General features: G+C 50.9%; 57 protein-coding genes (1 of these 57 running past the window's edge). 45 read left to right on the forward strand and 12 right to left on the reverse strand.

Annotation, left to right across the window (positions count from 1 at the left end; all coding sequences use genetic code 11):
* Positions 1–187: 187 nt before the first annotated feature.
* The 3 genes from CODIS_RS15380 to CODIS_RS15390 all read right to left on the reverse strand — a co-directional run bounded on the left by CODIS_RS15380 (position 188) and on the right by CODIS_RS15390 (position 2,673).
* The gene (locus tag CODIS_RS15380; RefSeq protein ID WP_069126840.1) at positions 188–904 is read right to left on the reverse strand and encodes a hypothetical protein; all 717 of its coding nucleotides are present in this window, start codon (positions 902–904) and stop codon (positions 188–190) included.
* Between the two features lie 88 nt (positions 905–992).
* Positions 993–1,961, reverse strand: a complete 969-nt coding sequence (locus CODIS_RS15385; RefSeq protein ID WP_320410408.1) for a hydrolase — start codon at positions 1,959–1,961, stop codon at positions 993–995.
* 58 nt (positions 1,962–2,019) lie between these two features.
* Positions 2,020–2,673: an LON peptidase substrate-binding domain-containing protein gene (locus tag CODIS_RS15390; protein ID WP_069126842.1), complete on the reverse strand. Its 654-nt coding sequence runs from the start codon at positions 2,671–2,673 to the stop codon at positions 2,020–2,022.
* 466 nt (positions 2,674–3,139) lie between these two features.
* On the opposite strand from CODIS_RS15390, the gene CODIS_RS15395 reads away from it, so the two are divergent.
* The 5 genes from CODIS_RS15395 (at position 3,140) to CODIS_RS15415 (ending at position 6,991) form a co-directional block, all read left to right on the forward strand.
* Entirely contained in the window at positions 3,140–4,192 is a 1,053-nt protein-coding gene (locus CODIS_RS15395) for a class I fructose-bisphosphate aldolase (protein ID WP_069126843.1), read from the forward strand.
* 76 nt (positions 4,193–4,268) lie between these two features.
* Positions 4,269–4,676, forward strand: a complete 408-nt coding sequence (locus CODIS_RS15400; protein ID WP_154723164.1) for an RNA recognition motif domain-containing protein — start codon at positions 4,269–4,271, stop codon at positions 4,674–4,676.
* A gap of 142 nt (positions 4,677–4,818) precedes the next feature.
* Positions 4,819–5,223, forward strand: a complete 405-nt coding sequence (locus tag CODIS_RS15405; protein WP_069126845.1) for a DUF4332 domain-containing protein — start codon at positions 4,819–4,821, stop codon at positions 5,221–5,223.
* A 485-nt stretch (positions 5,224–5,708) separates the two neighbouring features.
* Entirely contained in the window at positions 5,709–6,392 is a 684-nt protein-coding gene (locus CODIS_RS15410) for a zinc metallopeptidase (protein WP_069126846.1), read from the forward strand.
* A 155-nt stretch (positions 6,393–6,547) separates the two neighbouring features.
* Entirely contained in the window at positions 6,548–6,991 is a 444-nt protein-coding gene (locus CODIS_RS15415) for a DUF2914 domain-containing protein (RefSeq protein WP_083220806.1), read from the forward strand.
* A 147-nt stretch (positions 6,992–7,138) separates the two neighbouring features.
* Here the strand turns inward: CODIS_RS15415 and CODIS_RS15420 are convergent, their stop codons facing one another.
* Entirely contained in the window at positions 7,139–9,733 is a 2,595-nt protein-coding gene (locus CODIS_RS15420; protein WP_083220807.1) for a response regulator, read from the reverse strand.
* 495 nt (positions 9,734–10,228) lie between these two features.
* On the opposite strand from CODIS_RS15420, the gene CODIS_RS15425 reads away from it, so the two are divergent.
* On the forward strand, positions 10,229–11,137 hold the full coding sequence (locus tag CODIS_RS15425; protein ID WP_083220808.1) for an HDOD domain-containing protein: 909 nt from the start codon (positions 10,229–10,231) through the stop codon (positions 11,135–11,137).
* A gap of 18 nt (positions 11,138–11,155) precedes the next feature.
* On the opposite strand, the gene CODIS_RS15430 is transcribed toward CODIS_RS15425, so the two are convergent.
* Entirely contained in the window at positions 11,156–11,764 is a 609-nt protein-coding gene (locus tag CODIS_RS15430; RefSeq protein WP_069126848.1) for a Maf family protein, read from the reverse strand.
* Between the two features lie 322 nt (positions 11,765–12,086).
* Here CODIS_RS15430 and CODIS_RS21770 point away from each other — a divergent pair, with 322 nt between their 5' ends.
* The 20 genes from CODIS_RS21770 to CODIS_RS15525 all read left to right on the forward strand — a co-directional run bounded on the left by CODIS_RS21770 (position 12,087) and on the right by CODIS_RS15525 (position 31,582).
* Entirely contained in the window at positions 12,087–12,320 is a 234-nt protein-coding gene (locus CODIS_RS21770; RefSeq protein ID WP_268805715.1) for an OadG family protein, read from the forward strand.
* Positions 12,321–12,392: 72 nt separating this feature from the next.
* Complete coding sequence (oadA, locus tag CODIS_RS15440) at positions 12,393–14,207, forward strand: sodium-extruding oxaloacetate decarboxylase subunit alpha (RefSeq protein WP_069126850.1); 1,815 nt, start codon at positions 12,393–12,395, stop codon at positions 14,205–14,207.
* A 1-nt stretch (position 14,208) separates the two neighbouring features.
* Positions 14,209–15,348, forward strand: coding sequence for a sodium ion-translocating decarboxylase subunit beta (locus tag CODIS_RS15445; RefSeq protein ID WP_201259038.1), 1,140 nt, complete (start codon positions 14,209–14,211; stop codon positions 15,346–15,348).
* Positions 15,349–15,413: 65 nt separating this feature from the next.
* Positions 15,414–15,941 (forward strand): YceD family protein, encoded by a 528-nt coding sequence (locus CODIS_RS15450; RefSeq protein ID WP_069126851.1) that lies wholly within the window; start codon positions 15,414–15,416, stop codon positions 15,939–15,941.
* A gap of 35 nt (positions 15,942–15,976) precedes the next feature.
* A complete protein-coding gene (gene rpmF, locus CODIS_RS20575) occupies positions 15,977–16,156 on the forward strand; it encodes a 50S ribosomal protein L32 (RefSeq protein WP_083220809.1) in 180 nt (59 codons plus the stop codon).
* A gap of 208 nt (positions 16,157–16,364) precedes the next feature.
* On the forward strand, positions 16,365–17,387 hold the full coding sequence (gene plsX, locus CODIS_RS15455) for a phosphate acyltransferase PlsX (RefSeq protein ID WP_069126852.1): 1,023 nt from the start codon (positions 16,365–16,367) through the stop codon (positions 17,385–17,387).
* On the forward strand, positions 17,384–18,352 hold the full coding sequence (locus CODIS_RS15460) for a beta-ketoacyl-ACP synthase III (protein ID WP_069126853.1): 969 nt from the start codon (positions 17,384–17,386) through the stop codon (positions 18,350–18,352). Before plsX ends, CODIS_RS15460 begins: the two co-directional genes overlap by 4 nt.
* A 19-nt stretch (positions 18,353–18,371) precedes the next feature.
* Complete coding sequence (gene fabD / locus CODIS_RS15465) at positions 18,372–19,313, forward strand: ACP S-malonyltransferase (protein ID WP_069126854.1); 942 nt, start codon at positions 18,372–18,374, stop codon at positions 19,311–19,313.
* Positions 19,310–20,053 carry a 3-oxoacyl-ACP reductase FabG gene (fabG, locus tag CODIS_RS15470; RefSeq protein WP_069126855.1) on the forward strand — a complete coding sequence of 248 codons (744 nt, stop codon included), beginning with the start codon at positions 19,310–19,312 and terminating at the stop codon, positions 20,051–20,053. Before fabD ends, fabG begins: the two co-directional genes overlap by 4 nt.
* 197 nt (positions 20,054–20,250) lie before the next feature.
* Complete coding sequence (gene acpP, locus CODIS_RS15475; protein ID WP_069126856.1) at positions 20,251–20,484, forward strand: acyl carrier protein; 234 nt, start codon at positions 20,251–20,253, stop codon at positions 20,482–20,484.
* A 110-nt stretch (positions 20,485–20,594) separates the two neighbouring features.
* Positions 20,595–21,836 (forward strand): beta-ketoacyl-ACP synthase II, encoded by a 1,242-nt coding sequence (fabF, locus tag CODIS_RS15480; protein WP_069126857.1) that lies wholly within the window; start codon positions 20,595–20,597, stop codon positions 21,834–21,836.
* Between the two features lie 13 nt (positions 21,837–21,849).
* Positions 21,850–22,665, forward strand: coding sequence for an aminodeoxychorismate lyase (gene pabC, locus CODIS_RS15485; RefSeq protein ID WP_069126858.1), 816 nt, complete (start codon positions 21,850–21,852; stop codon positions 22,663–22,665).
* 125 nt (positions 22,666–22,790) lie between these two features.
* Entirely contained in the window at positions 22,791–23,792 is a 1,002-nt protein-coding gene (gene mltG, locus CODIS_RS15490) for an endolytic transglycosylase MltG (protein WP_069126859.1), read from the forward strand.
* A gap of 5 nt (positions 23,793–23,797) precedes the next feature.
* Positions 23,798–24,442, forward strand: coding sequence for a dTMP kinase (tmk, locus tag CODIS_RS15495; RefSeq protein WP_069126906.1), 645 nt, complete (start codon positions 23,798–23,800; stop codon positions 24,440–24,442).
* Positions 24,435–25,439: a DNA polymerase III subunit delta' gene (locus CODIS_RS15500; RefSeq protein ID WP_162420251.1), complete on the forward strand. Its 1,005-nt coding sequence runs from the start codon at positions 24,435–24,437 to the stop codon at positions 25,437–25,439. The genes tmk and CODIS_RS15500 overlap by 8 nt, the downstream gene beginning before the upstream one ends.
* Positions 25,440–25,457: 18 nt before the next feature.
* The gene (locus CODIS_RS15505) at positions 25,458–25,805 is read left to right on the forward strand and encodes a PilZ domain-containing protein (protein WP_069126860.1); all 348 of its coding nucleotides are present in this window, start codon (positions 25,458–25,460) and stop codon (positions 25,803–25,805) included.
* 210 nt (positions 25,806–26,015) lie between these two features.
* The gene (locus tag CODIS_RS15510; protein ID WP_069126861.1) at positions 26,016–26,828 is read left to right on the forward strand and encodes a TatD family hydrolase; all 813 of its coding nucleotides are present in this window, start codon (positions 26,016–26,018) and stop codon (positions 26,826–26,828) included.
* Positions 26,821–28,023, forward strand: a complete 1,203-nt coding sequence (locus CODIS_RS15515; RefSeq protein ID WP_069126862.1) for an OprO/OprP family phosphate-selective porin — start codon at positions 26,821–26,823, stop codon at positions 28,021–28,023. The genes CODIS_RS15510 and CODIS_RS15515 overlap by 8 nt, the downstream gene beginning before the upstream one ends.
* 22 nt (positions 28,024–28,045) lie before the next feature.
* A complete protein-coding gene (locus CODIS_RS15520; protein ID WP_154723165.1) occupies positions 28,046–28,999 on the forward strand; it encodes a phosphate/phosphite/phosphonate ABC transporter substrate-binding protein in 954 nt (317 codons plus the stop codon).
* A gap of 129 nt (positions 29,000–29,128) precedes the next feature.
* Positions 29,129–31,582, forward strand: coding sequence for an EAL domain-containing protein (locus CODIS_RS15525; protein WP_069126864.1), 2,454 nt, complete (start codon positions 29,129–29,131; stop codon positions 31,580–31,582).
* 204 nt (positions 31,583–31,786) lie between these two features.
* Here the strand turns inward: CODIS_RS15525 and CODIS_RS15530 are convergent, their stop codons facing one another.
* From CODIS_RS15530 to CODIS_RS15560, 7 genes are all read right to left on the reverse strand, one after another.
* Positions 31,787–33,571, reverse strand: coding sequence for an AMP-dependent synthetase/ligase (locus CODIS_RS15530; protein WP_069126865.1), 1,785 nt, complete (start codon positions 33,569–33,571; stop codon positions 31,787–31,789).
* A 170-nt stretch (positions 33,572–33,741) separates the two neighbouring features.
* Entirely contained in the window at positions 33,742–36,225 is a 2,484-nt protein-coding gene (locus CODIS_RS15535) for an acyl-CoA dehydrogenase (protein ID WP_083220811.1), read from the reverse strand.
* The gene (locus tag CODIS_RS15540; protein ID WP_235615247.1) at positions 36,222–37,160 is read right to left on the reverse strand and encodes a YiiX/YebB-like N1pC/P60 family cysteine hydrolase; all 939 of its coding nucleotides are present in this window, start codon (positions 37,158–37,160) and stop codon (positions 36,222–36,224) included. The genes CODIS_RS15535 and CODIS_RS15540 overlap by 4 nt, the downstream gene beginning before the upstream one ends.
* Positions 37,161–37,421: 261 nt before the next feature.
* The gene (gene hypD / locus CODIS_RS15545) at positions 37,422–38,534 is read right to left on the reverse strand and encodes a hydrogenase formation protein HypD (RefSeq protein WP_069126866.1); all 1,113 of its coding nucleotides are present in this window, start codon (positions 38,532–38,534) and stop codon (positions 37,422–37,424) included.
* Between the two features lie 221 nt (positions 38,535–38,755).
* Positions 38,756–39,577, reverse strand: a complete 822-nt coding sequence (gene hypB, locus CODIS_RS15550) for a hydrogenase nickel incorporation protein HypB (RefSeq protein WP_069126867.1) — start codon at positions 39,575–39,577, stop codon at positions 38,756–38,758.
* Positions 39,578–39,626: 49 nt separating this feature from the next.
* Positions 39,627–39,983 (reverse strand): hydrogenase maturation nickel metallochaperone HypA/HybF, encoded by a 357-nt coding sequence (locus CODIS_RS15555; RefSeq protein ID WP_069126868.1) that lies wholly within the window; start codon positions 39,981–39,983, stop codon positions 39,627–39,629.
* Complete coding sequence (locus CODIS_RS15560) at positions 39,976–40,218, reverse strand: HypC/HybG/HupF family hydrogenase formation chaperone (protein WP_069126869.1); 243 nt, start codon at positions 40,216–40,218, stop codon at positions 39,976–39,978. Before CODIS_RS15560 ends, CODIS_RS15555 begins: the two co-directional genes overlap by 8 nt.
* Before the next feature lie 66 nt (positions 40,219–40,284).
* Here CODIS_RS15560 and CODIS_RS15565 point away from each other — a divergent pair, with 66 nt between their 5' ends.
* The 19 genes from CODIS_RS15565 to CODIS_RS15655 form a co-directional block, all read left to right on the forward strand.
* Positions 40,285–40,770, forward strand: a complete 486-nt coding sequence (locus CODIS_RS15565; RefSeq protein ID WP_069126870.1) for a HyaD/HybD family hydrogenase maturation endopeptidase — start codon at positions 40,285–40,287, stop codon at positions 40,768–40,770.
* Positions 40,771–40,911: 141 nt separating this feature from the next.
* The gene (locus CODIS_RS20580; protein ID WP_083220813.1) at positions 40,912–41,343 is read left to right on the forward strand and encodes a hydrogenase expression/formation C-terminal domain-containing protein; all 432 of its coding nucleotides are present in this window, start codon (positions 40,912–40,914) and stop codon (positions 41,341–41,343) included.
* Between the two features lie 24 nt (positions 41,344–41,367).
* Positions 41,368–42,474 carry a hydrogenase small subunit gene (locus CODIS_RS15575; protein ID WP_069126872.1) on the forward strand — a complete coding sequence of 369 codons (1,107 nt, stop codon included), beginning with the start codon at positions 41,368–41,370 and terminating at the stop codon, positions 42,472–42,474.
* On the forward strand, positions 42,471–43,133 hold the full coding sequence (locus CODIS_RS15580; protein ID WP_069126873.1) for a hypothetical protein: 663 nt from the start codon (positions 42,471–42,473) through the stop codon (positions 43,131–43,133). The genes CODIS_RS15575 and CODIS_RS15580 overlap by 4 nt, the downstream gene beginning before the upstream one ends.
* The gene (locus CODIS_RS15585) at positions 43,130–44,395 is read left to right on the forward strand and encodes a (Fe-S)-binding protein (RefSeq protein ID WP_069126874.1); all 1,266 of its coding nucleotides are present in this window, start codon (positions 43,130–43,132) and stop codon (positions 44,393–44,395) included. Before CODIS_RS15580 ends, CODIS_RS15585 begins: the two co-directional genes overlap by 4 nt.
* Positions 44,396–44,460: 65 nt before the next feature.
* The gene (locus CODIS_RS15590) at positions 44,461–46,182 is read left to right on the forward strand and encodes a nickel-dependent hydrogenase large subunit (protein WP_069126875.1); all 1,722 of its coding nucleotides are present in this window, start codon (positions 44,461–44,463) and stop codon (positions 46,180–46,182) included.
* A gap of 440 nt (positions 46,183–46,622) precedes the next feature.
* On the forward strand, positions 46,623–47,186 hold the full coding sequence (locus CODIS_RS15595) for a cytochrome b/b6 domain-containing protein (RefSeq protein ID WP_069126909.1): 564 nt from the start codon (positions 46,623–46,625) through the stop codon (positions 47,184–47,186).
* A 53-nt stretch (positions 47,187–47,239) separates the two neighbouring features.
* Positions 47,240–47,632 carry a DUF1924 domain-containing protein gene (locus CODIS_RS15600; RefSeq protein WP_069126876.1) on the forward strand — a complete coding sequence of 131 codons (393 nt, stop codon included), beginning with the start codon at positions 47,240–47,242 and terminating at the stop codon, positions 47,630–47,632.
* An 11-nt stretch (positions 47,633–47,643) separates the two neighbouring features.
* A complete protein-coding gene (locus CODIS_RS15605) occupies positions 47,644–48,243 on the forward strand; it encodes a diheme cytochrome c (RefSeq protein WP_235615248.1) in 600 nt (199 codons plus the stop codon).
* Between the two features lie 71 nt (positions 48,244–48,314).
* Positions 48,315–48,620 carry a PepSY domain-containing protein gene (locus CODIS_RS15610; protein WP_069126877.1) on the forward strand — a complete coding sequence of 102 codons (306 nt, stop codon included), beginning with the start codon at positions 48,315–48,317 and terminating at the stop codon, positions 48,618–48,620.
* A gap of 2 nt (positions 48,621–48,622) precedes the next feature.
* The gene (locus CODIS_RS15615; RefSeq protein ID WP_069126878.1) at positions 48,623–49,291 is read left to right on the forward strand and encodes a response regulator transcription factor; all 669 of its coding nucleotides are present in this window, start codon (positions 48,623–48,625) and stop codon (positions 49,289–49,291) included.
* Positions 49,272–50,612, forward strand: a complete 1,341-nt coding sequence (locus CODIS_RS15620; RefSeq protein WP_069126879.1) for a sensor histidine kinase — start codon at positions 49,272–49,274, stop codon at positions 50,610–50,612. The genes CODIS_RS15615 and CODIS_RS15620 overlap by 20 nt, the downstream gene beginning before the upstream one ends.
* 310 nt (positions 50,613–50,922) lie before the next feature.
* Entirely contained in the window at positions 50,923–51,123 is a 201-nt protein-coding gene (locus CODIS_RS15625; protein WP_069126880.1) for a hypothetical protein, read from the forward strand.
* An 11-nt stretch (positions 51,124–51,134) separates the two neighbouring features.
* Positions 51,135–53,861, forward strand: a complete 2,727-nt coding sequence (locus CODIS_RS15630) for a sensor histidine kinase (protein ID WP_069126881.1) — start codon at positions 51,135–51,137, stop codon at positions 53,859–53,861.
* A 15-nt stretch (positions 53,862–53,876) separates the two neighbouring features.
* Positions 53,877–54,251 (forward strand): response regulator transcription factor, encoded by a 375-nt coding sequence (locus tag CODIS_RS15635; protein WP_069126882.1) that lies wholly within the window; start codon positions 53,877–53,879, stop codon positions 54,249–54,251.
* 14 nt (positions 54,252–54,265) lie between these two features.
* Positions 54,266–55,756 (forward strand): DUF294 nucleotidyltransferase-like domain-containing protein, encoded by a 1,491-nt coding sequence (locus CODIS_RS15640; protein WP_069126883.1) that lies wholly within the window; start codon positions 54,266–54,268, stop codon positions 55,754–55,756.
* A 302-nt stretch (positions 55,757–56,058) separates the two neighbouring features.
* Positions 56,059–56,640: an EF-hand domain-containing protein gene (locus tag CODIS_RS15645; RefSeq protein WP_069126884.1), complete on the forward strand. Its 582-nt coding sequence runs from the start codon at positions 56,059–56,061 to the stop codon at positions 56,638–56,640.
* A 344-nt stretch (positions 56,641–56,984) separates the two neighbouring features.
* The gene (locus CODIS_RS15650; RefSeq protein WP_069126885.1) at positions 56,985–57,446 is read left to right on the forward strand and encodes a protein YgfX; all 462 of its coding nucleotides are present in this window, start codon (positions 56,985–56,987) and stop codon (positions 57,444–57,446) included.
* Positions 57,447–57,537: 91 nt separating this feature from the next.
* Positions 57,538–57,671 carry the 5' end (the start) of a hypothetical protein gene (locus CODIS_RS15655; RefSeq protein ID WP_069126886.1) on the forward strand. 1,018 nt of this gene lie beyond the right edge of the window, so 134 of the gene's 1,152 nt are visible here — the first part of the coding sequence; the start codon lies at positions 57,538–57,540; its stop codon lies off the right edge, out of view.

The raw sequence follows: 57,671 nt of genomic DNA on the forward strand, positions 1-57,671 counted from the left end.
TCGTCGCTCATTTGGAATAACCAAACCTCTCTCCTCGCACCCCGAAGGAAGTGCCCTTGGGGTGCGCCTTGATTGGCGCTTTTTCAGGCACAACAGGGCGTATTGGATTAGTGTTAACAGGCCCTAGGGCTCGTGCATAGGTAAGTAATCTGTTTTGTCACCGGTTAACAATGACTGGCACCAAGATTTAATCTGGTTGCTGGTGCTGATCACAGATTTCCTTTGCCATCACCAATAGATGCTCCAAATATCGAAGACGCTTTTCTGACAGCTCAACCTTGTCTTTTAATTCTGAGTCTTCTTCACCACCATCGATGATATGAAAGGTGTCCTCAAAGAAAAAGACAAAGAAACTGTCAAGAAATCGAATCTCCCTGTTGGTGTCCATAATCAGATTATCAATGCCGAACAGGTCGATCATTTTTGGGTTATCCGAATTGCGCCAGGCTTGAGCCGCTTTGACGAAGCGGGCCAGCTGTATGCGCGCTTTAGGGTATCGGCACAACAGCTTCTTTGCCTCTTCTTCATTCTGCTGATTCGCGATGTTGAACCAGATGTTGACTGCTTTCGCCAGGACTAAAACACTCGGCCTGCCGTTAATTTTACTGACTACAAACAGGGCATCCGGGATGATTTCGTCTAGAGTTTCCTTCAATTGGCGGTAGTGACGAGCTAGCAGCCTCGCCTCACTGATGGTGTGGTCGGAAAAAGGTCGTTTGATGACAAATTCCGTATAGATCACACCATCTTCATAATCGGATTCAGTTCCCTGCCGCTTATTGCTGCGCCATACTTCACAGTGGCTGCCAATAGTCGATACCAGGGTCGGTCGCAGACGTTTTAGGTCGAGACAGGCAATATTTACTGATATCTGGTCTCCATGCTTATTTTCATTATTCTGCATCTGGTTGGTACCTTCAACTCAGGGATAGAAGAGAGGGAAAGGCTGCGTTCATTGGGCGAAATGCCTCAACGACACAGTGTAGATTGTGTCAATCTTGGGCGAGCACCTGTTTCAGGAATGCTGGAACACGATGATCCAGCCAGTAGACAGGCCGCCCGGGAAGGGTGCCCTGAACAAATCCCACATGACCACCTCTATCTGAAAGTTCTAGTGAAACACCCGGGCCGAGATCTTGCAAGCCTGGTACATCCTTCGGTTGCATGAATGGGTCATCCCGTGCGTGTAAAATGAGGGTGGGTGTTGTGATGTGCTTCAGGAATTGTGCGCAACTGCAACGGTGGTAGTAGTCAGCGGCATCGACAAATCCATTCTGTATGGCAGTGATCCGATCATCAAAATCATAAATTGTGCGTATAGAATTGAAATTCTCCACAACGGAAAATGATCTGGAACGACACTTTTGCATATAGGATTTCAACAGTTTCCGTAAAAGATGGCGATTGTATACTTGTGAAAAGCCTTGCTCGAGACGTGTTACAGCACTTTCCAGATTAAAGGGGACTGACACAGCAACAGCCGCTTGTAAAGCTGAATCATGACCTGATTCACCGAGATATTTGAGTAACAGATTGCCGCCAAGCGATATGCCGATGATAGCCTGCGGTACATCTCCTTTGAGGCGCAGATATTCGATTATTTCAACCAGATCTTCCGTGGCTCCAGAGTGGTAACTGCGTTGCAGTCGGTTAGGTACGCCGCTGCAACCTCTCAAATGCATAAACAGGCATCTGAAACCGGCTTTGCTTAAGGCTGAGATGAGTGTACTCGCATAGTGGGAGTCGAGAGAGCCCTCAAGTCCGTGTATCAACAAAACCAAGGGACCTTCAGATTCATGCCAGGTCAGGTCGATAAAATCCCCATCACGCAGTTCGACACGCTCCCAGTGGAGATCGAGCAGTGGACGGTGTCTGAACAGACTGGGCCAAATAGTCTGCAGATGAGGAGAAGGTAACCACCAGGCTGCTTTGAATTCACTTCTGATCAGTTGTTTCATCATTTTTTTGTTGTTAGCCGAGAGTGAATGCCTCACTTGAAAGCTGGCAAATGGACCGGGTTCAATGGGTCAAATGACCGGTGTTATTGCTGCTCGCCATCTCCAATTTCGTCATCAGCAGTAGAAAACGTTCATCAAATGAGACCGCATCAAGAATGGACTGTTTGTCTTCATGAGATAAAGGCAGAGCCGTGGTCAAGACATTCACAAGATGTGATGTCGTCAGTTTCTTGAGCTGATCGGTGTCTGTCTCCAGGGCATTGAAGGTCAGGTATCGGTCCAGACTGGAATAGATGCTGTTTCGTTTCTCTTCCGTGGTTGTCAGATTGAAATCATAATCGGATTCGAATCGCTCCCAATTGGGTTTAATCAGTCGATAGCCCCGATCCGACGGTAACTCAGTCTGTATATCGAATCGACAGATACCTGTGATTATGATTTCGATGCGTCCATCGAGGGTCTCATTATAGAAAGAGATTCGAGCTGCACATCCTGTGGTGTGTAGTTGGTGTATTGCCGAGTTTTCACTGTCATCGGGCTGTATCATACCGATCAAATGATGGCTGCCCAGTGCATCCTGGACCATGTTCAGATACCGGGGTTCGAAGATATTGAGTGGTAGTTGTGCCCCAGGCATGACAACTGCCCCGCTAAGTGGAAAGATAGGGAGCATCGACGGTAACTGCAGATAGTCGGGGATAAATGGATTTTGCATGAATGAACTCCTATAGCCAGTAAGAGTTGCCGTCAATCTGAATTGTTCCGTACCTTTCCCAGATCGCCAGGGCCTGATATTACTCATCCAATTGGCTCTGATATGTCTATTCTTCTGCCCAGCTAGGCAGTATTGGACAATGTATATTGAGCTACAAGGAAAATGATAACACCACTGGACAGAATAATAGCCCCAGCCCTTTTGGTGCAACAGGGCCAGTTGGAGTTGTGTTGACAGACATCAGGATCAGGATTGATCAGAGGCTGATTTCAATTCACTTACATAACCGTGTCATGATCCTATAATTCAAATAGGAGAAGCTGTCCCTATACTTAGTCAGATAGTATCAATATCCATTATCCATCTGGTGACAACCGGACCGTGAAGTCCAGGCACGGATTTTAAGGTTGATCAGTAGAGTGGTATGTCCAGGTAATTCCTTTTGGGTAAACACAAGGAGAGACAGATGAGTTATATCGAATCCCTGCTCGGTACTGAGGCTGAAAGCTTACTGGCCCACAGCTGTGAGACTATTGATAAAACGATGTTGCAACTACCTGGTCAAGATTACGTCGATAGGGTGTTGAGCCAAAAAGATCTCAAGCCGGGTGTGCTACGCGCAATGCAGACATTGATCGGTACAGGACGTCTGAGCGGTAGCGGTTATCTCTCCATTTTACCGGTAGACCAGGGTGTGGAGCACTCGGGAGGAGCATCTTTTGCCGCCAATCCAATCTATTTCGACCCTGCCAATATAGTTGAACTTGCCATCGAGGGCGGGTGCAATGCGGTTGCCTCCACCCTGGGTGTACTGGGTTCGGTGGCCCGTCGGTATGCCCACAAGATCCCCTTTTTGGTCAAAATCAACCACAATGAAATACTCAGTTATCCCAATTTTTATGATCAAACTCTTTTTGCATCGGTGGAACAGGCCTTTGATATGGGGGCGGTTGCCATAGGTGCGACTGTCTATTATGGGTCTGAGGAGTCAAGGCGGCAGATTCAGGAGATTTCGGAAGCCTTCCAACATGCCCATGAATTGGGCATGGTTACGGTGCTATGGGCCTACCTCAGAAACAGTTCTTTCAAAGTGGATGGTGTCGACTACCATACAGCTGCAGATCTGACAGGTCAGGCCAATCATCTTGCAGCGACGATTGAGGCTGATATCGTTAAACAGAAACAAGCGGTGGGAAATGGAGGCTATGAAGCCATCAAATTTGGCAAAACAGACAAAAAAGTCTATACAGAACTCACCACCGAGCACCCCATCGATCTGGTGCGTTACCAGGTGGCCAACTGTTATATGGGTAGGGCCGGGCTTATCAACTCTGGTGGCGCGTCTTCCGGGGAGGGTGATTTGGCACAGGCGGTACGAACCGCTGTCATCAACAAACGAGCAGGCGGCATGGGTATGATCTCCGGACGCAAAGCGTTTCAACGGCCTATGGCGGAGGGTGTTGATCTGCTTCATGCGATTCAGGACGTCTATCTCAGCGATCAAGTAACAATTGCTTGAAATATTAATGGGTTATGTGCTTTTATCTTACATTCGGAACGGCAGTGCTGATTACGGATCGGGCTATTTGGGTAACATGATGTGGGTATTTATCAAAGGGATTTCTAAAGAGGTTTCGGTCAAGCAACTGCATAAGTTGATAACTCGCCAACTCAACCCACTCTGGTCTATCATGCCAATCAGAGGGGTGAAGGTGGAAGAGAGTAAAATCCTTAAGATCATGCACACCAAGTCCAGAGTCTGGGAATACTATGGACTTGTCTGTTTCAAACCCTCACAACAAGTTCATGCGGTTATAGGCAGGTTGAACACCATAAAAATCAATGGAATGAGGTTGCAAGCTCATCCCTATATCAGACGGCGTAAGAGTAGGGATCGACGTCAGCGACTGGTCGAGGGAACAGAACAATATCCGGGAGACCGTAGGCGTAACGACCGCCGGCGTGGAAACCTGGTGAGTCAGATCAGCGATCCCATGGGCTGACTGGCTGAAGTGCGGAGCCCATTTTATCGATAATCTATAAAGGAGACGTGGAAGTTAACATTTTTTTTAAAATCATAGCTTTCGATAGGGTTTTACTGGCCCTAGAGTGATAGTACCCAAAACCAACTATAGAGAGATAACAATGACAAAGTTAGTCGACATTGAAGGTATCGGTGATAAGTATGCTGCAAAGTTGACGTCAGCGGGGATCACCAGTCTGGAAAATCTGTTGGAAAAGGGAAGTACCAAAAAAGGCCGCAAGGAGATCGAAGACGCGACTTCGATTAGCGGAAAGCTGATTTTAAGATGGATCAACATGGCTGATCTATTCAGAATAAAAGGTATCGGTGAGCAATACTCGGACCTGTTAGAGGCTGCCGGTGTGGATACTGTGCCGGAACTGGCGCAGCGTAAAGCGGAAAATCTGCAGAAGAAGATGGTTGAAGTCAATGATGCCAAAAACCTTGTACGGGCCACGCCTAGCCTCTCATCGGTTGAAAAGTGGGTGGCGGAAGCCAAACAACTACCCCGTGTGGTCACCTATTGATACCTGGTTTGCCGCAAAATGGCTTTCCAGGTAGGGAAAGCAGAGCATCTTACGAAAAGGCCACTGTCGTCTGATAGTGGCCTTTTCTACGTGCACTGAAGGATTGGGACTGATAGATACCCTTGTTGTAGTACGTTTCTGGATGAGAGTTAATTAGGTAGAATAGACAGAGTTTAGGTAGGAACAAACCGGAGTCTGAAACATGCCGACCTATGATTACTATTGTGATGCTAACGGCGAGAAGGTTGAGGTCTTTCATCCCATGAATGAGTTGATCAGTAATTGGGGTGAATTATGCAGCAAAGTTAACAGGCCTCTAGGGGATACTGCAGGCAACGAACCAGTGCGAAGGTTGATCAGCAGTGCAGCTGTTATCAGTAGCACAAGCCTTGTTGACAGTGAACCGGCATGCCAAACTGGAGGTTGTTGTCCAGGCGGCAGTTGTGGATTTAACGAATAATATGAGCAGGCCTTAATCAAGGGAGATGGTCTATTTTCTACTGCTGGGGATACTGCTGCTGTTGATACTGGGACCACAGTTGTGGGTGCAGCATGTAATGACGAAATACAATCGTCACCAAGAAGAGAACTTCCCTGGTAATGGCGCGGAACTGGCCAGGCATCTCCTGGACCGCTATGGCTTGAATCAGGTCCAGGTAGAAAAAGCCGAATCCGGTGATCATTATGATCCCGGGGATAAAACGGTTCGATTGTCAAAAGACAAACTTGAGGGGAGAACCCTTACGGCCATTACAATAGCAGCCCATGAGGTCGGACATGCATTACAGGATGCCGCGGGGGAATCACTCTTTCAATGGCGTAGCCGACTCGGATCGATTGCTGTAGGGGCACAGCGGCTTGGTTCATTTTTACTCTTCGTGTCACCGATTCTCTCCATTGTTACGCGTGCACCCTCGGCAGGCCTGTTGAGTGCAACGGCGGCATTTCTTGTGATGGGCTCAAATGTGATCCTGCAATTGGCGACTCTGCCTGTTGAGCTTGATGCTAGTTTTAAAAAGGCTTTGCCGTTGCTCAAGAGCGGATACTTGGAGCCGGAGCAGTATCGTGGGGCAGAAAAAATCTTAAGGGCTGCTGCATTCACTTACCTATCTGCCTCGTTGGCTGGCTTACTCAATTTCTGGCAATGGATACGCGTGTTAAAGAGATAGGGGTAAAAAAATGAATTTCAATAATATCTTCTGTAGACAATGATGATTGCCCAGGGATAGAACGAGAATATTGACATAGAAGAATACCATCAATTATAGAATACCAAAATAAATGAGAGATCATCTACAGAAACGAAATAGGAGCGGAGGAGAGGATGACTGGTTATTTTAGATGGATTTGTCCAGTACGGTCGTTTGGTGCGTTCCTGTTCTTGCAGCTATTTTCAATTAGTCTATCTGCTGAAGAGTTGCATGCGTCACCTGTTCCTGACGCCTATGTGGCCAGAGCACAGTTCACGACAGCAGTTGTCGATAGAGAACCGGTTGATCAGGTTGTAAAACTCGATGCACAGGCAACCAGGATCTTTTTCTTCACCGATTTGAGAAACCTGCAAGGTCGAACTGTGACCCATCGCTGGGAGTTTGATGGGCAGATCGTGAGTGAAGTGGATTTTGAAGTAGGTGGACCCCGCTGGCGGGTCAATTCAGCAAAAAGTTTGAATCCTGGTGAATCGGGAAAATGGACTGTGTTTGTGGTCGACGAGTCGGGTTGGCCCTTGCATGCATCTATTTTTGAGCATGGAGAGATTGCAAAATAACAGACTAGGGCGATATGGAGTTCACGACATCAGACTGGGAGGTATCAGTCCACCATTGAACCATCTTGGTTTTTAAACGAATGGAAGGGGGACAACCTAAGGCGGAGTTATTTGTTACTTGTTGGCCAATGAAAACCTCTGCAATGCCTATTGTGCCTTGAGATTGAATTCCTCTTCTGCCATTTTGCGCAGTGTCAGCTCCTTTTCCAACCTCATCTCATCGGAAATCTTCCTGACATCATTTTTTTCAGCCACTGGCGGCGTTTTGATTGCTGTAGGATTGCTTGACGGTTGTTGCGAGGACACGGCAGCTTTTGAATCAGCTGGTGTAGTATGTGGCTCTACCCTGCTTAGTCCTGACTGAATATCCATCGAGGTCCCGCCAACAGCCGGATTGTCATTAAAAACCGTATACAGATAAACGCCACCGATTATCAGCATGATTGTGAATATTATACCGGCTATGGCGAAGGAGGAGAGATGGAAGCCATTTTTAAACAGCAGGGGTTCCGGCTCCACCCGAAATGGAGGAATGGCCGGCTTGTTTTTAACCTGTTGTTTGGTCTCTATCTGATCTTGATCCGGAAATAGATGTACACTGGAAGGTTCGCTAGTTTCCGAATAGAGGCTGCTGTCCGGCGTGGCTTTGAGTGACAGATCCGAGTTTTGCGAATCGCCGATGAAATCGGAATTAGACTGCAGCGGAGATTTTGTTTTAGCGACAGTGCTGTCTCTACCTATGCGCTCTGCACCGGTTTTAGCCGCGCTCTGATTTTTCTGTTGTACTTCTGTTAGTTGTTGCTGCAATTGGTCAAGCTGCATATTTAGTAGATTGATGTTGTCTTTCAGGCTGTTTACCAATTGATTGGATTTATCATTCTCAACCTCGGCCTTCTCGGCGCGGCTGGTTAGCTCGGCCAGCTGATTCTGGAGATGCCTATTCTCTTCCTCGATAAATTGTTGGTTCTCATTACCGGAATTGGTTAGTGACTCTTCAATCAAGGTCGCGTTTTCAATCTCTATGGCCTGAAGTCGTTGCAGAAGGTCTCTGTTTTCACTCTCTACCGTTTCAGCTCGTTGCAGAAGGTTACCGTTATCACTCTCTACTGCTTCGGTGCGCTGCAAGATTTTTTTGTTTTCACTTTCTACCGCTTCCGTCCGTAGCAGAAGATTATTGTTTTCACTTTCTATCGTTTCTGTCCGTAGCAGAAGATTATTGTTTTCACTTTCTACCGTTTCTGTCCGTAGCAGAAGGTTTTTGTTTTCATTCTCTACTGCTTGAGCATGTTGAAGTAGGTTCGCGTTCTCATTTTGGAGCTCTGTAAATTTGAGCTGCAGTTGTTGCTGTTGGCTTTCGACCTCAAACAACTGTCTACGCAGATTGTCAGCCTCAGCGGACTGATTTTTCCAGTGGGCAATCTCATTGATCAATTGACGATTTTCGTTCGTCAAACGCTCAATCGTCTGTTTGTGTTCGATCAATTCACTGGCTTCATCATCCTCTTCATCAAAGTCACTACCGTATTTGGCCTTGATTTCAGCAACTTGTTCAGCCGCAAGGCGATGAATCTCAGAGGCACTTCGTGTAGATGCGGATTGCGAATGCGTTGCACTACTGCTCGATTGCCGGGATTGACTGGTTAATTCAGAGGTGTCGCCTGCCAGATTGACCCGTGTCAGTGTTTCACTGCCTTTATCGACTACCTTGTTGCCACCATTCTCAGAGGCTGTTTTTAGACGACCTTCAGCTAGGGATATCAGCTCGATCAGACGTGTGCCGGGTTTGATATCAGGGGCGGAGATACCGATGCTGGCACTGACGACCTGTTCGGATTCACCCAGATAAAATTGTTTCGATGAGAGGTCTTCGAGGATTCTTCTACCGAGATAGCGTGTTCCGATGGCGTTTGAGGCTGGGCGCAGGATGGCAAACTGACCCGTGCCGAAGTAGGCCAGGATGTCGTCAGGGTGAATGTGTTGTTTGATTATCTCGACCAGCGTGAGCAATATGTGTTCAATTGCCGGGTCGCTGTATTGAGTCGTGATCTCATCAATTTGATCTATTTTGACAAGCGCTATGGCTAGCTCGTTCTTATTACGAATGGCGAAGGCGAGTTCACGACTGGTGGACTCCATGAAATGTTCTCTGTCAACAATACCACCAAGAAAATCAGATTGTGGTTCGATCTCATCTTGTTGGGAAACATCAGTTTCGAGGTGAGCGAGGTCCGGTTGCTGATTCCTGTTGCCCAGTGTTGTCAGAAAATTCCTGATATTTGAGGGATCGAAAGGTTTGTTGATTACCTCATCTGCGCCTAATTGAGTCAATTCCTGGCGAATTTCCGGGCTCTCCTCGTTTCCGGTGACAACGATAAAAGGCATTGTCGCTATCTGTGGGGAGTCCGAAGTCCTGATATTGGTCAATAGGCCCCGGCCATCCAGTTTCGGCATAGAGAGATCACTGAAGACAAGAGAGATCGACGGGGTATTGCAGAGTATATCCCACGCCTCCTGACCGTTCTCTGCTTCGATGACCTGGCAGTCGTCTTTCAATATATTCTTCAGTGAAACCCTTACAACACGAGAGTCGTCAGCAATAAGCACCATCGGCTTATCGCTGGCGTGATGAGAAAAGCTTGTTAGGGCATGTTCCGCCATTCCGTCTGATTCTTCTTGCTTAAGCATGGGTAAGTTATGTCTACCTTTAGCTTCGACTAATCGGCTAAAAACTTTAGATGCCATCAGTTCGTAAAATATATTAGAAATACGCTATAAGATACTGTTAAATATGAAGAAGAATATTAATCCCATGTCACAAAATGTGAAAAATGAGAGATATGTCACCCATGTATTCAAGGATCTGGCCAAGGTTCCAGTTTTCTGAAATCGAAACTGACAGGGTCCGCGAGCATGAGGTGGCACCAGCCGATCCCGGCGTACTGTGTGAGCTCTCTTCCTGAGGGTTTAAACAGCAGCATACTCGCAAGCGATGAAAAGATTTCGGAACGGGGTCAAATATTATAAAAGTATTAACTATTATGGGGTTATTAGAGTCTATTAATGTAATCTAAACTCAGACTGCACATACCGGAATGCATGGTTAAAGCACTGAAAATTGTGAACCTTGACGCACTCCTATCCCTCAACTAGTTTGAACAACAAGTCGACCTGGAGATATTCTTTATCCTGCCGATACCCAGATTGATCACCACAACCATAAAGTCAATGCAGGTATAGATGACAAAGTCAGTCTTTTATCTTTCGGATGGTGCACCGGTAGAAGCCGAGGACGTAAAAAAGGCTCGAGACAAGGAGCGTGAGAACAGCATCATAAAACCTTTTATGGACTCGGTTAAGGAAGACCTGGTTGCAAACAAGATTTACCTTCCTACGCTGCCCGCATTAGCCCTCGAGGCCTTGGTGGTTATCAATGATGCCGACAGTTCGGCGCATGACCTGGAAAAGGTCATTTCCCGGGACGCGGCACTCACCGCAAGACTGATTCGTTATGCAAACAGCCCACTCTATCGGGGCTTGAATACCATAGCCTCAATAAAACCGGCAATCACTCGAATTGGCTTTCAAAGAGTAAAGAATGCTGTCTATGCCGTATCGATGAAAGAGGTTTTTCGCACCTCGGAGAAAGAGATCGAGAGACGCATGAATCAATTATGGGCACATTCGGTGAAAGTCGGCGCGCAGGCGGCGATGCTTGCCAAGGAGCAACCCGGTCTCGATCCGGATATCGCCCTTGTCGCAGGGCTGGTCCATGATATCGGCCAAATCCCCTTATTGATCAAGGCGTGTAATTATCCGGATATGATTGCCAATCCTGAATTTTTGAATAAGGTGTTATTGAAATTACATACACAACTGGGTGGCAGCATATTGAAATTATGGAAGTTCGATCAACATGTCATCGATGCCGCTGCAGAGCATGAAGATCTTACACGTGATCCGGGTGACGCACCTATAGACTATGTGGATCTGGTTCAGGCTGCGAATATTCTGGCCTACGAAGGTACAGATCATCCCCTGGCGAACGTGGACCGTTCCACCATCAAGGCCTTCTCCCGTTTAGAGAAGGCTGGTAATGATGAATCACTGGATGAAGAGACAAAAAAAGTCGAGGATGTATTCTTCTGACGAAATTTGGAATGCGGGCTACTCTGCCAGCACATCAAGCCCCTCATTGCGTAACATTGCAATAAGGCGTATCAGCGGCAGGCCGATCAGGGCATTAGGATCCTCCCCCTCCAATCGTTCGAAAAGTGAGATTCCCAGTCCTTCCGATTTGAACGAGCCGGCGCAATTATAGGGCTTCTCTTTGAGCAGATAGTTTTCAATCTCACTTTTCTGCAAGACCCGGAATATGACATGAAAGGGTTCGCAGCATAGTTGGATATGCCCGGTTTCGCTGTTCAACAGGCACAGGCCGGTTAAAAAACTGACACGCTTACCGGAGACACTGATCAATTGTTCCACCGCCTGTTGATGACCTCCCGGTTTTCCCATGATCGCCCCATCTACGACCGCCACCTGATCAGAGCCGATGACAAGCGCTCCCTTGTGATCTTTCGCAACCTCCCTTGCCTTGCTTTCTGCAAGGCGGGTTACCAGCCTCTCCGGTGGCTCATCCCGCAGTATGCCTTCGTCGATATCCGGTGACATACTGCTGAACTCGACCCCCAGTCGACTCAGTAGCTCTCGGCGAAATGGGGAACTGGAGGCAAGGATCAAAGGCTGATGTTGCAAGCTTTCGGAGTAGGGCATTGAGATACAACTGTAATTGACAATGTAAATTCATAGTATCAAAAAAAACGTATTCCTTAGCATCATTCTGACAGTCGGACTGTGGCGGATAATATCCGACCAGTTATATTGGTTATTAGCAAGGGTTGAAGAGTAAATTATTAACATGTTAAATACATACCATATAAATTCTAAATAAAAAATTTATTTTTGCATGAAAAACAGTATGATAGCTATTTCTTGATGTTTCTGCCTCGCTTGACAAGAGGAGTAGAGCCAACGTAGAAAGGCGGAATCATTCGTTACAGAGTTTAGATCCACTATGCCAATAACAGATTTGCTAATGTCCGGCATCAATCTCATGGTCACCGGAATGGGGATCGTCTTTACGTTCCTTTTGATCCTGGTTTTCACTATGAAGGGGATGTCTAAGTTTGCAATGTTCGTTACTGAGCGACACGGGACTCCTGAGAGGGTATCATCTCAGCCCGTGATTAAGGGGCAGGAAGGTATGCGGGGTGATTTGGTTGCAGTCATTGCGGCTGCCATTAACAGTTATCGCGCTACACACAGATAGATCTGTTAAAGTTCCTACGTTTTATTAAATAAGCAACTTTTTGGCTGTTTACCAATCAACGGCGGCTAGTTTATGAGTGAAAAGAAACCACTTGGAATCACTGATGTCGTGCTACGCGATGCACATCAGTCCCTGTTTGCAACCAGAATGCGTATCGAAGATATGCTGCCCATCGCAGAGAAGCTTGACAACGTAGGCTTTTGGTCTTTGGAGACCTGGGGTGGCGCAACCTTCGATGCCTGTATTCGATTTCTGGGTGAAGATCCCTGGGAGCGTATCCGAACACTTAAGGCCGCTATGCCGAAAACTCCCATGCAGATGCTTTTCCGTGGACAGAATATCCTCGGTTATCGGCACTACGCTGATGATGTGGTCGATAAATTTGTCGAGAGGGCGGCAGTCAACGGCGTCGATGTCTTCCGCATATTCGACGCCATGAATGACCTGCGCAATCTTGAGACCGCAATCAAGGCAACACTCAAGGTCGACAAGCATGCCCAGGGCACCATGTCTTATACGGTCAGTCCCGTACATAATATGGAGTATTGGGTTGACATGGGTAAACGCTTGGAAGAGATGGGTTGTGATTCGATCTGCATCAAGGATATGGCAGGCCTGTTGAATCCCTATCTCGGCTATGAACTGGTGACCCGTCTCAAGGAGGCAATATCCATACCCATCGCCATGCAAAGCCATGCCACCACCGGTATGAGTACGGCCACCAATATCAAGTGTGCTGAAGCCGGTATCGATATGCTCGACACCTCCATCTCCTCGATGAGTATGACCTATGGGCATTCGGCTACGGAATCTGTGGTGGCGATCCTGCAGGAAAGCGATCGCGACACTGGATTGGATCTGAATCTGTTGCAGGAGATCGCTGCCTACTTTCGTGAAGTGCGCAAGAAGTACGCCAAGTTCGAAGGTTCGCTCAAGGGTGTCGATTCCCGCATCCTGGTAGCACAGGTGCCTGGCGGGATGTTGACCAACATGGAGAATCAGCTCAAGGAGCAGGGGGCCAGCGACAAACTGGATCTGGTGCTCGAGGAGATTCCCCGAGTGCGTAAGGACCTGGGCTATATTCCCCTGGTGACGCCAACATCACAGATTGTCGGAACCCAGGCAGTGATCAACATCCTGATGGGCGAGCGCTACAAGAGTATCGCCAAAGAGACGGAGGGTGTGCTCAAGGGAGAGTATGGCGCCACTCCGGCGCCGGTAAACAGCGAACTACAGCTGAAGGTCCTTGACGGGGCTGAGCCTGTCACCTGCCGTCCCGCAGATCTGCTGGATGATGAGATGGACAAACTTTCCGCTGAATTTCACGGACTGGCTGAAGAACATGGTATCAGAGTTGCTGCCGATGAGGTGGATGATGTGCTCATCTACGCGCTCTTCCCGCAAGTTGGTCTGAAGTTCCTCAGGAATCGCGACAACCCGGATGCCTTCGAGCCACCACCGAGTGCCGAATCTGCAGCGCCTGCCCAAGCCCAGGCCCCGACTCCCGTTAAAGCGACTGGCACAGCAGGCGGTCCAGAGTCCTATCAGGTCGAGGTCAACGGTGTTACCTACAATGTGAAGGTCACTCCATCAGGTACTGTGAGCGAAGTAATCCAGACATCCACACCGGCGGCGGCTCAGAGTGCGGCACCGGTTGCCGCGGTCAGCCCTGGTGGGGATGTAATCAACGCACCGTTGTCCGGTAACATCCATGCCATCAAGGTGGCGGTGGGAGATGCCATTGCTGCCGGTGATGTCGTGATGGTTCTCGAGGCCATGAAGATGGAGACGGAGGTGCGTGCCACTTCAGCAGGAACCGTTGCACAGATTTTAGTGAAAGAGGGTGAAACCGTTCAGGTTGGATCACCTCTATTGAGTCTCTCCTGATATGATCGAAATAGGTATTCAGCCACTTTGGCAGTCAACCGGGTTGGCCAACATGGGGTGGGGGCAACTGCTCATGATGGGCGTCGGCTGCCTGTTAATTTACTTAGCAGTGGTCAAGAAATTCGAACCACTGTTGTTGGTGCCGATCGGATTTGGCGCCATCCTGAGCAACATCCCGCTTGCCGGCATCAGCGGCCCTGACGGTATATTGGGCTATATCTACCATGTTGGTATAGAGACAGGTGTTTTCCCCCTGCTGATTTTTATGGGGGTCGGTGCACTGACTGATTTCGGCGCACTGATTGCGATGCCCTGGACACTGTTACTGGGAGCTGCAGCCCAGTTTGGCATTTTCGTCACCCTGCTGGGTGCTTTGGCGTTGAATTTCATACCCGGTTTCGAATTCAGTCTGGCCGATGCATCCGCCATAGCGATCATTGGGGGCGCGGATGGGCCGACAGCAATCTTTCTCGCCTCGAGACTATCCCCCGACCTGCTGGGAGCAATAGCCGTCGCGGCATATTCATACATGGCGCTGGTGCCGATCATTCAACCACCGATCATGCGTCTTCTGACCACCAATAAAGAACGCAATGTGGAGATGCAGCAGTTACGCCACGTCACCAAGCTGGAGAAGGTTCTTTTCCCGTTTGCGGTGTTGTTCCTGTGCGCAATCTTCCTCCCTTCCGCTGCTCCCCTGATCGGTATGCTGACATTCGGTAATCTGCTCAGAGAGTGTGGGGTGGTAGAGCGATTGAGCCACGCTTCGCAGAACGAGATCATCAACGTTGTGACCATCTTCCTGGGGCTGGCTGTTGGCTCTAAACTTTCGGCAGATAAGTTCCTTACCGTCGAGACTTTGGGTATTTTGGCACTTGGGGCCGTCGCCTTTTGCATCGGTACGGCGACCGGCGTCATCATGGGTAAGATCATGTATCGGGTAACGGGCGGAAAGGTGAACCCCCTGATTGGAGCTGCGGGTGTCTCTGCGGTACCGATGGCGGCCCGCGTCGTCAATAAGGTCGGTCTGGAATCCAATCACCATAATTTCCTTCTGATGCATGCCATGGGGCCGAATGTGGCGGGTGTCATCGGATCGGCCGTGGCCGCCGGTATCCTGCTGGCCCTGGTCGGCCACTAGCCAAGTCCCACACAGCCCATGTCATTTTGACATGGGCGCCATACTCATAATATTATTGTCCGCTTATGTCGAAGCGCTTTCCTGATCGGTTAGATCCGTGGCGTTTCGCCGATCTTGGCAAAGAGATCGGCGGAGAGCTTCCTTTGGATACCTTTTCAAGATTGAGCGCTTGCCTGCTGAACCCAGCGGGAAACGTCAGTTTCAGGCTGTCGTTTGGTCGTGACCAGGAGCGGCGGGCGATACTCAGAGGATGGCTCAAGGCGGAATTGTCGCTGCAGTGCCAGCGGTGTCTGGAAGAGGTGAATCTTCCGATCGATACCCAACTGTCCGTAGTATTCGTCCAAGGGCTGGATGAGGCCGAGATGCTGGCTGAAGACCTGGATCCTTGTTTGGTCGAGGATGATCAGGTGGTGTTCAGAGACCTGATCGAAGACGAAATGCTTCTGGCATTGCCGCAAGTGGCCATGCATGATCCTGGGGCTTGTGCCGCACCTGTTTTGGGAGTGGCTGGAGAAAAGCCGATAGAGAACAGTGGGCGAGAACGAAAAAACCCGTTTGCGGCTCTGGCAGAGCTGAAGCGGGACAAAGAGTAAATTGGTTAACAGAAAGAATATTCGGGAGATCAGCCATGGCTGTTCAGCAAAATAGAAAGACTCCTTCAAAGCGCGGTATGCGCCGCGCTCATGATTCGCTGAAAGGTGAAACGCTCTCAATCGATTCCACTTCGGGTGAAACCCATCTTCGTCATCATGTATCAGCGGATGGCTTTTATAAAGGCCGTAAGGTAGTCAACTCAAAGGGCGAGTGATCCCCCGATTCCCACTATTCATGATTAGAAACCCATCAAGGGTGATCCCTTGTTGGGTTCTTTAATTGATAGACAGAATCTTCGATTGGCATGTCTCTCGTAATTGGAGTATTCCGGTTGCATCTGTTGATACAAATCGATTCTGTATAAAACTTGAAAAATGACAAACGGTCCGACGGGTTTCAGTGGATGGGTGAATCGTTAGCACATGAGTAAACCAGTAACAATCGCATTGGATGCCATGGGAGGGGATATTGGCGCAGGTGTCGTGATACCTGCTGCTAGGGAGTATCTCCGACGTGATCATGAGACCGCGCTTATTCTGGTTGGTGACGATAACATCCTGAAAAAGAAGTTGGGGCCTCATCCATTTGGCGAGCGACTGCGAATCAGACATGCTTCCCAAACTGTTGCGATGGATGAACTGCCATCCAAAGCCCTGCGAAACAAGAAAGACTCGTCAATGCGCGTGGCGATCGATCTGGTCAAGAGTGGGGAAGCAAATGCCTGTGTCAGCGCCGGCAACACCGGGGCGCTGATGGCTACATCTCGCTTCGTGTTAAAGACGCTGCCTAATATAGATAGACCGGCGATTATCACCGCCTTGCCATCCGTCACCGGTCAGACCTTTATGCTGGATCTTGGCGCGAATGTCGATTGCAGCGCTGAGCACCTGGTTCAATTTGCTGTCATGGGCAGTGAAACTGTGGCGGCAGTGACTGATATCGCCAATCCGAAAATCGGTCTGCTGAATATCGGACAGGAAGAGATCAAAGGTAACGAACAGGTTAAAGAGGCACACGAGCTCTTACTGCAGAGTTCTCTGAACTACGTGGGTTATGTCGAAGGTGACGATATCTACCAGGGTGGTACGGATGTGATTGTTTCCGACGGTTTTGTCGGCAACATTGCGCTGAAGAGCAGCGAGGGCGTGGCGAAGATGATTCGTCATTTTATGACCCTTGAATTCAAAAAGAACCCGCTGACTAAACTGGCAGGTTTGATTGCAATGCCTGTGCTGAGAGCATTTCGCAAGCGAATAGACCACAGACGTTATAACGGCGCCAGTCTGTTGGGACTGCGTGGAATAGTGATCAAAAGCCATGGCAGTGCTGACAAACTGGCTTTCATGAATGCAATCAGCATAGCGCGCAAAGAAGTTTCATGTGATGTCCCGCATCGCATATCCGAGCAGGTTAAAACTCATCTGGAAAAAAGGGAGATCGCGTGATCTATTCGCGTATCACAGGCACTGGTGGATATCTGCCCGAAAAGGTGCTCACCAACCAGGATCTTGAGAAGATTGTAGATACCACCGATCAGTGGATCTTCGATCGTACAGGTATCCGTAAGCGGCATATTGCGGCTGATGACGAGTTTACATGTGATCTGGCGGAAAAGGCCGCGCTTAATGCGATTGAGATGGCGGGTATCGAAGCCAGTGACATCGATCTGATTGTCGTTGCCACAACAACCGCCGATCAGGTTTTTCCCAGCACTGCGTGTCTTCTGCAAGCACGCCTTGGGATCAGGGGGCCTGCCGCATTTGATGTTCAGGCTGTCTGCACCGGTTTTGTTTATGCGCTTGGCGTCGCTGATAACTTTATCCGGTCCGGGGCGGCGAAAAGGGCGCTAGTTGTTGGTGCCGAAACCTTCTCTCGCATTATTGACTGGAGTGATCGAAATACCTGTGTGTTGTTTGGCGACGGTGCCGGCGCGGTTGTCATCGAAGCGAGTGATGAACCGGGTATTATCTCCACTCACCTGCATGCGGACGGTGCCTATGAGAGCCTGCTCCGGGTCCCAACCGGTATCTCACGCGGTTATAAAGAGATACTACAGGGTTCGGCATATGTCGAGATGAAGGGAAATGAAGTCTTCAAGGTTGCGGTAACCACCTTGGGTAGAATCGTAGATGAGACCTTGGCCGCCAATAACATGGAAAAATCAGATGTGGATTGGTTGATTCCCCATCAGGCCAATATAAGGATCATCAATGCAACCGCGAAAAAGCTGCAGACGCCGATGGATCATGTGGTTGTCACAGTGGATGAACATGGCAACACCTCTGCGGCGTCGGTACCTCTCGCTTTGGATGTGGCAGTCAGGGATGGCCGGATTAAGCGTGGTGAGACTATCCTCATGGAGGCATTTGGCGGCGGTTTTACCTGGGGTTCGGTTTTAGCGAAATTTTAGTGATTTGGCAGTGTAAGCTATGACTAATTCATCATTCGGTATCGTTTTTCCAGGACAGGGGTCTCAGTCTGTTGGGATGTTGAGTGAATTGGCAGCAGCCCATCCGATCGTCAGTCAGACATTCGCAGAGGCTACGGACGCCTTGGGCTATGATCTGTGGGAGCTGGTTCAAAATGGCCCGAATGACGCACTCAACCAGACTACGAAGACACAACCCGCGATGCTTGCTGCCGGGGTGTCTGTGTGGCGGGTCTGGCTGGAACAAGGCGGTGCCAAGCCCCAAATCATGGCGGGACACAGTCTGGGAGAATACACGGCATTGGTTTGTGCGGATGCGATCGAATTTGCCGATGCAGTCAGGCTGGTGGCCGAGCGAGGCCGATTTATGCAGGAGGCCGTGCCTGAGGGGAGCGGCGGCATGGCGGCAATCCTTGGGCTTGACGATGTTCAGGTAAAAACGGTCTGTGCCGAAGCCGCATCCGGTGATGTCATTGAAGCTGTAAACTTCAATTCACCCGGCCAGGTCGTCGTAGCCGGTCATAAAGAGGCAGTGGACCGGGCATGCGTATTGGCTAAGGAGGCAGGTGCTAAACGTGCATTGCCACTCCCGGTCAGTGTGCCATCCCATTGTGCATTGATGAAACCGGCTGCAGAGCGATTGGCTCAACTGCTTAATGAGGTCGGCATTTCACAACCCTCAATCTCGGTGATACACAACGCAAGTGTCGCGGCGGCAACGGATGCCGAGTCGATACGCAAGCAGCTTGCCGCTCAGTTATACAGTCCTGTGCGATGGGTGGAAACGGTACAGATGATGGCGACCTCGGGTATTTCGAGCCTGCTTGAAGCAGGGCCCGGAAAGGTCCTGGCAGGATTGACTAAAAGAATCGATCGTGGTCTTGTCGGATTGCCTGTGTTTGATGCAAAAAGCTTGATGCAAGCGCTGGAGACATTGAAATGAGTCTGGAGAATGAGATAGCAGTGGTTACCGGCGCCAGCCGCGGTATCGGGGCAGCCATTGCAGACACCCTGGCGGATGCGGGTGCAACGGTTATCGGCACAGCGACCTCCGAGGCTGGTGCGCAAGGGATTACAGAACGTTTTAAGTCTGCGGGTCATGCCGGGTGTGGCATGGTGTTGAATGTCACTGATGTAGAATCTATCGATGCGTTCATTGAGGCGGTCGGTAAAGAGTTCGGTAATCCTACTGTTTTGGTGAACAATGCCGGTATTACCCGCGATAACCTCCTCATGCGCATGAAGGATGAGGAGTGGGAAAGCATCATCAATACCAACCTGACCTCTGTTTTTCGCCTTAGCAAGGCGGTATTGCGCGGCATGATGAAGGCGCGAAAGGGGCGTATTATCAACATCTCATCCGTAGTCGGTGCAATGGGGAATGCCGGTCAGACCAACTACGCTGCCGCCAAGGCGGGAATCCACGGTTTTACACGCTCTTTGGCCAGGGAAGTGGGTTCGAGAGGAATTACCGTCAATTCCGTGGCGCCGGGCTTTATCGAGACAGATATGACGAACGAGCTGCCTGAGGAACAACGCAAGAGTCTTGAAGTGAACATCCCTTTGCAAAGACTGGGATCACCGGAGGATATTGCCAATGCGGTTTTGTTCCTGGCGGGGCAATCCGGACGTTATATAACCGGTGAAACACTCCATGTTAACGGCGGAATGTACATGAGTTGATAGGTGAAAACTCGAGATCAATTTTCATAATTAACATAAATTAATTATCATAACATTTTGTTAAATATATTAATTTATGGTGAATTTGAGATGCGAAAGTTATCTGAGGATTGCGCTTTTCTCAAGTGTTTTTTGTTACTACAATACCGCATCGGTCCTTTTCGAGGCCGGCGGATAATCCAGAGGAAATTAATAACATGAGCGATGTCGTAGAACGAGTTCGTAAAATTGTCGTAGAACAACTAGGCGTGAAGGAAGAGGAGGTAACGTTAGAAGCCTCTTTTGTCGATGATCTTGGCGCTGACTCTCTCGACACAGTGGAATTGGTTATGGCTCTTGAAGAGGAATTTGAAACCGAGATTCCTGATGAAGAGGCTGAAAAGATCACGACTGTGCAACTTGCTGTCGATTACATCAACGCACACAGTTAATCTTTGCGCAAAGATTTTCTATTTTTTATAGGCCGTCAAGCTCTAACAATAGAAAGGGGCGCGGCCTTTTGCTTTTCAGCAACACCACTGAACTTTGGGGGTAGTCATACATGACTGCAAGAAGGGTCGTCGTTACGGGTTTAGGTATGGTAGCGCCTGTCGGGCTGGATATTCCTACATCGTGGGAGAATATTCAGGCCGGTAAGAGTGGTATCCAACCCATTACCCATTTTGATGTTGGGTCATTTTCTACCCAGTTCGGTGGTCCCATCTACGGTTTCGAAATCACCGATTACATAGCGAAGAAAGAAGCCAAGAAAATGGATAAGTTTATCCACTATGGCATCGCTGCCGGTATACAGGCGATCAAAGATGCAGGGCTTGAGGTGACTGAGGAGAATGCAGAACGCATCGGTGTTCTGATTGGTTCAGGTATCGGCGGCATTACCGGTATCGAAAACAGTTACCAGGCCTACCTGGATGGCGGTCCTCGTAAAATCTCGCCGTTTTTCGTGCCTTCAAGCATTATCAACATGGTGTCCGGTAACCTCTCCATCATGTATGGATTGAAGGGACCCAACTACTCGATCGTTTCCGCATGCAGCAGTGGTGCCCACAGCATCGCCGAGGCTGCTATGATGATCCGGCATGGCCGGACGGACGTGATGATCGCCGGTGGCGCCGAAATGGCCACATCTCCGGTTGGCTTGGGTGGGTTCGCGGCGGCACGGGCACTTTCTCGTCGCAACGATGATCCACAGGGAGCCAGTCGCCCTTGGGATAAAGACCGGGATGGTTTCGTACTCAGCGATGGCGCCGGTGTAGTTGTGCTGGAGGAGTATGAGCAGGCCAAGGCCCGTGGCGCGAAGATCTATGCCGAATTAGCCGGTATCGGAATGAACTCTGATGCCTACCACATGACAGCACCCTCAGTAGACGGATCAGGTGCTGCCAAATGCATGGAGTTGGCACTTCAGGATGGTGGAATCAACGTGGATGAGGTTGATTATATCAACGCACATGGAACCTCCACCCCGGCTGGCGATGTGGCGGAGACTATGGCAGTCAAACGTGCCTTCGGTGACCATGCATACAAGCTTTGTGTCAGTTCCACGAAATCGATGACCGGTCATATGCTGGGTGCGGCAGGTGGTGCAGAGGCCGTATATACGATTCTGGCACTCTACAATCAGGTTGTGCCACCCACCATCAACTTGGAAAACCAGGATCCCGAATGCGACCTGGATTATGTTCCCAATAGCGCAAGAGCGATGAAGCTGGACGTGGTGATTTCCAACTCATTTGGATTTGGCGGTACTAACGGTACCCTAGCATTCCGCCGTGTAAACTGAGGACGAAGGCTAATTGCTAATTAACGGCAAACCAGGCGATCTGATACCGTTCTCTGATCGTGGTCTGCAATACGGCGATGGTTTGTTCGAAACTTTGGCTGTCAGACAGGGGCGCCCCTGTTTATGGCAGCGGCACATGGCCCGACTTTCCCGTGGGGAAACGGCACTCGGCTTCCCGCCCAGCGATAAGCAGCTGCTTGAAAAAGAGGTTCTCGCACTCTGTGCCGAGCATGATCTTGCGGTTTTGAAGATCATACTTACCCGCGGAAGTGGGGGCAGGGGATATGCCCCCCCCAGTCCCGGTTCACCGCGACGCCTAATCAGTCTCCATCCCTGGCCCGACTATCCTCAAACCTGGTATTCAGAAGGTATTCATGTTGGGATTTGCCGCACCAGGATTGGCCGAAACAGACAGCTGGCAGGTTACAAACACTTAAACCGTCTTGAACAAGTACTGGCGCGTAGGGAATGTCAGGATGACTCCCTATCCGAGTGCCTGATGATGGATGAAAGGGAGAAGGTGATCTGCGGCACACAGTCCAACCTATTCATGCTGCAGGGCAATGCGATCTATACGCCTGATCTTACCCATTCAGGCATTGCGGGTGTGGTCAGGGAACTGGTGATTGAAATTGCAGGGCAGCTCTCGATCCCATTGCACATCACCGATTTGGATAGGGATAGGCTGATGAGTGCCGATGCCATGTTTGTAACCAATTCTGTGATGGGATTCTGTTCAGTCGCGGCGCTGAATAAGCGGCAATTTGATCAGAAGAATATTCCCCGTGAGTTGCGTCACAGGGTGGAGGAAGCCTGTAGCACGGCTTAGTCTTTGCTCTTTCGGTTATCCAAAAGTCGTGGTAATCAACTTCACCCCGCGGATTTTTCCAGTAGAATGACGTTATGCTCAACGCCAACGATTTTTTCCAAATAGTAGAGTCTGACTGGTGAGAAATGCGGGTTAATCGTCTGCTCGGTATTCTGATCTTTGTCGCCAGCATCCTTCTGGCTTGGGGTTGGATGGAATATGACGGATTTGTCAACAAATCCTTGAATTTACCCGAGGAGGGCGTGAACTATATTCTGCATCCGGGCATGACGGTCAGAAGTTTGGCGGAGGATCTACAGCAACGAGGTATGCTCGAAAAGCCCATACTGTTGAGATTCATTGCCCGTTGGCAGGGTCAAGCCAGTAAACTGAAGGCCGGTGAATACTATCTGCCTGCTGGAACCACGCCACCGAAACTGCTTGAAATCCTCAGCTCCTCACAGGTTGTTCAATATGCCCTTACGATCATCGAGGGGTGGACATTCGACCAGTTGATGGCTGCGATCAGACGTGATCCGGTATTGGAACACAGCCTGAAGGAGGTAACCAACGATCAGGTGATGCAACATCTTGGCCTGGACGATCTGCATCCAGAGGGGCGATTCTACCCTGATACCTATCACTTTCCCCGCGGTACCACCGATGCGGCCTTTCTAAAGCGGGCCTATAAACGAATGGAATCCGTATTGGAACAGGCCTGGCAACAGCGGAAAAAGCAGCTGCCGCTGAAAAGCCCATATGAGGCCCTCATACTGGCCTCGATTATCGAGCGGGAGACCGGCATTCCCGAGGAGCGGGGCAAGATAGCCGGTGTATTCATAAGACGCCTGAAGCGTGGCATGTTGTTGCAGACCGATCCCACGGTTATCTACGGTATGGGAGAGAGCTATAACGGCAATATCCGCAAGCGGGATCTCACCCGCGACACCCCTTACAACACCTATCTGCACAAAGGATTGACACCGACACCTATTGCCATGCCGAGCGGTGCTGCAATACGTGCGGCTTTGAATCCGGAAGAGGGTAATTCGCTCTATTTCGTCGCAACCGGCGATGGCGGACACTATTTCTCTTCAACCCTTGAGGAGCACAACAAAGCGGTACGAAAGTATCAGTTGAAGAGATGACTGCAATGAACAAGACGGCAAAAGGACGATTCATCACCGTTGAAGGCGGTGAAGGGGCTGGAAAAAGCAGTAATCTGGCCTTCATCCAATCCTTGATTGAAACCGCTGGCAAACAGGTGCTTTTTACCCGGGAACCGGGTGGAACACCGCTTGGCGAAGCCATTCGTGAATTGCTGCTGGGACACAAACACACAGGTATGGCGGACGACACGGAATTACTGTTGATGTTCGCCGCGCGTGCGGAGCATCTTCAACAAAAAATCCTTCCGGCCCTTGAGCGGGGAATCTGGGTGTTGTGCGATCGTTTCACTGATGCAAGTTTTGCCTATCAAGGGGCGGGAAGAGGGCTTTCGCTGGAGAAGATTGCCAAGTTACAGCAGTTCGTTCAGGGTAACTTGCGTCCCGATCTGACATTGCTGTTCGACGTGCCGGTGGATACCGGCTTACAGCGTGCCGGGAAACGTTCTGAGCCTGATCGATTTGAAAGCGAGAACCGCGACTTCTTTGAGAAAGTGAGAGCGGGATATCTGCAGATCGCCACGCAGGAGCCTGATCGTGTCCAGGTAATCGATGCATCTCCAGCCTTGGAAATAGTGCAGGATCAAATCAAAACGGTCGTTCAACACTATCTGGAGAGCCAGGGTGAGTGAGTTGCGTTATCATCGCTTGCCATGGCACGACGAGCAGTGGCATTTTTTACAACAGGCCGTTGAACAGCACCGACTGCCCCATGCCTTATTACTATCGGGACCTCCCGGTTTGGGAAAAGAGCAGTTCGTGCTCAGTTTTGCCCAATCCGTATTATGTGTGGATAGAGACCGTGACGGCGTCGCCTGCGGCGCCTGTCGTCAGTGTCAGTTGCTGTACAGCGGCAACCACCCTGATTTTCAATGGTTGAAACCGGATGAAGAGAGTAAGAGCGGTGAGATAACGATAGAAGCCATTCGGAGCCTTACCGCCAATGCTTCGTTAACCAGCCATGCCGGCGGTAACAAGATCATCGCCATACAACCGGCCCATCGAATGAACAAAGCCGCGGCCAACAGTCTCCTCAAAACACTGGAAGAGCCCACGCCGGGAAGCGTGATATTGCTCTTGACCGATCAACCGGGCAGATTACTTGCCACTATCCGCAGCCGCTGTCAGACAATCTACTTCAAACCTCCGCACAGGACACAGGCCATCGAGTGGCTCTCTGACAAGGTGACCCAGGAAGATCCGCGACTGTTGTTAACACTGGCCAATGGTGCGCCACTCAAGGCGCTTCAGCTTGACAACAGTGAACTCCTGAATGCGCGTAAGGAAATGGCGAAGGGATTTTTACAACTACTGGCTGGGAAACGTGATCCGGTCAGCCTGGCGCGTGGATGGGGAGCCTTTGACAGGGTCTTGTTGTTGGAGTGGCTGACGGGCTGGGTCATCGATCTGATTCGTCTCAAGGAAGGGGGAGATGAGGGGGGACTCTTTAATCGGGATCTCACTCAAGCTTTGCAGAAAACGGCCGACAAGATAAACTCGAGGACTCTGCATGGCTATCTGCTCCAGGTTTATGCGGCCAGGAGCACCGTAGAGAGCAATTTAAACCCGCAATTGACCTTGGAAAAACTGCTGATTTCCTGGTGTGATTGCAGAACCCAGGCGTGTTAGACAGAAACTGAGAATCGTATGGCTGGTGGACCCAAACAAGGAATACTCTCGCTGACAATCAAGGATAAGAATGCCTTGTATGCGGCCTACATGCAATTTGTTGAATTTGGTGGACTTTTTATTCCCACTACCAAACAGTACCGATTGGGTGACGAGGTTTTCATGCTGCTGACGCTGATGGACGAGACGGAGCGTCTGCCGGTGGCCGGTAAGATCATCTGGATCACACCCGTCGGCGCGGAGGGTAACAGAGCAGCCGGTATCGGTGTCCAGTTCAGTGATCAGGATGGCGGTGCAGCACGCAACAAGATCGAGACTTATCTTGCCGGCGCCCTGAAATCAGACCGTCCTACACACACGCTATAGTCAGTAAGCCGACTAACATGCGGGTTCTCTATCTGACTAATGGTTAGTTGTCTTTCTTTTTTGTGACACAAACGGAATGGAGATCTTTATCAGCCCCCTACCGGTGGAGCTGCTGATAGGTATCGTTCACCAAACGAAATAATCGAGTCTGGAGTTGAAGATGCAGTTACAATCCCCCGTCAAAATCGGTAACGGCCCTAATAAACCTCCATGTTAGTCGATTCCCACTGCCATCTCGATCGTGTTGCTCTTGCACCCTACAACGGGGATTTTGCCAGCTTTATGAGCAGTACCCTTGCACAAGGTATCGATCATCTGCTGTGCGTCTCGATCGATCTTGAATCCTGGCCGGCCATGGTGGCCCTGGTAGCGGATTACCCACAGATTTCCATATCGGTGGGCGTGCATCCAAATGATAAGGAGCGTCATGAACCCACGGTTGAGGAGTTGCTGAGACTCTCACGCAGTGAAAAGGTCGTCGCCATCGGGGAGACCGGACTGGATTATTTTCATGGAGAAGGGGATCTGGATTGGCAGCGTGAACGGTTTCGGCAGCATATTCGAGCAGCCAAGGCGGCGAAACTCCCTCTCATCATCCACACCCGGGACGCGCGGATCGATACAATCCAGATCATGCAGGATGAGGGGGCGGACGATGTGGGTGGGGTGATGCACTGCTTCACAGAGAACTGGTCCATGGCGAAACAGGCACTGGAGATGGGTTTTTATATCTCATTTTCCGGCATCATCACCTTCAAGAATGCGGTCGAGTTGCGTGAGGTCGTAAAACGGGTGCCGATGGATCATCTGCTGATCGAGACAGACTCCCCCTATCTGGCGCCGGTACCCCATCGCGGCAAACCCAATCAACCGATCCATGTACGGCATGTTGCTGAATGTGTGGCAGAGCTGAAAGGGCTGACACTCGAGGCAATTGCAGACCGGACAACCGCCAATTTCTATCGCTGTTTCCCTCTGGCGCAGGGCGCACAATCCAGTTCTAGCGGGTTAGATTATGAATAAATCAGTAGCTCTATTGTTACTCTGTAGTTTCTTTTCTGCAGCCCTGGCGGCACAAGATAGGAGCACAGAGGGTCATGAGGATTTAGTCATCAACACCAAAGGTGGTCTTGAGGTGACCACGACCGATGGTGAGTTCTCCATGCAGTTGGGGGGCAGGATCCTGGCTGATGCCGCAGTATATGATGAGGATAAGAATGCCCTGGGTAATGGGAGCGAACTGCGTGATTTAAGACTCGATCTGGAAGGACGGCTGTATGCTGATTTCATCTACGAGTTCAGTGTCGACTTCTCCGATGGGGAAGCGGACGTCAAGGATGCCTGGTTTGCCTATGATGCCATTTACCCCTGGCGCTTTTCCGTTGGACATTTCAAAGAGCCTTTCAGCCTGGAGGAGATGACCAGCAAGCGATATCTGACCTTTATGGAGCGTGCCTTGCCCAATGCGTTAGCTCCCGGAAGAAGCATGGGTATTGGCGCCCAGTGGTCGGGTGAGCAGATGACCTTTGCCGCCGGCCTGTTCGGTGATGATTACAACGATGACACTGACGATGAGGGTGATGAAGGCTGGGGTGTCACCAGTCGCTGGACTTATGCGCCGCTGGCGGAAGATAGATCCGCATTTCACATCGGCATAGCCGCCAGCTACAGAAAATTGGATGATGAAGAGGAGGTTCGAATCGATACCAGGCCGGAGTCTCACCTGACCGATATTCGATATCTCGACACGGGCAAACTCAAGCAGAGTCGATCTACCGCGCTACTGGGCCTGGAAGGTGCATGGGTGTCAGGTCCGTTTTCATTGCAGGGTGAGTGGATGCAAGCAAAAATTGAGCGTGACGAAGGTACGGAGCCGACCTTTGAAGGCTGGTATCTACAGGTTAGTTGGTTTCTGACAGGTGAAAGCCGCCGCTATAAACAGCGTTCGGCAAAATTTGGGCGGATTAGGCCGCTTTCCGACCATGGCGCTGTAGAGGTGGCCGCACGTTTCAGCTCCCTGGATCTCAACGATGGTGAGATCGAGGGTGGATCTAGCGACAACATCACACTGGGAATCAATTGGTATATCAATCGGCAGATTCGCCTGATGGCCAACGCAATCATTGTCGATAATGACAGCTATGCCGATGCGGATGGTGATGTGGAGGGGGAGGATACGCCCTCTATTCTTCAACTTCGCGCTCAAGTTGATTTCTAGGTTGTGACGATGATAGTCAAATTTGTCTATACAGGCCCTCAAAATGATATGTAACTTAGGCAGAGGAGCGCTTCTGCTGCTGTTCCTTCTCTCCTGGTCGATACCGTCCTATGTTGCAGCAAGTGGCAGTGATCCGAATACATTGGTAATAGGTAAGATCAGCCACAATCCAAAAAAACACTATCGTTACTTGAAACCCATGCTGATGTATGTGGTGGAAAGAATGCGTGACCTCGGAATCACAAAAGGCAAGATCCGCATGGCAAAAAGCAAAGAGCATATGGCGGAGTTGTTGGCCAGAGGTGATGTGGACTGGGTGACGGAAACACCTATTGCCGCATCATATCTGCATGAGAAAAGCGGTGCGGAGCTATTACTTAGAAAGTGGAAAAAAAATACATCTGAATACTACACGGTATTTTTTTCACTTAAGGATGGGGCAGTAAAGAAACTTGAGGACTTGAAGGGAAAGATCATTGCCCTGGAGGATCCAGCATCAACAACAGCCTACTATTTGCCTGTCCATGCAATGTTACAGAGCGGATTGACGCCTGTTAAATTGAGAAATTTTCGGGAAACACCACCGGCTGATAAGGTTGGCTTTGTGTTTGTCAGGGAAGAGATCAATATAGCCACACTGGTGAATAAAGGCCTGGCCCATGCCGGTGCGTTCAGCAATCTGGATTGGGATAAGGAAGATCATCTGCCTTCCCAGTATCGTGCTCAGTTTTCCATTTTTAAAAAGCTTCCACCTGTCGTTCGCGCAGTGGAATTGGTGCGCCGTGATTTAAACCCGGCTTTAAAAAGACGCCTCGAAGGGATTTTGTTGCAGGCCGGTGATGATCCGAAGGCTCGGCCTGTCCTGCATGCCTACCAGCGAACAAAAAAATTCGATGCACTGAGTGGTGAGCAGAAACAGTTGATATACGACATGTACTCTATAGTTGATCTAGTTGATCAAGCACTCACACCTTAAAAGGGTCAAGTCATGCGCAAAGCTAAAATTACGATGCGAAGTGTGAAGAACATTTATATACAATCACAAGAGTTGAATGTATGTGTAGCTTGATGCAACCCTGTTGAATCCTGATAGGCTACTGATTCAATGGCAAGAAATCTTCAGTTCAGATATACCGTTGCTATTGGTGCCGGAATCGTTATTGTTACGATTATCCTTGCCACACTGTTTTTCTTCCAGTCTAAGGATCTGCTGTCCAATATCAAAACGACCACCTCCTCCACAATGAGTATTGCACTGCATGATGAGGCAAAAAAACGCCTTATGAATCTAAGTGCGATTTTGAGCGAGGATTTGGCAAATCCCCTCTATAATTACGATATGCTCGCTATCCTGCATCTGCTGCAGAGCGTTGCCAGTCTGGATGACATCGTCTATGTCATGGTGATCGACCCACAGGGTGTGATCGTTCACGATGGGACCGAACTGTTGGATAACTACGGCAAGCAGATAGAAGAAGGGAAAATTCTGGATTGGATTAAAAGTGAATCGGTGCCACTGCTCAACAACTCGGAAGATGTGATGGAGATAGTCTCCCCCGTCTATATTGCCGATGAAAGACTGGGTTGGGTCAGAATAGCGCTATCCAAAAAGGAGCAATCGGAAAACACGGAGACACTGACTCGGCAGTTGTCCGAATTAATCTCGGAATCGCATCAACGCGAACGATATCTGCTGTTTTTCGTTACCGGTATTTTGCTGTTGCTAGGCTTGGTTTTGGCCGCATTGATCTCAAATAGGTTAGTGTCACCGATTCGAACGCTGACAGAATATGTGAAACGTGTCGGTGAAGGCGCCTATGGCATTGAGCTGGAAAAAAGCCGAAGCGACGAGATCGGTCAACTGATCCGCTCATTCAACCGTATGAGCAAGGATCTTTCCATTACATCGGTATCTAGACAGTATCTGAATGATGTACTCAATAACTTGCGTGATGCATTGATCGTTGTCTCTGTCGATAAGACCATTATCATGGTCAATAATGCTGCTGTCGATATGATCGGTTACGATAAAGAGCGGTTGGTAGGTATGTCATATTACGACATTATCGACAGTCGAGATGGTGTGCGCGTCAAGCAATGGCTTGCCTATCTTATGAAGGGTGAGGAGGAAAGCATTGACGCCAGGTATATTACCGCTGAGAGTTCCTGCATTCTGGTCTCCCTGTCAGGCGCCTATCTCGACTTCTCAGGTGGTCCTGGGCAGATCATAACGGTCGCGCAGGATGTCAGTGAGCATAGAAAGAACGAGGAACATATACGCTATCTGGCCCAATATGATGGCTTGACCAATCTGCCCAATCGACAACTATTCAGCGATCGGTTAAAACATGCCATGGAGCAGGCTGATCGGGGAGAGTATCTTGTCGCCTTGATGTTTATCGATCTGGACCGCTTTAAGAAGGTCAATGACAGCCTTGGTCATCATGCTGGCGATCTGCTGTTGAAAAAGACAGCTGTTCGATTGAAGAAGATGCTCCGTGTGGGTGATACTGTAGCGCGTTTGGGGGGCGATGAATTCACCATTATTGCGGAGCAGATCAAATCGATAAGCGATGGTGTGAACATTGCCAATACCATCCTTGAAATCATCAGGGAACCGTTCGAGATCGAATCAAGGAAGGTACATATCGGGTGCAGCATCGGTATCGTCTTCTATCCATTCTCCAATGATGACATCGGTAGTTTGATTCAGAAGGCCGATATGGCCATGTATCAAGCAAAAAGGAGTGGGCGCGGGCAGTATTGCGTCTATACCCATTTGTTGGGTGCCAATGAGGATGGCCTGATACAACAGGAGAGTGAGTTGATGGAGGCGTTGAAGGCAAAAAGTTTTCATCTGCTCTACCAGCCAATTATCGATGTCAACACAGGATCAATGGTCGGAATGGAGGCCTTGTTGCGCTGGGATAATCCAAGACGCGGTTTACTGGATCCCACGGAGTTTCTTCCATTTCTCGAAAATTCAGGTTTAATTATAGAATTGGGTGATTGGATTTTGGAAAGAGCCTGTATAGAAGTACTTGCCTGTGACGATAGCGGTGATCAGCCATTACAATTGAATGTCAATGTCTCAATACATCAATTTAATCAAGGTGATTATTCCCATCGTGTTGAGTCGATTCTGACCAGGACAGGCTTCGATCCAAAGCGACTTGAGTTGGAAATCACGGAAAGCAGCCTGATAGAAGATATCGAACTAAGCAGGTACGTCGTACGCAGTCTGAAAAAGCTTGGTGTTCGTATCGCGGTTGATGACTTTGGTACTGGTTATTCTTCCTTCTCATATCTCAGGGACTTTACGCTGGATACACTGAAACTTGACTCCAGTTTCATCAAGGGATTACCCACAGACAATTATGCCAACGGTATCTGCACGGCACTGATAAAAATGGCGGAAATCATGGATCTGAACGTGGCTGCTGAAGGAGTGGAAAATTCACAGCAGTTAGAGTGGTTAAGTCAAGAGAATGTACAACAGTGCCAGGGCTACTACTTTAGCGAACCTGTTACTCTGACTGACCAGGAAACCTCTGATTGATTCAGAATTTCAGGCAGTACATACCGTCATTTTTCATTGTCGCAAGTAAATGAAAAAACCAACAGCGGGAAATCGTATCTTATGCTTCCGTGCTCTGATAATACCGGGAATGGCATCAATCAAAGCTACCCTCATATTTTAACTGTCGACTGATTTTGAAGCAGTCATCCGGAAAGCTGTTGCTATATGATATGGTAGTCTCACTCAATGCCCGATATACATTTCATCATACTCTTTGGCATACCGCTCAAGGATGTTTTTCCGCTTCAGCTTCAGAGTAGGAGTGATCAAACCGTTCTCCACGCTCCAGGGTTCACCGAGCACTGTCACACGGATGATTTTCGCATAACCGGGAAAGTTGTCCAGGTGATTGTTGATACGGGCCAATAACTCCTGCATTTGTTGCTCGCTGATATTGCCGGGGTTCAAACCAAGTATTTGGGCGTGTTCGGGATTGAGCACCACGATGGCGGACAGGTAGGGTTTGCTTTCACCGAGTACCAGTATCTGGTCGAACAGGGAATCCATGGCGATGCACATCTCCATATCGGCAGGAGGAACCTTTTCACCATTGGCCATGACAATGATCTCTTTCAGTCGGCCGGTGATAAAGATGTAATCGTCTTCGATTTTCGCCTTGTCTCCTGTATGGAACCAACCATCTGCATCAATCACCTCAGAGGTTGCATTCCGGTTGTTCCAGTATCCCATCATCACATTAGGTGCTCTGCAAAGCAGTTCCTCATGCTCATTGATCTTAACTTCTATCCCGGGAAAGGGCCTGCCGACACTGGCCGGAAAATTGTTTTCATGGGTATTGGCTGAGATGATGGGACTGGTCTCCGTTAGGCCGTAACCCTGCAGTATGGGGACGCCGAGTCCAATGAAAACTTTGGCGATGTCTGGCGAAAGCGGGGCACCGCCGGAAACCGCAATTCGCAGGCGTCCACCGAGCTTGTCCTGAATCTTACGCGCCACTATCTTTTCCAGTAGTGGCCAGAGCCATAATTTAGGTGACCATGAGCTACGTCCTTGCTGAAACTCAAAATGAGTCCAACCGGTTTCGACAGCCAGGTTGAATATGCCGCGGGCTATTGCTGAGTCACTCTCGAGTTTGTCCTGTATCTTGGCGTACACCCTTTCAAATATGCGTGGCACCGAAACCAATATGGTTGGTTTGATGGTCTCGAGATCTTCGGCCAGTTGTGGAATCGATCTCGCGTAGGCCGTAGCAGCGCCAGACATGAGCGCCAGATAGTATCCAACGGTTCGCTCCAGGGTGTGCGAGAGCGGCAGAAAAGAGAGAAATGTGTCGGTTGTATAGATATCGATAACCTTCACGCCGCTCTCGATATCCCACAGAATATTGTGATGACTCAACATCACACCTTTCGATCGCCCGGTGGTCCCTGAAGTGTAGACGATAGTGGCCAGATCCTTGCTGGCTACATCGATGACCTGCAGTCCATCGTTGGTTTGATCGGGCAGCCATTCTTCGAGTGAGACCAGGTGGGGTTGAAGACCCATCGGGTCGACCTTGTGCAGCGAGACGATACGGTTCAGGCCGGCCAACTGATTGCGGATCTGCTGGAGTTCCTGCCACTGTTCGTTGTTTTCCAGGAGCAGCAGACGGATGCCGGCATCTTGCAGGATATAACCGATATTCTCGGGGCGATCATTGGTGTAGAGGGGGACGGTGATCAACCCCAGGCACTGTGCTGCCAGATCGAAAATGGCCCATTCACGGCAGTTGCGCAACATGATGGCCACCCTGTCGCCAGGTCTGAGATTTTCATTGCGAAAGGCGGCCTGCCAGCGTGCAACCAGCTGCGCCATCTCACTCCAGCTGGTCTCTTGCCAAACCTCGCGCTCTTCGTCGTATTGTATATAAGCAGTGGCATCCGGTGAGCGTTTTACACGTTCCTGGAAGACGGCGCCTATCGTGTCGGCATCATTCAACTGTATATAATCAATGTTCGGATTATCCATGCGGGCACCATTTTTTTATCGCTTAAAGAACCCCGGTTTTTGTTGTCGGGTTCACTTTGGTGTGGGTAGAGTAGCATTTCGCACCCTGGGACTGCTGGCGCTGATTAGCGAATCAGCTCCAACACGCCTTAACTTATCCTATCCTGAACCGGTATGGAAATATTTACACATCAAGCGGCACCCCGTTTGTTGAGTTTGGATATTTTTGAATCCCTCGGTTTACGCTCGGATGCCACCGTGCCGAGGTGGCTGAATGAATTCACCTGGATGATCTGGCTGCGCAGTCGATCCGCCTCATCCAGCGCCACTTTTTCGCTCTCGCTCAAGATCCCAAGGGAGACGGCTTCTGCGATCAGATTTTGATTGTCCCTGGACTTCAGCTGACCGGCCTGTTTTGCTCTGCGTAAAGTCTTTTCATGGGGCGCCGCGGCATTCACGGCAAACAGCGCCTGTTCCAGTTGACCGGCCCGCTGTTGCTGATCCTCTGTCGTGTAGATCCCCTGAGTGAGCCGTTCCCTGGCCTCGTTAGGGCTAAGTAAAATACGCGCAACCTGGTGGTCGAGGTTGTCGGTGGGTTTATGAAACGGCAGTCCGGTTGGAAATATCACCAGCCGCAACAGCCAGGCCAGGGGTCTGAACGGGATATTGCGTAACAGGCCCCGCAAGGCATGCTGGAAACGATAGAGTGAATCCTCCAAGGCCCATCTCATCAGGGGCAGGTCGTCTTGACGCTCTCCCTCTTCGACATAGCGCTTAAGGCATGCACTGGCAATGTAAAGGTTGCTGAGCATGTCACCAAGTCTGGCTGAGAGACGCTCCTTACGCTTGAGCGAACCACCCAGTGTCATCAGCGCCGCATCGGTGGTCAGGGCAAAGGTAGAGGCCATCCAGTTCAGGCGTTGAAAGTAGCGCTTGGCAGGTCCGCTTTTCGGGCTTTCGGAGAGCCGTCCATGGGTGACGCCGAACCAGAGGGTACGGGCAAAGTTTGTCAGTACGAAACCGATGTGACTGAAGAGAGCATCGTCGAACTGTTTGAGTGCGATTTCCTGATCGGGATTCTCAGCCGCCTCGAATTCTCTGAGAATGTAAGGGTGGGCGCGTATCGCTCCCTGACCGAAGATGATCATGCTACGGGTTAGGATATTCGCACCCTCTACAGTAATTGCGATGGGAATTGCCTGGTAACCTCTGCCTGTCAGATTGTCGGGACCAAGACAGATACCACTGCCTCCCTGGATATCCATGGCATCGTTGACCGCCTGGCGGTAACGCTCGGTAAGATGGTATTTGATAATCGCTGAGATCACAGAGGGTGATTCACCACTATCCAGTGCGCTGAGTGTGAGTTTACGCGCCGCATCCATTTGATAGGTCAGCCCACCTATCCTTGCCAGCGCCTCTTCCACCCCTTCGAAGTGGCCTATGGGTTGGCCGAATTGAGTGCGGACAGCGGCATAGGCGCCGGTATATCGGCTGGCACTTTTACCCGCCGCAGTCGAGAGTGCAGGGAGTGAGATGCCGCGCCCCTCAGAGAGGCATTCGACCAGCATCTGCCAACCCTTGCCCACACCATCATTTCCGCCGACTACCCAGGTCATTGGGATGAATACATCCCTTCCCGCAATGGGACCGTTTTGAAAGGGTATATCGAGGGGCATGTGTCTTGATCCTATCGCCACACCGGATGTGTCACGGGGGATAAGGGCCAGTGTGATGCCTGGATGGGGATCGTCTGAGAGCAGGCCTTGTGGATCCTCCAGTTTGAATGCCAGGCCGATAAGGGTTGCGACCGGTGCCAGTGTGATATAGCGCTTTTCCCAATTGAGCCTGATACCCAGGACCTGGTTCCCTTCAAAGTCTCCGTAAGTGACCTGACCATTGTCCGGAATGGCGCCGGCATCACTGCCTGCGTGGGGATTGGTCAGGGCAAAACAGGGTATCTCCTCTCCTGTGGCCAGCTTGTTGAGATAGTTTGCTTTCTGTTCATCCGTACCGTATTGAAGCAGCAGCTTTGCCGGGCCGAGGGAGTTGGGCACCATTACTGTAACGGCTGCGGTGATGCTGCGACTGGCGATCTTCATCACCACCTGGGAGTGGGCATTGGCGGAAAAGCCGAGACCACCGTAGGTTCTGGGGATGATCATGCCGAAAAGGCCCGATTGCTTGATGAACTGCCACACTTCGGGAGGGAGATCCTTGCGTTCGTTGGTGATGTCCCAGTCATCGAGCATATCGCAGAGGGTTTGCACCGGCCCGTCAAGGAATTCCTTCTCCTGCGCCGTCAGATGGCATTGTGGCTGGCGCAGCAGCTTGCTCCAGTCGGGTTGTCCCGAAAATAGTTCTCCGTCCCACCAGACACTCCCGGCGTTCAACGCCTCTTTTTCGGTGGTCGACATGGAAGGCATCACCTTCCGGAATGCGGACAACAGCGGTTTACTGATCCAGCGGAGACGCAGTTGCGGCTTAAGGTAGAAGAAGAGGGTTATGGCGTAGATCAGCCAAACAGGCAGTGCCACAAGGGTTGTCATGAGCTCTGCAAGCTGCAGGCTGATCAGGAGTATGGGCGGCAACAGGATCCATACAATCGCACCTGCCGATCCGTAGGCCAGTCCCCACAACATCAGCAATAAGAGTAGAAATCCGAGCAGTGTCATCGGTCAGCCTCGCGCATTGTGTTGATTATTTGCTGAGCCGCCTCATCGTCCTGAGGATAAGCTTGTTCCTCTTTTTGTTTCTTACGCTTCTTGCTTATTTCAGATTCATTATCGGGAAAATCCACCTCGTCCATCTTTGTCGCAGCCGCGAAGGTGTGCTCGTTATCATTGTAAAGAATGCTGTCATCACCCCATGGTAATCGACGATAGACACCCAAATCATCCAGTCCGAGGAATGGATATTTAATGATGTCGAAATAGGGTGAGTAGTCGAAGTCCTTGGGCGTGAAGAGTCGCGGGTTCCGTTTAAAGAAACGCAGGCTGCCGTCTTCATCACGATCGATGAAAGGCAGGATAGGGAAATTGACCTTATTGAAGGCGGATGCCAACAGCGACGAACAGACGGTTCGCGTAGGCGAACCGGCATTATGCTCAAACAGACTGGAGCGCCAGCGCCTGGGTAAGACGTTCCAGGGGAAGAAAAAGCGGGCCAGGTCGAGCAAGTGACGCACATCATAGTCAAAGCCGATATGGTGGATGGCATGGGCCACCACCTTGTGCGCATCCTCAGGTTCGAGCCCCGTGGGGCGGCAGATGCGCAAGTGATCCTTACGGTACTTGGAGAGTGGGGTGATGATAGTACCTTCACCCAACAGGGCCTCGACCATCAATTGTTCACTGAGGTCGCCTTGATAGGCCATGCGGACCCGCTGCTGGAGTTGTGGATCACGGATATCATAGATGCGTCCGATATAGAGCGCGGAGTGGGTCCATGTGCTTTGGGTGATGGTCTTGATTACGTTGCTTACCCGACTGCGTCCCTCTACCAACAGAACATCAGCGGGTCTGAGTTCATAACTGAGGCGATTGAAATCACATAGCGGCGAGGTGGAGGGCGGACTCTCCTTAGTCAGCCACTCCGCTATCCACTGCATGATTTTCTGCCCAACTTTCCTCATTTAAAACCCAGGAAAACAGTAAGTAATACAATAAGTATAGACCGTAATTTTAGTAGGTGAGTTTCAATAGGAAGTGGAGTAATACTTGCTCAGGCGGGATTTATCGGAGCGTACATAGGAATCGAAGAGGGCTAAACTTACATCTTCGCTGAGTTCCTGAAAGCAGATTGAACGGCCCTCATCTTTTAAATTGAATAATTATAAATACTATATATAAAATAAATAATTATATTTTATTTATGAAGTAATTTGTGATTGCCTGTGTTGCCGAATCCCACCACTCCACCAGATTCGGCAGGCACCTTCATCGGATACCATACAGGGTCCGATCGGTGTCCTTGGGGTACAAGTCTTGCCATAGAGTCTGCACTGATTCGGGTATTTCCGACCCAGTACCACCGCAGCGCAGTCACAACCGGGAGGCATCTCGCCACTCCGTTTTCGATCGGCAGAATCATAGTCAGGAAAACGCTTCCGAGCATCCCAGTTTGAGTACTCATCATTCAGGTCAAAACCGGAATTGGGAATGATACCGATCCCACGCCAGTTGGCATCGACAACAACCATCGCTTTTTTCAGATGAGCTTTCGCGCTGGGATTACCGCCGGGATTGACCAATTCAGGGTAACAGTTGTCGAGAAATATCCGGTCGTCCAGATACTGTCTGATCACGGAGTAAGTGGCCGCCAGCAGGCTCTCAGGGGTAAAGCCGGCCACAGCGGCAGGTATATGGTGCTGTTGCACGACAAATGACCACTCCTCCGGCCCCATCACAGTCGCCACATGACCGGGCGCGACCAGGGCATTGAATCCCGGCTTTTCATCACTAAGCAACATAGATACGGCAGGCCAGGTCAGTCGACCCGATAGCAGGATGGTGAGGTTGTCGGGTATACCCTCGACCAACAGCGCGGCGACCGGGGCCGTTGTGGTCTCGAAGCCGGCGGCAAAAAAAACCACCTCCCGCTCGGGGGAGGCCTGAGCGATCTGCAGGACCTCGATGGGGGAGGCGATGGGACGGATATCCGCACCGGCGGCATGGGCCTGATCAAGGGAGCGTGGTTCTCCCTTGCTGACATTGACCGGTACCCGCAGCATGTCGCCAAAGGCCACCAGGGTGATCGGTTCCTGCAGCGCCAGCTGCATCGCTTGATAGACATCTTCTTCGGGACATACGCAAACAGGGCAGCCGGGGCCAGGTATCAGCTCTATCTGGCTGGGCAGTGCGCCACGCAACCCGGCCTGGGTAATGGCGCGCTCATGACCACCGCAGACATTCATGATCTTGACCGGCTCCCGCAATGGCAGGGCATTTATTTGTTGCAGCCAGGATTTCGCGTCTATCGACATGGGGTCTCTAGCCGCAAATGGACGCTAATCACCGCAAATCAACCGCAAATGGAATGATGCTACTCATTAATCAATTTCAGTTTCATATGTTGCTGATCATATGGTCGCTCACGAGGTCTCCTTCATCTCGTATACAATCATCACTTTCAATTTCAAACAACAGAATAGATTATTCGCGTAGGTTCGCGGTGATTGGCGTCCATTTGCGGCTTGTTTCTCTTCTACAGTTTATCAGTATGTAACTTCACACCATCGGGTTGCAGTTTCGGATGCAGGGTCTCTCCCCTGGAGCGTCTATCGTTCTGCAGTTCAAGTTGCTCCTGCAGCCAATCCAGCCATCTATCCATACCCTCGCCTGACTTGGCTGAAGTCAGCGTGATCGGCGCTTCAACGGCCAGCCGGCGAACCGCCTGCTCAGCCCGTTCGGGGTTGAAATCATCCAATACCGACAGCAGATCGGATTTCGTGATCAATACATGATCGGCTGCGCGGAAGATGACCGGGTATTTACTGGGCTTGTCATCCCCTTCGGTGACTGAGAGCAGGGTAATATTGATATGCTGACCCAGGTCGAAGCTGGCCGGACAGACCAGGTTGCCGACATTTTCGATAAACAGAATGTCCACTTCGTCCAGATTCATCTGATGCAGGGCGTGGTGGATCATATGGGCATCAAGGTGACAGGCGGTGCCGGTAGTGATCTGGATAGCCTCCACACCTTTTTCCCGAATGCGTTCGGCATCGTTCTCTGTTTCAAGGTCACCTTCGACAACACTGATTCGGTATTTATGGCCAAGCTTGTCGATGGTGGTTTCCAGCAGGCGGGTTTTACCACTGCCGGGTGATGACATGAGATTGATCGCCAGTAGTTGATGACGGTCAAAATGCTCACGGTTATGGGCGGCCTGATGGTCGTTTTCGCTGAGCAGATTCTGTAACACCTCCACTGCAACGCTGCCGTCCTCTGTATGGGCATGTCTGCCTCCCTCTTCAATGAGATGCCGATTGCCTTCTGTGATGTTACAGCCACATGTGTCGCACATCAGAATAAGCTCCTCAATTTGGTTTCACAGCTAGTCAAGACTGTGTGATTCAATCGTTATCCTCCCGTGTCAGTTCAACACTGGCGAGCAGGAGTTCATCCCCACTGATGAGTTGTGTGCGGAAATCACCACATTTACAGCAGATCAATCTATTCGCCGATACATCGCACTCGGCGCCACATTGTTGGCAGCGTACCCGTACCTGTTGCAATGCTGTTTCCAGTTCAGCCTTGGCGGCAATACTCCCCGCACGGGCGATTGTGAAGGCCTGTTGCAGCAGTTCCGGCACCACGCCGGATAGGGGGCCGATGTGGATGACGATTCTGATAACCTGACTGGCGTTTTCCCGCTTTGCAATCGCCTCGACCTGCGCCAGCATTGCCTGGCAGACAGATAGTTCATGCATCAGGCGGGGATTCCATCTTCGCCAGCATCTGGTCATAGACCTCCCAGGCCGAGCGAGCTTCCTGCGGCGTGACTTTTTGAATTGCATATCCGACATGTACGACAACAAAGTCGTCCGGCTGCAATGCTTCATGCTGCAGCATGAAGAGGCTCACTTCCCGCTGAATGCCTTTTGCCTCACACTGTGCGGTAAAGCCGTCGATACTTTTGATCTGCATGGGTATGCCCAGGCACATGATATAACCTTCGTTTACAGTTATGATCCAGTAGCTGCCTATTTCATTCTCGCAAGGGGATTATTTTTGTCAATCAAATCTGTCTTGATCCTTGGTATAGGAAATACCCTGTTAAGCGACGAGGGTATTGGCGTTCAATTGGTGAATCGTATGCAACGGCAGGTCGGAGCGGTGCCGGGTATTGAGTATCTGGATGGTGGTACCCTCAGTTTTACGCTGGCTGAGCCGATCGCCAGGGCGGATGGATTGATCGTGGCGGATGCAGCCCGCATGGGAGAGCCCCCCGGTACGCTGAGAGTCTTCCACGATCAGGAGATGGACAGCTACCTTCAAGGAAATCGGGCGAGTGTGCATGAGGTGAGTCTGGGTGACCTGCTCGATATAGCCCGACTCTCAGATACCCTGCCGGCTCGACGCTGTCTGATTGGCATCGAACCCGAACATCTGGATTGGGGAGAGGCATTGAGCAAGACCGTAGAACCGGCGGTTGAGCAGGGGATTGCCGAGATCGTCTCGATCCTGGAGTCATGGGGCCTTTTACCTGCCGGATAGGGGTAACTCTATTTAGCATTGAGTTGTCCAAGATCATTTTTTCAGTCTGCAATTATGATCCAGATCAGCTCATGTATCAGTATTTAGTGATATTCTTTATATAAACCGGAAATTCATTGTGACATTGGGCTGATGTGACTCATGCAGAAACTGCAAGACATCGCTGTACGGGTAGAGGGAAAGGACAGCGCTAACCCACCCGTCAATCACTCGAATGCTACCCCTGTCATGCATGAAGTATTGCACTCGCTGAAACAACTCAAGGAGCGAGGCGTGGCGGCTACTATTGATCTTAAGTCCATACCTTTCGGCCCAGGCGATGAGGAAGAGCTGCTGCACCATCTCGGGTGCGGTGAGGTTTCTATCGAGCTTCAATCCTTGGGTAAAAGCCGTATATGCGAGACCCTTTATCCCGGTGTCTGGCTGATCGATCATTACAACGCCGCAGGTGAGCGCGTTGCCCTCTCATTAGAAATAAATCGTGTACCGGAGATCGTTAAGTCTCAACCCGAGGACATCTCGGATGCGATTATCAGGCTCGAACAACAGCTAAACCCAGATAGTTCCGCATGATTGTCGTTTGCGGGAGGAGTAGTAATGGCTGAAGAACTCAAACCCATCACTAAAACACTTGGGGAGAGCCTGCGGGAAAGCGGCGTCTCCAGACGGGGTTTTCTGAAATTCTGCAGTGTCACGGCATCGATGATGGCATTGCCTCCGGCAATGGTGCCTGCGATTGCCGCTTCTCTCGATAAAGCGAAGAGGCCCTCGGTCATATGGCTCTCGTTTCAGGAATGTACCGGCTGTACTGAATCCCTGACCCGCAGTCATTCACCCACTGTGGAGAATCTGATTTTCGATCATATCTCTCTCGATTATCACCATACCTTGCAAGTGGCATCCGGAGACGCGGCAGAGGCGGCGCGTGAAGCGGCGATGCACGAAAACGAAGGTAACTATATCGTAGTCGTGGATGGTTCCATCCCACTGGCGAATCCGGGCTTTTCCACAATCGCAGGGATCAGCAATCTGCAGATATTGGAAGAGACGGTCGCCGGTGCCGCCGCGGTTGTGGCGGTCGGTACCTGCGCGGCGTTCGGGGGCTTACCCCAGGCCAAACCCAATCCGACCGGTGCGGTTTCAGTCTCAGATATCGTGAAGGATAAGCCGGTCGTCAATGTATCGGGTTGCCCACCCATTCCGACCGTGATTACAGGCGTATTGGCACATTTCCTAACGTTCGGATCTCTGCCGGAGCTCGACAGCCTGGGCAGACCAAAGGTCTTTTTCGGTAAGAGCATCCACGACCGTTGTTATCGGCGGCCTTTCTATGACAAAGGCCTGTTTGCCGAAACCTTCGATGACGAGGGAGCGCGCAAGGGGTGGTGTCTCTATCGCCTCGGGTGCAAGGGTCCGATGACCTATAACGCATGTGCAACCGCCAAGTGGAATCAGGGCGCAAGCTGGCCGGTGGAATCGGGACATGGCTGTCTGGGTTGCTCTGAACCCAATTTCTGGGATGCCGGTGGCTTCTACAATGCGTTGTCGATTCCAGACAGTGATGTGATCCGGCAGGCTGCCTATGTAGTGGGTGCGGGCGTTGCCATTGGCGCGGCAGCCGGAGCGCTCAATCGCAGCAAGCAGGCCAAGGCTGCTTCCGAGCATGAAACAGTAACTATCGATGACTTGGATAAGAGATCATGAACACACCAGTTGAATTTCTTCTATGGGTTAGAGGGCCGGGTTTTGATATCGCACTGGTGGTGCTGTTGATCGGTATTCTGATCCGGTTGCTCGAGGTATTGATATTGGGTCGCAAGCCCGACTACTCAGAGCCCAGAGGGGCGGAACTGGGGTCCGGCCTGCGAACTGTGATTACAAGAACCTTGCCGGAAAAGGGTTCTTTCAGGCGTTCACCGTTCACGGTGGTTGGTGGTTATATCTGGCATATCGGTTTTTTCATCAGCCTTTTTCTGTTCATTCCACATATTGAGCTGATCCATGCCACCACCGGTCTCAGCTGGCCAGGTATTGCCAGCAATCTGGTTGATGCCGTCGCCGCGGTAACCATTGTCACTCTGGTGGCGATGTTGTTCAGCCGTCTGAGCCATCCGGTGAAGCGTTACCTTAGTGGTCCGGAAGATTATCTGACCTGGTTGGTAACGATTCTGCCCATGATCACGGGTTATCTGGCCTACCATCGGATGGTCGATCCCTATCCGCTGGTGCTGGGTCTGCACATTCTCAGTGTGGAAATCCTAATGGTGGTATTTCCCTTTACCAAGCTGATGCATGCTTTCACATTCTTTATCGCCCGTTGGTATAACGGGGCCATGGCAGGTCGCAGAGGAGTTCAGTCATGAGCGAAGCAACCCTTGAACGAGGCATGAATGTCTTTCGTGAACAGGTGAACGCACCGATTGCTTCCTTTTTCTCCAGTTGCGTGAATTGCGGTATGTGTGCCGAGGCCTGCCTCTTCTATACCGAGACAGGCGACCCGAAATACACACCTATCAACAAACTGGAACCACTGCGTCGTGTATGGGAGCAGGAGTTTACCCTTTGGGGTAAATTGAAATCGATGCTCGGTTTGAGCGAACCGGTTACCGACGAACTCCTGCAGCAGTGGGAGCCTCTGATCTACGATGCCTGCACCCTGTGCGGACGCTGCTCCATGGTCTGCCCGGTAGGCAACGATGTCAGTTACATGATCCGGCATGCCAGAGAGGGATTCGTTGCTGCGGGTTACTCGCCGGAAGGCATGAAAGGCGCCAGCCGCAGAGCGGTGACAATCGGCAGCCCGATGGGAGTTAAGTTCCACGCATTGGCGGCGCAGATCAAACATGTGGAGGCCGATACCGGATTGAAGATTCCGGTGGATGTGGAGGGCGTCGACTATATGGCGTTGCTTTCCTCCATGGAGATCATGAACTTCCCAGAATATCTGGAAGCCTTGTCCCGCATCTTCAAACAGGCGGGTGTGACCTGGACGATCAGTTCCGAAGCCTTCGAGGCGACTAACTCGGGTATTCAGATCGGCTCCTCGGATATCGCCCGAGTGCTTGTCGATCGGGTCGTGGTCGCGGCCGAGAAACTGAAGGTCAAATATGTCATCAGCCCTGAGTGCGGGCATGCCTATACCGCAATTCGCTGGGAGGGTCCAAACCTCATTGGCAGAGCTTACAAGTTCAAGGTTGTGCACATCCTGGAGCTGCTGGACCAGCTGCGTGAAAGCGGTCGGTTGAAGACAGAAGGCATGGATGAGACTCGACTGACCTTCCATGATCCGTGTCAGATCGTCCGCAAGGGTGGTGTATTGGAACCACCGCGTAATCTTCTCAAGATGGTCGCCAGTGAATTTGTCGAGATGCAGGATGCCAGAGAGATGAACTGGTGTTGTGGCGGAGGTGGAGGCGTGAGTGCCAATGAGAGGGCGGAAGAATTGCGCCTTAAGGTATTCAAACGCAAGAAGACGCAACTCGATGAGCTGAATGTGGAGACCCTGGTTACGGCCTGTGCGAATTGCAGACTGATTATAGAGGAGGGTCTCGAAGAGTACCGCATGGAGATTCCGGTTGTGGGTTTGACAGAGATGCTTGCTGAGCATCTGGTAAAGGAAGAGTGAGTATCACTAAGGGCTGTAAACAGTCCTGGCAGCATGGCTAATCGTATCGACAGGAGACGAGAGAAATGAGTAACAGAATCGTCGTTGACCCCATCACCAGAATAGAAGGTCATCTGCGTATCGAGGCCCAGATGGATGGTGATCAGATAGCCAGTGCTTATTCATCGGGGACCATGGTTCGCGGCATCGAAATCATACTCAAGGGTCGGGATCCCCGGGATGCCTGGGCCTTTACGCAGCGTATATGCGGTGTCTGCACCCTGGTGCATGGAATCGCTTCGGTACGCGCGGTTGAAGATGCCCTCAACTATCCGATTCCGCCGAATGCACAGCTGATACGTAATCTCATGATCGGCGCCCAGTATATCCATGATCATGTGATGCATTTCTATCACCTGCATGCCCTGGATTGGGTGGACGTGGTTTCAGCACTCTCCGCCGACCCCGGCGAGACTGCTGCGCTGGCCCAGTCTATCAGCAATTGGCCGAAGGCGTCTCCGGGCTATTTCTCGGATGTAAAAAAGAAGCTGAAGGGATTTGTCGATGCCGGGCAGTTGGGTATTTTCGCCAAGGCCTATTGGGGACACGAGGTCTACAAGCTGCCGCCGGCGGCGAATCTGATGGCGGTTGCCCACTATCTGGAGGCCCTTGAGTGGCAGCGCGACGTTGTCAAGCTGCATGCCATCTTCGGCGGCAAGAATCCCCATCCCAACTTTCTGGTGGGTGGTGTGGCATCCGCCATCGATCTCAATTCCGACTCGGCCATCAACAGCAAGAAACTCTCTCAGGTACAAAACGTCATCAACAAGATGCGTGAATTTACCGACCAGGTCTATGTGCCCGATACGCTGGCGGTTGCGAGCTTCTACAAGGATTGGGGCGAGCGGGGAGAGGGATTGGGTAACTTCCTCTGCTACGGCGACCTGCCCGCCACTTCCATGGATGAGCCAGACAGTTTCTTCTTCCCAAGCGGCGTCATCCTGGACAGGGATATCTCAACCGTGCATCCATTGGATCTGAACAATGCTGAAGAGATACAGGAGCATATTGCACACTCATGGTACGACTACAGCAAGGGTAAGGATCAGGGTCTGCATCCTTATGAGGGCGAAACATCACTCAACTATACTGGCCCCGAACCCCCCTATGAGCATCTGAACGTGGAGGAGTCCTACTCCTGGTTGAAGGCGCCGCGATGGAAGGGCAAGTCCGTTGAAGTGGGACCGTTGGCACGCGTCCTGATGTTGTACGCCAAGGGACATGAGCAGACCCGGGAATTGGTCAACATGACCCTGAGCAAGCTGGAACTGCCGACCCGTGCACTCTTCTCAACCCTTGGCAGAACCGCTGCCAGAACCCTCGAAACCAAGATCCTGGCGGACGCGATGCAGGGTTGGTACGACCAGCTGATCGCCAATATCAAGGCGGGAGATACCAAGACCTTCAACGAATCCCTGTGGGAGCCCGCCACCTGGCCGAATCAATGCAAGGGAGTGGGATTCATGGAAGCACCCCGTGGCGCACTGGGACACTGGATCGTTATCGAGAATGGCAAGATTGCCAACTATCAAGCGGTGGTGCCGAGCACCTGGAACGCCGGGCCACGGGACAGTACCGGTCAGGCCGGCGCATACGAGGCAGCGTTGCAGGATAACCACCAGCTCGCTGATGTAAAACAACCGGTGGAGATTCTGAGGACCATACACAGCTTCGACCCCTGTATTGCCTGTGCGGTCCACCTGTCGGATGAAGACGGTGAGGAGATGTTGCAGGTGAAGGTGAAATAAAGATACAACTTTTCCCTTGTAAGTTTATGCCTCTGTCTGTTGTATAGGCAGGGGCTTTTTTAGTCGTTTGCAACCCGATTGAATGAATATCCGCAAATGAACGCGAATCACCGCGAAGAAACGCAAATATGTTGCTAGTTTTTTTGTACCATCCCTAGTACCTATGCTGCTCCGTGGGAACAACATAAACCTATATAAAAGGAGCCTCTGAATTTTTTTATAGAGGTTCATAAACAATTGGCGATCATTTGCGGTGATTCGCGTTCATTCGCGGCTTTCTATTTCAAACAGGCCATATTCACTATCAGATTTTCAGGTGTAGGGTGCGGCTTGCCGCACCGCACCGTTCAGTTCGCTCAAACCGAAAAGCCGATTTTCAGCTTGGTTTCATCTACCTCTGTCATGCTCTCCCTCAACACGATGGATTCGAGAGAGATACGATGAACGGTCAAGATGAAATAAAAGTCTGGGACCCGCTGGTCAGGTTGTTTCATTGGAGCCTGGTGGGTGCATTCGCAGTTGCATGGCTGACAGAGGACGAGTGGATGGGATTGCATGCCAATGCAGGTTATCTGATCGCCGCGCTGTTGCTGTTTCGCCTGGTATGGGGTGTTTTAGGCACCCGTTACGCGCGCTTCACCGACTTTGTCAAATCCCCACCCACTGTTGTCGGCTATCTGCGGGATCTCGTTCAGTTACGTGCCGAACGTACCCTTGGGCACAATCCTGCCGGTGGTGCGATGATCGTCGCATTGCTGACAACACTCCTGATAACCACGTTGACCGGTTTACTTGCATACGGCGCCACCGGTGCGGGGCCGTTGGCCGATATGTTCTTTTCCGGCACCGCTTATGGCAGTGAATTCCTGGAAGAGGTGCATGAGTTCTTTGCCAACTTCACGCTTTTTCTCGTAGTGGTACATCTGATCGGTGTGGGATTCGGTTCAATGTTCCATCGGGAAAATCTGGTGCGTGCAATGATTACCGGCAGTAAACGTGTATGACCGGTTTTAGAAAACTGCTTTCGAAAGATGCTTATGTGTTGGAGACATGACTAATGAAATCGATCTTATTCTCATTACTGTTCTTAAGTGCTGCTGCTCTGCAGGCGAACACCCTGGATAACATGTTCAAGTCGTTTCAGGCAAACGGGGCCGGACCTTTTTCCGCTGAACAGGGACGTGATGCCTGGGCACGCGCGGTCATCGATAAAAAAAGCGGGAAAGCCAGGTCATGCAGTGATTGCCATGGTGATGACCCAAGCAAGGCAGGCAAGCATATTAAGACGGGTAAACGAATTGAACCGATGGCGCCATCTGCTATCCCGGAGCGCTTGAGTGATCCGAAAAAAATCAACAAATGGTTCAAGCGCAACTGTAAATGGACATGGGGAAGGATATGCACACCCCAGGAGAAAGGTGATCTCCTGCTATATCTTCAAAAATATTAGTGAGGTAAATTATGAAGACTAAAATATTCTGGATGTTGCTTGCTTCACTGTTTGCATTGACGATGCTGGGAAATGGACTCGTCTTGGCTGATCGTGACAGGTCGGAAGAGGATGACGACGACTGGGATGAACAGTTGTTTCGTAATTGGTTTAAATCGGCAAACAAACCGAACCACAATCAATATAGCCAGCTCTACCAAGAGGAGTGCGGCAGTTGTCATTTTCCCTATCAGCCCGTATTTCTTCCGGCAGCGTCATGGCGGACAATGATGGGAAAACTGGATGAACACTTTGGCGAAAATGCAGAGCTATCGGCGGAGGATCAAGCAACTCTATCGAGCTACCTGATTTCGAACGCGGCAGACAAGGTCAACAGAGAGATACCCAATAAGGTAATGTGGTCATTGCGATCTTCGCCTGTGCCGGAACGAATTACAGAAACCGGTTTTTTCAAGCATGAGCACAATGAAATACCTTATTCTGTAAGGAATAAGAAAAGTGGCGAAAAGCTCACTTTCAGTAACTGCGACAGCTGTCATAAAAAGGCGTTGCAGGGATCCTATAACGAACACGAAATCATTATTCCGGGAATCGGTCGTTGGGACGATTAGTGTGTTTTCGACTGCCGGTGAAGTTATACTGCGGGCACTCAAGCCTGTTCTGATCTATCAAGATGGTAAGCATGCTGTATAAATCAACTGTTAAAACACTGCTCATGATGGTCCTCGTGGTCTCCACTCTGTCACTGGCAGATGAGGGTTATGAGGAGGCGAGACGGCTTACTGAGTCTAGTACTATATTGCCCTTCGAGGATCTGCTTCCGACTATTCAGGCAGTGCAGCCTGGCAGGATTCTTGAACTGGAGTTGGAACGTGAAGAGGGGGATTATATTTACGAGATAGAGATTCTCGATGAGCAGGGAGCGGTGTGGGAATTCAAAGTGGATGCTGCCACGGGTGAAATTCTGGAACGTGAACTGGAGGATTGATCTTGCGTTTGTTGCTGGTTGAAGATGATGATCTCCTTGTGACTTCTTTGAAGCACGACCTGGAGCGGCAGGGATTTGCCGTCGACCACGCCCATGAAGGCATCGAAGCGGAGTTCATGGGCGATAACATGGCGTATGATCTTATTGTCCTGGACCTTGGACTGCCCAACCGCTCCGGTCTGGACGTGTTGAAGAACTGGCGGGCACGGGATAACCGTACACCGGTGATTATTCTCACCGGGCGGGATGCCTGGCATGAGCGAGTGGAGGGATTCAAGGCAGGCGCGGATGACTATCTCGGCAAGCCGTTTCATATCGAAGAGCTTGTGGTGCGTTTGCAGGCGCTGATCCGCCGCAGTCACGAGCTGGTCGGCGCCAGCCTGAAGTCAGGTGGCCTGGAACTGGATGAGGAGAGACAACAGGTCATACTGCCCGATCAACAACGGCTTGAGCTTACCGGCACTGAATTTCGACTGCTTCGCTGCTTTATCCTCAACAAGGGCAAGATACTCTCTAAAACACGGCTGACGGAACATGTCTATGAACAGGACTTTGATCGAGACAGCAATCTGATTGAAGTCTATATTCGCCGTTTACGTGACAAGCTGGGTAATCAGGTGATCGAAACCCGTCGCGGACAGGGTTATATTTATGTCGGTATTGAGCAGTAACTCCCTCGAACACCGTCTCCACCTTGGGTTGGCGCTCACCCTCATCGTGCTGATGGGGTTATTATGGCTACTCGGCGCCAGGTCTATCGAAACCCTCACAGAGGATTTTATCGCCTCCAGACTTGAGCACGACAGTGAGGCTTTGCTGAGTGCGATGATCATCAAGCAGCAACATCTCAAGGTCCGGCCTTCACGTATCAACCAAATCTATCATCGTCCCTATTCAGGTCACTACTATCTCGTTCACCAGCAGGATGGCGTTGAACTTACATCGCGTTCACTGTGGGACTTCAAACTTCAGGTGCCGACATTGAAGCTAGGAGAAAAGAGGCGTATCCACATACCTGGGCCGGATAAACAACAGTTGTTGGTATATGTTGCCGGCTTCAGAAAGCAGGGACAGGATTTGACTGTGGCGGTAGCGGAGGACCTCATGCCGATAAAACAGCAACGGGATCTTTTTCTGCGCAACTTTGCCATATTGGCAATGGTGGGATTGGTCACGCTTTTGCTGGTTCAGGGTATGGTTGTCAGGCAGGCCTTCCGTCGTATAGAGCCCTTGCGGGAGGAGGTCAAAAGTCTGGCCACAGGGGATGAGAAATCACTCAGTGAAGACGTTCCGGATGAGATCTTTCCCCTGGTCAGGGAGATCAATCATCTGTTGCAGTTGCTTTCGAGACGCAATCTACGATCCCGAAATGCCCTGGGCAATCTCGCCCATGCATTGAAAGGCCCCATGAACCTGCTGACACATTACTTTGACAAATCGACAGCTAGTGAAAACCGTATTGACAGCACGCTGGCCGGCCAGCAGGTTGAGAGGGTCAGGCTATTGATCGATAGAGAGCTCAAACGCGCCCGCATTGCGGGCAGCGGCACTACAAGCCAAAGGTTCGATCCACAACTCGATCTAATGGATTTGGTGACTGTCTTAAAGCAGATCTATAGGGATAAACAACTGTCTGTAGAGGCCGTCACAGCAAGAGGTCAATCACCATACGGAGACCGTGAGGATATTCTTGAATTATTGGGTAACTTGCTTGACAACGCATGTAAATGGGCAAAAAGCAGGGTTCGCTGCACCATTTCCGGAAAAGAGCATTTGCGGATTGTTGTCGAAGACGATGGTGCGGGGCTGGCGGATGAGGATGTCACCAGACTGACAGCACGCGGTAGTCGCCTGGATGAAAACAGAGAGGGGCAGGGGCTGGGTCTGGCGATCGTGTCCGATGTGGTCAGTCTGTATGACGGTGAGTTGGTCTTCGACCGGTCACCGGAAATGCGTGGGCTCAGAGTCAGCGTGGTGTTAAACCGTTTATAACAGGATAGCGTGCGTCAACCAGCTGTATTGTTGAAACTGGCATATACTGAGGGTAATGTTTGTACGTTAGGGCCTGTTAACACTAATCCAATCGACTCTGCTGGAGCTGTTTTTTTACCCAGCAAGGCAGAATGAGCGAGGTTTAGCCATGCTAAATGAGCGAATGATTACGCTGCTGGGTGGAAAAACAGCCCCAGCCCTTCGGGTTGCGCCCCGAAGGAAGTGCCCTTGGGGTGCGCCTCGATTGGCGCATTTTCAGACACAACAGAGCCGATTGGATTAGTGTTAACAGGCCCTAAGGACGGTGAGTATGAACCGATCAACCCAAACACGACAAAGACTTGCCGGTGTGACACTGCTCGGATCTTTGCTCTTCTTTTCGCCTGTACTCACCTTGTTTGACAAGGCCTCCGAGTGGGCCGGCATTCCCATCAGCTACCTCTACCTCTTTGGCATCTGGTTGGCCTTGATTTTGTTGGCTGCGTGGACAGTCGAGGGTAGAAAACACTAACGGTAGGCAGCATGCTGACTACCACTATCGTCGTTATCGCTTCTTTGGGTTACCTGGGCCTGTTATTCGCGATCGCCTATTGGGCCGATAGGCGAGCGGATCAAAAGCGCTCGGTGATCTCCAATGCCACGATCTATGCACTCTCCCTGGCTGTCTATTGTACGGCATGGACCTTTTACGGCAGTGTCGGCAGGGCCGCGGCCACGGGTATCGGTTTTTTGCCGATCTACATCGGGCCCACATTGATCGCCGCACTCTGGGGGACCTTGCTGTTGAAGATGGTGCGTGTGAGCAAGAGTCAGCGCATCACCTCCATCGCGGATTTCATCGCTTCACGTTACGGAAAAAGTCACCTGTTGGGCGGCTTGGTGACGGTCATTGCCGTACTGGGTATCGTTCCCTATATCGCCCTGCAGCTGAAAGCAATTTCACGCAGTTTCACCATTCTGCTGACCTATCCCGATGTCAGCATGCCGAACCCCGCCGACTCTCTTCCACTGTTACAGGACACAACGCTCTATGTCGCGCTTTTACTGGCGGCCTTTACCATTTTATTCGGTACACGACATCTCGACGCCAGTGAGCGTCATGAAGGGATGGTGGCCGCTATCGCGTTTGAATCGATTGTCAAGCTGGTGGCGTTTCTCTCGGTCGGCATCTTTGTGACCTATCAACTGCATGATGGATTTACCGACCTTTTCGATAAGGCTGAAAATGCCGGTATTCTCAATCCGCTGATTATCGACGGTATGAACGGTTACGAGAATTGGTTCGCCTTAACGCTACTGTCTGCGCTGGCGGTGATGATGCTGCCGCGTCAGTACCAGGTTGCCGTGGTTGAGAATAGCGGTGAACAACATTTAAGACGTGCGGTCTGGTTGTTTCCTCTCTATCTGTTTCTAATCAATATATTTGTGATACCCATTGCACTTGCGGGACAACTGACCTTTGCCGGGGAGAATGTGGATGCGGATACGTTTGTGTTGACCCTGCCCATGGCGCACCACCAAGGCTCATTGACCCTGCTTGCCTTCCTTGGCGGCATGTCCGCCGCGACCGGGATGGTGATAGTCGAGACAATCGCCCTGTCAACCATGGTCTGCAACGATTTGGTGATGCCTCTCCTGTTGAAACGTTGGAAACAGATACCTCCGAATGCGGATCTGAGCAAACTGTTGCTGCGCATACGACGCGGGGCGATCATTCTGATTCTGCTGTTGGGATTTCTTTACTTTCGACTTGCCGGTGAAGCCTATGCATTGGTGAGTATCGGGTTGATCAGCTTTTCCGCGGTGGCCCAGTTCGCACCGGCCATGATTATCGGTCTTTACTGGCGTGGCGGTACACGCAGTGGCGCCCTGGCCGGACTATTGTCCGGATTCGCTATCTGGGTCTATACGCTACTGTTACCGTCATTCGCCAAGTCGGGCTGGCTACCGGCAGGCCTGCTGGAGCATGGACCTTTTGCCATCGAACTGCTCAAGCCACAAGCGCTGTTCGGCCTGACCGGTCTGAATGAGATCACTCACTGCCTGTTCTGGAGCATGTCCTTCAATATCGGCGCCTATATCCTGTTTTCACTTTGGCGCACCCCCAGGGTCGATGAGGCCACACAGGCATCACTGTTTGTCGATGCCCTGAAAAATCAGCAGTTCCTGGGCGTCGGCTTATGGCGGGGAACCGCAGAAGTAAAAGAGCTGTTGCATCTTGCGGAACGCTTCCTGGGAAACGAACGGGCCAGGCATCTTTTTCAGGCCTTTGCCAAGCGAAGAAAGCTGACAGACATCAAACAGCTGCCTGCAGATGCAGAAACGGTTTATTTTGCGGAGACCCTGCTGGCTGGGGCGATCGGCAGCGCATCCGCCCGGGTGATGGTCTCTTCGGTGACTACGGAAGAGACACTGGGTATGGATGAAGTGCTGCATATTCTTGACGAGGCTTCGCAGATACGCGCCTACAGCAAAGAGCTAGAGCAGAAATCCCGTCAATTGGAAAGGGCCACGCGTGAGCTGAAGGAGGCCAATGAGCGCCTGCAGGAGCTCGATCGGTTAAAGGATGATTTTATGTCCTCCGTGACCCACGAGTTGCGTACGCCCCTTGCTTCGATTCGTGCCTTTTCCGAGATCCTTAACGATGATCCGGATATCGCGCTTGATGAAAGACGGCGCTTTCTTGGCATCATAGTGAACGAGACCAAGCGCCTGTCCCGCCTTGTCAATCAGGTGTTGGATCTGGCCAAGATTGAATCGGGACGTGCCGACTGGAATGCGGAAGATGTGGATTTGCTTGAAATTGTCGAAGAGGCGATTTCCTCGACAGAACAGTTGTTTGCCGATCACGGAACCCGTGTGATCAGAACGCTTCCCGAGCATACCTGTGTCGTGACCGGTGACCGCGATCGTCTGATGCAGGTACTGCTCAATCTTTTATCGAATGCGAATAAATTCGTACCCGAACGGACAGGAAAGGTGACTGTTCGTCTCCAATCAAAGCAGGATCGATATGAAGTGAGTGTATCCGACAATGGGCCCGGAATCGCCGCAGAGGAGCTGCCAAATATCTTCGAGAAATTCCGTCAGGCGGGAAGCGCGAGCAATAAACCGATAGGTACCGGACTGGGGTTGCCGATCAGCAAGAAGATTGTCGAACACTTGGGAGGAACTATCTGGGCTGAAAGCACAAATGAGAATGGTGCTATCTTTACCTTTGCGCTCCCCAAAAAAAAGAAAGCGGCGTGATATCCGGAGAAACCAATGACAAAGACAATTCTGATCGTGGATGACGAACCGAATATCGTACTCTCTGTTGAGTATCTGATGAAGCGGGAAGGCTATCAGGTCATGACGGCGAATGATGGCCAGGTGGCAATTGAGATGATTGCAGATACACGCCCAGATCTGTTGATCCTGGATGTCATGATGCCACGCAAAAACGGCTTTGAGGTGTGTCGTGAGATACGTGCAGATCCTGCGCTTTCAGGATTGCCCATATTGATGTTGAGCGCGAAAGGGCGGGAAGCGGAGATTAAAAAGGGGATATCCCTGGGTGCGGACGCCTATATTACCAAGCCTTTTTCGACCCATGATCTGGTCGATAAGGTTAACCAGCTTCTACAGTCACGGGAGTGAAAGGAGAGCGTGCTATGATGCCGGCTAAGCAACCTCCACCAAGGCCGCCTAAACCGCTCGCGGAGTTTAAATCCGCGCATATGTCGGCAGGGATCGGCGATATACCCTTACGGGAGTTGGCCCAGAATGAACCCCTGATTATCCAACCTGAAACGAGCATACGCGATGCTCTGTTCACACTCAATCGTGATGACATTCAAGCAGGCGTGGTTGCTCAGCAGATTGACGCGCCGCTCGGCATCGTGACACTGCGGGAGCTTATCGAAGCGATCACCCTTAAACGCGCGGATTTGAGTGAGCCAGTGATCGCCTATATGACGGCTGCGCCGATCTCCCTGCCGGTGGATGCGCCGGCACACCGGGCCAGGGTCGCCCTGACACGCAGTCGATTGAGTCATCTGGTGCTGCTGCAGTCCAACGGCCGGCTATACAACCTTTTGTCGCATTCCGATCTGCCGGGATTTCGGGAAGGCGGCGCAGAGGGCCTGATTAACACCGTTCAACATGCCGGTAACGTGGACAGTATGGCCAATGCCGCAAAGGCGATTCGACAGAGGGGGCAAGAGCTGTTCGTCAATGGCATGGGTGTGGAGGCTCTCTGCCAATGGATGTCGGGTTTGAACGACCTGCTCTGTATGCGTGTCATTGAATTGATCGCCAACGAATTCGACCTGCCCCCTGTCTCCTGGTGTTGGATGGTATTCGGCTCGGAGGGCAGGCTCGAGCAGACCTTTGCCGCGGATCAGGACAATGGCCTGATTTTTCAGCCCGATAATGAAGAGGACACACCACAGATTCGCAACGCCCTCGTACCCTTCGCGAAAGCTGTAAACAAGGCCCTCGACCGTTGTGGTTTTTCACTCTGTCGTGGTGATATTATGGCCGGCAATCCAAAGCTATGCCTCTCTGTCAGTGAGTGGCGTGACAGGTTTCAACATTGGCTCTCAACACCGGAACCAAAATCGTTGTTGAATGCCACCATCTTTTTTGATTTCCGACCGCTTTATGGCCAGGACGAGCTGGTCGACGATCTGCACAACTGGTTATTGCCAAGACCAGCGGAACATCCTCGGTTCCTTCGCGCAATGGCGACGGAAGCGCTGACCTGTGCACCCGCATTGGGTTGGTTTGGCCGATTCTCCTATGATGGCGGCCATCGTTATCCACATACCATCGATTTAAAGAAACGGGGTGCCCGACCTTTTATCGACGCAGCCCGTATCTGGGCGTTAAAGCATGGTGTCTGGTCAACGAATACCGCGGAACGTCTGCGGGCGGCCACAAACGACATGAAACGATCGCCTGCCGACACGGCAGCCACCATCGAAGCATTTGATCTGATTCAACGGATACGCATGCAGCGACAACTGGCTGGCGGGGATTATGATGAAATCAACCGGGTCAATCCCTCTGATCTAAGTTCAAGCCAGCGTCTGATGCTGAAAGAGGCCTTTAAGCAGGGGAAGCTGCTACAGCTTCGATTGCGTCAGGAGTTCGAGCAATGAACGTGATGCGAAGCGCCTTTTTTCGGCTTTCCTTGGAACCATTTGCACTCGGGGGTGGTAGTAGCAGGTCTTCCAGGAAAAAAGCTGATAGAGCGGCCCTGCCGCTCAATTTGGCCTTGTGATAGATGGAATGGGCTTGTTGCTGCACCTGTTTTTGTAATAAAAACACAGTTCAATTTTCAGCCTGAATTAATCTTGCCCACCTACACTGAAAGTAGCAAGGAGGCAGGGAGCCCCCTCCAGTATTTTGCGCAAGGTGTCAGGAGCGATGCCATTGCACGGAATCAAGTAGGACAGCAGCCATGATGAAGTTGAACAGATCGATCGTAATGAGTGTATTACTGATTGTGCCGGGATTTCCACTTGCGCAAACTCAGCTGACGGCCACAGGCCCGATCCCATTTTCGGTCTTCGATAGGGATGGTAACGGTTTCATCAGTCAACAGGAGTTTGCAACCACCCATGCCGAGCGGAGAGCCTTGAGGGCACAACGAGGTTATCCCATGGGCAGGACAGCGAATCCGGTGTTCCAAAATTTCGACAGCAATGATGACGGCAGAATTAACGAAAAGGAACTGCTTGCCGGCCAACACGCGAACCGATTAATGAAAGGAGGCAGTGGAATGGACGGGAAGGGCATGAGAGGCCGTGACATGCCGATGTTCGGCGATTTCGATATCAATGGAGATGGTGTTCTAAAACAGGATGAATTCGAACAGGCCAGGGCTAAACGGATTAGCGAGAGGGTCAGCCAGGGCTACCTGATGAGGAACCTGGTGAATGCGCCCACATTTGCTTCTATCGATAGGGATAGCAATGGCGAAGTAACCCCGGATGAGTTTCGAGCCGCTCAGATCACCCATCGACAGCAACGTATTCGCTGAATCAACATGTAAATACAGTCACCTCCGGCCCAAACGCTCTAATGGGTAGGTGGGTCAGGTCATTTGCGGGAGTGGGTAACAAGCTGATATAAAGCCAAGCCGCAAATGCACGCCAATCAACGCAAATCTTCACAAATGGATGGGCATTAAACGTGGCATTGTGGTTGTGAGTTTTAAATAGCGGGCTACTTGCGGTTATTGGTGTTCATTAGCGGCCTGACTAATGTTTCTCTGTTTGTTGACTGGCATTTTAAACAATCAAGCCACTCGAAATGATGAAGGGGATATTTACGCTTTCATGATAGACTTGGCAGCCAGTCTAGTAACGCAAGGAGGCGTAGATTGTGTCAGGGACGATTCAATCCATCACACTGCAACCAAAGCCATCCCGGCTACTCCATGCCTGGCGTGTAGCCATCCATCTGTTGGCATTATTGACAACCCTCTTTGCACCCATAATGCTGTGGCCTAAAGTGTCTCTATTGACGGCATTGGCTCTGTATGGCTATTTCTCTTTCCGGCAGGGCGGGAAGGGAGTTGACGGACAGATTGGCAAGGTGACCATCACGCCTTACGGCAGGGCGAGAATTGTCATGCAGGATGGCAGAAATCTGCGGGCTAGGATTCGCCGGGACAGCCTCGTTATACCTTGGTTGGTTGTGTTACGTTTCGACCTCGACAAGGGATGGCCGCCCCGTTCGCTGGTTTTGGCGCCTGATGCCGTCAGCGAAGAACAGATGCGTCAGCTGCGTGTTTTGCTAAGATTCGGTGAGATAAGTCAGAGTGGTCGAATCATAAAACGCTAGATCAAGTTCGGTACCCCGCTTGAGTGAGTCAGCATAGCTGCCATAGTGTGAGCACCGGCTGCGATTGGGTATTGCTATAAAAGGAGAAACTATGGCCGGGAACGTTCAAATTGAGAGTGACTTCATCATCGGAGGTCATCCCGATGCCCGTGTAACACCCAACTTCCGTCTCAAGGAGTTGTATAGATCAAACGGGAAGGTCCGGGTACACAGGGAACTTGTAGC

Origin of the sequence: Candidatus Thiodiazotropha endolucinida, from assembly GCF_001715975.1 — a bacterium.
In the GTDB taxonomy this organism is placed as follows: Bacteria; Pseudomonadota; Gammaproteobacteria; order Chromatiales; family Chromatiaceae; genus Thiodiazotropha; species Thiodiazotropha endolucinida.

Bases quoted from the DNA above. Each gene is read 5' to 3' on its own strand.
- CODIS_RS15380 (WP_069126840.1), bottom strand. From the start codon at position 904: ATGCAGAATAATGAAAATAAGCATGGAGACCAGATATCAGTAAATATT.
- CODIS_RS15385 (WP_320410408.1), bottom strand. From the start codon at position 1,961: ATGATGAAACAACTGATCAGAAGTGAATTCAAAGCAGCCTGGTGGTTA.
- CODIS_RS15390 (WP_069126842.1), bottom strand. From the start codon at position 2,673: ATGCAAAATCCATTTATCCCCGACTATCTGCAGTTACCGTCGATGCTC.
- CODIS_RS15395 (WP_069126843.1), top strand. From the start codon at position 3,140: ATGAGTTATATCGAATCCCTGCTCGGTACTGAGGCTGAAAGCTTACTG.
- CODIS_RS15400 (WP_154723164.1), top strand. From the start codon at position 4,269: ATGATGTGGGTATTTATCAAAGGGATTTCTAAAGAGGTTTCGGTCAAG.
- CODIS_RS15405 (WP_069126845.1), top strand. From the start codon at position 4,819: ATGACAAAGTTAGTCGACATTGAAGGTATCGGTGATAAGTATGCTGCA.
- CODIS_RS15410 (WP_069126846.1), top strand. From the start codon at position 5,709: ATGGTCTATTTTCTACTGCTGGGGATACTGCTGCTGTTGATACTGGGA.
- CODIS_RS15415 (WP_083220806.1), top strand. From the start codon at position 6,548: ATGACTGGTTATTTTAGATGGATTTGTCCAGTACGGTCGTTTGGTGCG.
- CODIS_RS15420 (WP_083220807.1), bottom strand. From the start codon at position 9,733: ATGGCATCTAAAGTTTTTAGCCGATTAGTCGAAGCTAAAGGTAGACAT.
- CODIS_RS15425 (WP_083220808.1), top strand. From the start codon at position 10,229: ATGACAAAGTCAGTCTTTTATCTTTCGGATGGTGCACCGGTAGAAGCC.
- CODIS_RS15430 (WP_069126848.1), bottom strand. From the start codon at position 11,764: ATGCCCTACTCCGAAAGCTTGCAACATCAGCCTTTGATCCTTGCCTCC.
- CODIS_RS21770 (WP_268805715.1), top strand. From the start codon at position 12,087: ATGTCCGGCATCAATCTCATGGTCACCGGAATGGGGATCGTCTTTACG.
- oadA (WP_069126850.1), top strand. From the start codon at position 12,393: ATGAGTGAAAAGAAACCACTTGGAATCACTGATGTCGTGCTACGCGAT.
- CODIS_RS15445 (WP_201259038.1), top strand. From the start codon at position 14,209: ATGATCGAAATAGGTATTCAGCCACTTTGGCAGTCAACCGGGTTGGCC.
- CODIS_RS15450 (WP_069126851.1), top strand. From the start codon at position 15,414: ATGTCGAAGCGCTTTCCTGATCGGTTAGATCCGTGGCGTTTCGCCGAT.
- rpmF (WP_083220809.1), top strand. From the start codon at position 15,977: ATGGCTGTTCAGCAAAATAGAAAGACTCCTTCAAAGCGCGGTATGCGC.
- plsX (WP_069126852.1), top strand. From the start codon at position 16,365: ATGAGTAAACCAGTAACAATCGCATTGGATGCCATGGGAGGGGATATT.
- fabD (WP_069126854.1), top strand. From the start codon at position 18,372: ATGACTAATTCATCATTCGGTATCGTTTTTCCAGGACAGGGGTCTCAG.
- fabG (WP_069126855.1), top strand. From the start codon at position 19,310: ATGAGTCTGGAGAATGAGATAGCAGTGGTTACCGGCGCCAGCCGCGGT.
- acpP (WP_069126856.1), top strand. From the start codon at position 20,251: ATGAGCGATGTCGTAGAACGAGTTCGTAAAATTGTCGTAGAACAACTA.
- fabF (WP_069126857.1), top strand. From the start codon at position 20,595: ATGACTGCAAGAAGGGTCGTCGTTACGGGTTTAGGTATGGTAGCGCCT.
- mltG (WP_069126859.1), top strand. From the start codon at position 22,791: ATGCGGGTTAATCGTCTGCTCGGTATTCTGATCTTTGTCGCCAGCATC.
- tmk (WP_069126906.1), top strand. From the start codon at position 23,798: ATGAACAAGACGGCAAAAGGACGATTCATCACCGTTGAAGGCGGTGAA.
- CODIS_RS15505 (WP_069126860.1), top strand. From the start codon at position 25,458: ATGGCTGGTGGACCCAAACAAGGAATACTCTCGCTGACAATCAAGGAT.
- CODIS_RS15510 (WP_069126861.1), top strand. From the start codon at position 26,016: ATGTTAGTCGATTCCCACTGCCATCTCGATCGTGTTGCTCTTGCACCC.
- CODIS_RS15515 (WP_069126862.1), top strand. From the start codon at position 26,821: ATGAATAAATCAGTAGCTCTATTGTTACTCTGTAGTTTCTTTTCTGCA.
- CODIS_RS15525 (WP_069126864.1), top strand. From the start codon at position 29,129: ATGGCAAGAAATCTTCAGTTCAGATATACCGTTGCTATTGGTGCCGGA.
- CODIS_RS15530 (WP_069126865.1), bottom strand. From the start codon at position 33,571: ATGGATAATCCGAACATTGATTATATACAGTTGAATGATGCCGACACG.
- CODIS_RS15535 (WP_083220811.1), bottom strand. From the start codon at position 36,225: ATGACACTGCTCGGATTTCTACTCTTATTGCTGATGTTGTGGGGACTG.
- CODIS_RS15540 (WP_235615247.1), bottom strand. From the start codon at position 37,160: ATGCAGTGGATAGCGGAGTGGCTGACTAAGGAGAGTCCGCCCTCCACC.
- hypD (WP_069126866.1), bottom strand. From the start codon at position 38,534: ATGTCGATAGACGCGAAATCCTGGCTGCAACAAATAAATGCCCTGCCA.
- hypB (WP_069126867.1), bottom strand. From the start codon at position 39,577: ATGTGCGACACATGTGGCTGTAACATCACAGAAGGCAATCGGCATCTC.
- CODIS_RS15555 (WP_069126868.1), bottom strand. From the start codon at position 39,983: ATGCATGAACTATCTGTCTGCCAGGCAATGCTGGCGCAGGTCGAGGCG.
- CODIS_RS15560 (WP_069126869.1), bottom strand. From the start codon at position 40,218: ATGTGCCTGGGCATACCCATGCAGATCAAAAGTATCGACGGCTTTACC.
- CODIS_RS20580 (WP_083220813.1), top strand. From the start codon at position 40,912: ATGCAGAAACTGCAAGACATCGCTGTACGGGTAGAGGGAAAGGACAGC.
- CODIS_RS15575 (WP_069126872.1), top strand. From the start codon at position 41,368: ATGGCTGAAGAACTCAAACCCATCACTAAAACACTTGGGGAGAGCCTG.
- CODIS_RS15580 (WP_069126873.1), top strand. From the start codon at position 42,471: ATGAACACACCAGTTGAATTTCTTCTATGGGTTAGAGGGCCGGGTTTT.
- CODIS_RS15585 (WP_069126874.1), top strand. From the start codon at position 43,130: ATGAGCGAAGCAACCCTTGAACGAGGCATGAATGTCTTTCGTGAACAG.
- CODIS_RS15590 (WP_069126875.1), top strand. From the start codon at position 44,461: ATGAGTAACAGAATCGTCGTTGACCCCATCACCAGAATAGAAGGTCAT.
- CODIS_RS15595 (WP_069126909.1), top strand. From the start codon at position 46,623: ATGAACGGTCAAGATGAAATAAAAGTCTGGGACCCGCTGGTCAGGTTG.
- CODIS_RS15600 (WP_069126876.1), top strand. From the start codon at position 47,240: ATGAAATCGATCTTATTCTCATTACTGTTCTTAAGTGCTGCTGCTCTG.
- CODIS_RS15605 (WP_235615248.1), top strand. From the start codon at position 47,644: ATGAAGACTAAAATATTCTGGATGTTGCTTGCTTCACTGTTTGCATTG.
- CODIS_RS15610 (WP_069126877.1), top strand. From the start codon at position 48,315: ATGCTGTATAAATCAACTGTTAAAACACTGCTCATGATGGTCCTCGTG.
- CODIS_RS15620 (WP_069126879.1), top strand. From the start codon at position 49,272: ATGTCGGTATTGAGCAGTAACTCCCTCGAACACCGTCTCCACCTTGGG.
- CODIS_RS15625 (WP_069126880.1), top strand. From the start codon at position 50,923: ATGAACCGATCAACCCAAACACGACAAAGACTTGCCGGTGTGACACTG.
- CODIS_RS15630 (WP_069126881.1), top strand. From the start codon at position 51,135: ATGCTGACTACCACTATCGTCGTTATCGCTTCTTTGGGTTACCTGGGC.
- CODIS_RS15635 (WP_069126882.1), top strand. From the start codon at position 53,877: ATGACAAAGACAATTCTGATCGTGGATGACGAACCGAATATCGTACTC.
- CODIS_RS15640 (WP_069126883.1), top strand. From the start codon at position 54,266: ATGATGCCGGCTAAGCAACCTCCACCAAGGCCGCCTAAACCGCTCGCG.
- CODIS_RS15645 (WP_069126884.1), top strand. From the start codon at position 56,059: ATGATGAAGTTGAACAGATCGATCGTAATGAGTGTATTACTGATTGTG.